This window comes from Caballeronia sp. SL1002, from assembly GCF_057814995.1.
The window spans coordinates 1,266,776-1,324,446 of record NZ_JBYMUW010000002.1 but is presented as its reverse complement, the minus strand read 5'-3'; the positions used below and the strand labels follow the sequence as shown (position 1 = coordinate 1,324,446).

Genomic DNA, 57,671 nt, shown 5'->3' with positions numbered 1-57,671 from the left:
GGATTTCATTCAGGTCGACACCACCAACATTCTGTTTATCTGCGGCGGCGCGTTCGACGGCCTCGAAAAGGTCATTGTCGACCGTACGGAGAAAACGGGTATTGGCTTTGGCGCGAGCGTGAAGAGCAAGGTTGACCGCGATGCAGGCGAAGTGCTGCGCGACGTCGAACCGGAAGATCTGATCAAGTTCGGTCTTATTCCTGAACTGATCGGCCGTCTGCCGGTGGTGGCAACGCTCGGCAAGCTCGACGAAGCGGCTCTGGTGAAGATCCTGATCGAGCCGAAGAATGCGCTCGTGAAGCAATATCACAAGCTCTTCAACATGGAACGCGTCGAGCTGGAAATCCGCCCGGCCGCGCTTCAGGCCATCGCGCAGAAGGCAATTCGTCGCAAGACCGGCGCGCGCGGTTTGCGCTCGATTCTGGAACAGGCATTGCTCGACGTCATGTACGAGTTGCCGACCATGAAGGGCGTGAGCAAGGTGATCGTCGACGACAACACTATCGATGGCGACGGCAAGCCGTTGTTGATCTACGAAGATGCACCAAAGGTAGCCGGGTCCAATTAAGCAGGGCTGTGTGTCGGCGAAGAAGCCGTTCATGGCAACGTGAACGGCTTTTTGTTTATTTTTCAGATATCTTGTGGACGTTACTGACGCGATCTTTTCGATTGACTGAACTTTTCCCTCACGCTTAAGGCTTGCAATACGTTTTGACGGCCTTATTTACGAACGAACTGATTCCACTACTGGGGAAATGAAATGTCAGGAACCCAACTCCTCCCGCAGGAACAAATTACGCTGCCGCTGCTTCCGCTGCGCGACGTAGTCGTATTCCCGCACATGGTGATCCCGCTTTTTGTCGGGCGACCCAAATCGATCAAGGCCCTCGAAGCCGCGATGGAAGGCGGCAAGCACATCATGCTCGTCGCGCAGAAAACCGCCGCGAAGGACGAGCCGACCGAAAAAGACATGTACGAAGTGGGATGTATCGCCAACATCCTGCAAATGCTCAAGCTGCCCGACGGCACCGTGAAGGTGCTCGTGGAAGGCTTGCAGCGCGCGAAGACGCTTTCCATCGAAGAGCAGGAAACGCAGTTCTCGTGCGAAGTCATGCCGCTCGAACCCGACCACGCCGACAGCGCCGAAACTGAAGCGCTGCGCCGCGCGATCGTGTCGCAGTTCGACCAGTATGTGAAGCTCAACAAGAAGATTCCGCCGGAAATCCTGACGTCGCTGTCGGGTATCGACGAAGCGGGTCGTCTGGCCGACACCATCGCCGCGCACTTGCCGCTGAAGCTCGACCAGAAGCAGCACATTCTCGAAATGTTCCCGGTGATCGAGCGCCTCGAGCATTTGCTCGCGCAACTCGAAGCCGAAATCGACATTCTTCAGGTCGAGAAGCGCATCCGTGGGCGCGTGAAGCGTCAGATGGAAAAGAGCCAGCGCGAGTACTACCTGAACGAACAGGTCAAGGCCATCCAGAAGGAACTGGGCGAAGGCGAAGAAGGCGCGGATCTCGAGGAACTCGAGAAGCGCATCACCGCCGCGCGCATGCCGAAGGAAGCTAAGAAGAAGGCCGACGCGGAGCTCAAGAAACTCAAGCTGATGTCGCCGATGTCCGCTGAAGCGACGGTCGTGCGCAATTACATCGACACGCTGATCGGTCTGCCGTGGCGCAAGAAGAGCAAGGTCAACAACGACCTCTCGAATGCGGAACGCGTGCTCGACGAAGATCACTTCGGGCTTGAAAAGGTCAAGGAACGGATTCTGGAATATCTCGCGGTCCAGCAACGCGTCGAGAAGGTGAAAGCGCCGATCCTGTGTCTCGTCGGGCCTCCGGGCGTCGGCAAGACTTCGCTCGGGCAATCCATCGCCCGTGCCACGAACCGCAAGTTCGTGCGCATGGCGCTGGGTGGCGTGCATGACGAGTCCGAGATTCGCGGTCACCGTCGCACGTATATCGGTTCGATGCCGGGCAAGATCCTGCAAAGCCTGACGAAAGTCGGCGTGCGCAATCCGCTTTTCCTGCTCGACGAAGTCGACAAGATGGGCATGGATTTCCGCGGCGATCCGGCGTCTGCACTGCTGGAAGTGCTCGATCCCGAACAGAACCATACGTTCGCCGATCACTACATCGAAGTGGATTTCGACTTGTCGGACGTGATGTTCGTCGCGACATCGAACTCGCTGAACATTCCGCCGCCGCTGCTCGACCGGATGGAAGTGATTCGTCTCTCGGGTTACACCGAAGACGAAAAGGTCAGCATCGCGCAACGTTATTTGCTGCCGAAGCAAAAGCGTAACAACGGCCTGAAGGAAGACGAGATCGACGTGGCTGAAAGCGCGATCCGCGACATCATTCGCTATTACACGCGGGAAGCGGGCGTGCGTTCGCTTGAGCGTGAAATGTCGAAGATCTGCCGCAAGGTCGTCAAGATGCTTCTGCTGAAGAAGGCGGAAGGCGCGGTGAAGGTGGACGGCTCGAATCTCGATACGTTCCTCGGCGTGCGTAAGTACGACTTCGGTCTGGCCGCGAAGGACAACCAGATCGGCCAGGTGACGGGTCTCGCGTGGACGGAAGTCGGCGGCGATTTGCTAACGATCGAAGCCGCCGTGATGCCGGGTAAGGGCAACGTCATTCGCACGGGTTCGCTCGGCGATGTGATGAAGGAATCGGTCGAGGCTGCGCGCTCGGTGGTTCGCTCGCGCTCGCGTCGTCTGGGTGTCGCGGACGAAGCGTTCGAGAAGAAGGACATCCACATCCACGTGCCCGAAGGCGCGACGCCGAAGGACGGTCCGTCCGCCGGTATCGCGATGACGACGGCGCTGGTGTCCGTGCTGACCGGCATTCCGGTGCGCGCGAACGTGGCGATGACCGGCGAAATCACGTTGCGCGGCGAAGTGCTGCCGATCGGCGGATTGAAGGAAAAGTTGTTGGCGGCGCATCGCGGCGGCATCAAGCTCGTGCTGATCCCGGAAGAAAACACCAAGGATCTGACCGACATTCCCGATAACGTGAAGAACGCGATCGAGATCATTCCGGTGCGCTGGATCGACAAGGTGCTGGAACTCGCGCTCGAACGCATGCCGACGCCGATTCCGGAAGAAGAAGCCAAGCCGGCGACGCCGGTCGAGGCTTCGAAGGACGCTCCGGCGACCGGCGATGTCGTGAAGCACTAAAACCAACTGCCAAGGTTGAAATCCAGAAACCCGCGGGTCACCCCCGCGGGTTTTTGTTTTCCCGCGCCGCATAAGAATATTCAGATGAATACTCCCAGTCCGGTTCAAACCCGGTTGACACGTTGGTTTCGGCTGCTTCTAATGAGCGCCGCACCTCGGCGAAAGAGGCGCAGTTCGCTTTTGATCCAAGACCAACATTTAGCGCGTCGCTGTCAACGCGGCGCGCGAAGCTCGGGGAAACATGAATAAAACGGAACTGATCGACCATATCGCCGCAGAGGCGGAACTTTCGAAAGCTGCGGCCGGGCGCGCGCTCGACGCGATGATCGACGGCGTGAGCACGACGCTGAAAAAGGGCGGCACGGTGACGCTCGTCGGATTCGGCACGTTCGCAGTCGGCAAGCGCGCGGCGCGCACCGGACGCAACCCGCGCACCGGCACGGCAATCAAGATCAAGGCCGCCAAGGTCCCGAAGTTTCGCCCTGGCAAAGCGCTAAAAGATGCGCTAAACTAGCGGACTCGCTGGATACGGACATCGCCGAAACGACGTCTGGTTTAAAAAGTCCAGCCAGGTCAGGTAGCGCGGAACGGGTGCTTAGCTCAGTTGGTAGAGCGGCGCCCTTACAAGGCGTAGGTCGGGAGTTCGAGCCTCTCAGCACCCACCAAATTCCGTTTAGCGCTGCATCTGAAGCATCGAAGTCACGCGCATCGAAGTCACGCCAAAACCCGCACAGCATCTGCTCTGCGGGTTTTTTGTTTGCGCGGTCGTAAAAGCAGCGCGCCGTGTTCTCAAGCCGTTGTAAAAGGTTTCGCTTCGACCGGCTTCGGCGTGCCAAAACGCTCGCATTCGGCGATAAGCTGCGCACCGAACAGCAGCAGCGTCGCGAGCGCTTCGAGACTGAACAGGACGACAATCGACGTCGTCAGCGAACCGTACACCACGCTCACCTGCGAAAGCGTTGCGAAGTACCAGACGAGCACATGACGCGTCGCCTCCCACAACAGCGCCGCCATGATGCCGCCGCTCAGGGCGTGGCGGATCGATGGCCGGCCGACTGGCATGACGAGATAGATCGACGTGAGCACGAATATCTCGCCGGCAAGACCGAGCAGATAAAGCAGCACGCGCGACACGCGATGCAGCGAAACCTGCGCGCCGAGCAGATCGACGCTGTTCGTGCCCATCGCCTGCAAGCCGTTCGATACGAACGTGACGATCAGCATGCCCACGCCCAGAAAAAGAATGTAGCAATAGGGCAGCAACGCCGACCACAAAAAATGCCGCCGCCGAATGGCAACGCGATGCACGAAGATCACCGACATTGCGTTTTCCAGCACGGTGAACGCGAGCGAGCTGAAGAAGATCATCGTGCCGAGGAGCACCCAGCCGATCACCGCGCGATGCGTGAGGAAGTTCGCGAGTTCGTGCACGAGCGCGCGCGCCTGGCCGGGCACGAGCCATTCGAGCAGATGCGTGAGCGTCTCCAGCAGGGTTTTTTGATCTACGAAATGTGACAGCGCGATCACGATCAGAATCAGGAGCGGCACGATCGAGAGCAACGCGTAGTACGCCACCGCGCCCGCGAGCAGCATGCCCTGATTTGCGCGAAACGCCTTGAGCGCATCCTTGATGAACGCAACGGGATGCCGCCCAATATGGCGCAGCGCTGGACTAAGCAAGCTGTGCATGAACGCTCCACGGCTGTTTTTCGAAGGCTGCGCGCAAGATCGGCGGAAGTCCAGTTGCGTGCTCGGCCTGGGTTGGTTTTGAGGCGAACCGGTTGCACGCAAAGGAGATGCCCACGCCGTTCCGCTGGCTCAAAGCTCGCGTTAATGAGTCCGTGTAGCGCGATACCGGCTTCGGCAAAAACGTGCACGCGCTATGGCGACGCTGACCGCGCCCGATGACGGAGTTCACGCGAGGAATGCGGTCCTTGATGAACAAATCGAACCTCGATCTCGCCGCGCCGAAAGCGGCTTAGACGGCGCGCGAGGCTATCGCCGGGAAGAACTTTCGTTGTATACTAGACGACGCCTTGAGTAACAGGCGCGCGCTGGGTCGGGGTACACCGGGCCAACAAACGGCGCCGCGCTCGCTACACAAATGCAAAGCAGCAAAAAGGAGTGGTAGTTCAGTTGGTTAGAATACCGGCCTGTCACGCCGGGGGTCGCGGGTTCGAGTCCCGTCCACTCCGCCAGCATCCACGAGAAAGGCGAACCGCGGTTCGCCTTTTTTATTGCCCGCCGTTGTATATCGGGCGTTTTGTCTTAAGGCATCGTCACGCATGCTCGATTTTTTCCGTAATCACCAACGCCTCATGATGGCCCTGTTGATCCTGATCGTCGTGCCGGGGTTGGGCATTGTCGGCATTCAGGGTTTCAGCAGTTTCTTCGATGACAGCGCCAACGTGGCGAGCGTGAACGGCCGCAATATCACGCGCGCCGACTACGACAGCGCGATGCGCCAGCAAGTGGATCGCGCGCGCCAGATGCTCGGCGCGCAGTTCGATCCCAAAATGTTCGAGACGCCGGAAATGCGCAAGTCGCTGATCGACAGTCTCGTGCAGCAGCGCGTCCTCGCGGACGAAACGCGCCGCCTGCATCTCACGGCGTCGGATGAAGCCGTGCGCCGCGCGCTGCTCGCCGATCCGGTCATTTCGTCGCTGCGCAAGCCCGACGGTTCGATCGACGTGGATCGCTACAAGGAACTGCTCGCCATGCAGGGCATGACGCCCGAGCAATATGACGAGCGCGTGCGCTATGGCCTCGCGTCAGACCAGATTCCGGGCAGCATCCAGTCGAGCGCGTTCACGTCGAAAGCGCTGGCCGAAGGGCTGACCGAGCTTGCCGAACAGCGTCGCGATGTGCAGGGTCTCGCGTTCCGCTCGCTCGATTACACAGCGAAAGTGCAGCCGACCGATGCGCAACTTTCGGCCTACTACGACGCGCATCGCGCCGCGTTCGCGACACCCGAAACCGCGTCGATCCAGTACGTGGTGCTGTCGCCGGCGGCGCTGGCTGCATCGATCAAGCCGACCGACGCCGACCTCAAGAAGTATTACGACGACAACATCCAGCGCTATCGCACGGAAGGCGAAGTGCGCGCGAGCCACATCCTGATCGTCGCGCCGAAAGACGCGAGCGCCGCCGACAAGGCGAAGGCGAAGCAACACGCCGACGACGTGCTCGCGCAGGTCAAGGCCCATCCCGACCAGTTCGCGCAGATCGCCGCGAAAGAATCGCAAGATCCGGGTTCGTCGTCGAAGGGCGGCGATCTCGGCTACTTCGGACGCGGCATGATCGCGGGCGGCAAGGCCTTCGACGACGCCGCGTTCGCGCTGAAAAAGGGCGAAGTCAGTGGCGTCGTGCAGTCGGACTTCGGCTATCACATCATTCAGGCGACCGACGTGAAACCGGCGGCCACGAAGTCGTTCGACGAAGTGAAGGACGCGCTCACGAAGGACTACGCGAGCCAGCAAGCCGCCAAGAGCTTCGCGGACGACGTGGAATCGTTCACGTCCACTGTGTACGAAAAGTCGAAGACGCTGCAACCCGCCGCCGACAAGTTCAAGCTGACTATTCAGGCGGCGACCGTCGGCCCGAAGGCCAATCCGCAATTGCCGCCTGACAGCCCGCTGAACAATGCGAAGCTGCTCGCCGCCGTATTCGCGTCCGATTCGGTGAAGGATCGTAACAACACGCAGGCTATCGACGTCGGCAACAACACGCTCGTGGCCGCGCGCGTGACCGATTACAAGCCCGCCGCCGTGCAGGCGCTCGACGTGGTGAAGGACGCGGTCCGTCAGAAGGTCGTCGCCGAGCAAGCGGCCGCGATGGCGCAAAAGGACGGCGCGGCGAAGCTCGCCGAGTTGCAAAAGTCGAATGCGACCACGGGTTTTTCGTCGGTTGCAATCGTGTCGCGCAACGACGCGCAAGGCGTGCCGCCGGCGGCGGTGAGCGCGATTTTCAAGGCGGATTCGTCGAAGCTGCCGGCTTATGTCGGCGTCGATCTCGGTCAGGACGGGTACGCGATTTATCGTGTGAACGGTATCGAAAAGGCCGCGCCGGTTGCCGCCGATCGTCTCGCGGGCGCGCAGCAGCAAGTCGCGCAGGTGTATGCACAGGCCGAGATGGAGGCGTTCATCGACGCGTTGAAAGCGCGTTCCAAGGTGAAGATCACGGCGCCCACGGGCGCGGCGCAGCCGCAATAAGCGACGCAAACGCAAAGCAAACGCAGACGCAAACGCAAACGCATTAAAAAACCCCGCTGGTGCAAACCAGCGGGGTTTTTTTTAGCGATGCAGAATCGCTACAACCGCGAGCTACGACGTCCTTACAGGCACGCCTGGATATCGCCGGTTGCGTCGCTGCCCGCCGCGCCCGATGCACGGAAGCCCACCCACGTGCCCGGACCGCTCCAGGCCGGACGCACCACGGCGGCGGCGCCGTTCGGCGGCTGCTGGCCCGGCACGTAGACGTCGAGCGCCTGATCGTTAGCGAGCGTGTCTTGCGAGACCACTTGCTGTTGCGACTTGTCGGCCCATTTCTGCGCGATACATTGAGCGACGACCTTCGGCGACTGCTGGCTCTTGCCCACTTGCTGGACGCCCGCGGGCGGCTGGGCGGCACAGGCCGAGACTGCGACGGTCAAAGCGAGAATTGAGAAATATTTCACGTTACCTCCTTGGTATTGCGCTCGACGAGGAGCGGGGGTTTCTACGGGTTACGCGAGGTGTCAAAGCGCTGATCCGTGTCAAAGCACTCGATCGTGGCCGTTTTCCGCGTGTCTGTCTGAAACCGCGCTGGACGTCGCGTGCTTAAGTTCCGCTTGAAGCCGGCGCGCCCAGCATGGGTTTCAAAATCGGCCAGACGTTCTCCAATAGCAAGGTCTGGGCCTGCTGGGTCGGATGAATCTGATCGGCCTGGAACATCGACGGCGTGTTCTCGATGCCAGCCAGCAGGAATGGCACGAGCGGCAGTTTTTTCTCTTTCGACAGCATCGTGTAGACCGCATTGAATTTTTGGCTGTAGTCGGGTCCGTAGTTGGGCGGAACGTACATGCCGATGAGTAAGACTTGCGCATGCACGGCTTGCGATTGCGCAACGATCGATCGCAGGTTCGCCTCCGTGGTCGCGAGCGGCACCCCGCGCAGCGCGTCGTTCGCGCCCAGTTCGACGATCACCAGCGCCGGTTTCACGCGCTTGAGCGTCGCCGGAAGGCGCGCCGCACCGCCGCTCGTCGTGTCGCCGCTGATGCTTGCATTCACGACGCTATAATCGAAACGCTCTTTCGCGAGCCGGCCGCGCATCAGGTTGACCCAGCCGGTGTCGCGCGGCAGGCCGTACTCGGCGGAGATGCTGTCGCCGAGCACGACGATCGCCCGCGCGGGCGTCTCGGCGCGGGCGCCTGACGACCATCCGAACGCGAGCACCGGCACGCAGAGCGCCGCGAGTCTTGCCGCCCGGCTCAAAGCGCGCCGGCCGCAGTTATGTTTAACTCTCTCCATGCAAAACAATATCGAACCGGTCATTGAAGTACGGGGTTTAAGCAAGCGGGTTAAGGACGCGACGGGTGAACTGACCATTCTGGACAGCATCGACCTGTCGATCGAAAAGGGCAGCAGCGTGGCGATCGTCGGCGCGTCGGGTTCCGGCAAGTCGACGTTGCTCGGATTGCTTGCCGGATTGGACAGCGCGACCGAAGGCTCGGTTCGTCTGCTGGGCAAGGAACTCGGCACACTCGACGAAGACGGCCGCGCCGCGCTTCGAAGCGGCTCGGTCGGTTTCGTGTTCCAGTCGTTCCAGTTGATGCCGCATCTGACCGCGCTGGAAAACGTCATGTTGCCGCTGGAACTGCGCGGCGACACGCCGCATCGCGAGATTATCGCGCGGGCGCGGGCGCTGCTTGCGCAGGTTGGGTTGTCGGCGCGCACGGCGCATTATCCCAAGTTGCTCTCGGGCGGCGAGCAGCAGCGCGTGGCGCTCGCTCGGGCTTTTGTCACGCATCCGGCGGTGCTGTTCGCCGACGAGCCCACGGGAAGTCTCGATGCCTCGACTGGGTATGCGATTATCGACCTGATGTTTGAGATGAATCGTCAGAATGGCGCGACGCTTGTGCTCGTGACGCACGATACCGAACTCGCCGAGCGGTGCGATGCGACGGTGACCATTGAGGCGGGGCGGGTCGTGGGGTAGCGGGCGGTGTTGGTTTGGTCGTTTGGCGCTTCCTGTGAACTTGCTCGGCGTTTGGTTTGCTGGCGCCCCTTGCTTTTGTATGCCTGTGGTGTCTGGGAACTTGCTTTCGTGTAGGTTTATTAGCACGCCGCTATGCGCGGCAGCAGTCACTTTCTTTGCTGCTGTGTACAGACCGGAGACATAGTTGACACATGTACGAGGACATCGTTGACACCTGATGTTCAGGGTTTTGCTGCTTTCAGGTCAAGTTTTGCAATGCGTTGATGGGCAAACCAGAACTCAATTACGCCGTCTTCGTCGTGCTTTGGACGTGCGGCCACGTACAGCCCTTTGAGCGCAGTCGACAGACGCAGCGCCTCGCCTCTGAAACGCACCAGGCCATTTGAATTGACCCGCAGCACTTCATCGGCAGGCCCGTATTGCGGTTCTGGCAGATGCTCGGGCATCGCTCGCGGGCTGGGTTGGTAGCGGCTCACCGGCGTCGCCAGGTCCAGCGCCTCATGCGGGCGTTGCGTGTTGTACACCTGTCGCCAGCGTTCCAACTCCTGCTGCACGTGGGCGTGGGTCGTGAACACGTGCCGCGCCAGCACTTCAGCTTTCAGCGACCGATGGAATCGCTCATCCTTGCCATTCGTCTGAGGATGATACGGTCGGCTGTAGCTCACGTGAATACCCAGTCTGATCAGCCACACCGCGAGCTCGGTCAACTGGCCCGGCGCGCTCGGGGAGCCCCACGGCGCACCGTTATCGGTATTGATGCGTGACGGTAGCCCGTAGCAGCGAAACGCCCGCTGGAGCTCGGTCTGCACGACTTCCGTGGTTGTCCGGCCGCAGGCGGCGAGCACGATGTTAAAGCGCGAGTGATCGTCGAGCACGGTCAGCGGCGCACAGCGGCCACCCTCCAGGGTCGGGAAATCGCCCTTGAAATCCATCTGCCACAGCGCATTCGGATGCTCGTGCTCGAAGCGCTGCCAGGGCCGCTGCGGTCTGTCCTCAGGCGCGTGGAGCAGGTCGTGACGGCGCAGGATCTCGGTGATCGTGGAGGGTGCGGGCACATTGGCGTGGCCGAGATCTTGCAGACGACGCTCGATCTTGCGTCCGCCCCAGCCGTACTCGCGGCGCAGGTCGAGCACGACGGCGACGATCTCATCGGATGAGCGCGCGGGACTGTCGTGCGGACGACGCGAGCGATCGACGAGACCTTCAAGGCCTTGTGTCGAGTGGCGTGCAAGCCACTTGTAGCCGGTCTGGCGGCTGACGTTGAAACGTCGGCACAACTCGCTGAACGGCAAGCGCCGTTGAGTGGCGAGTTGAACGAATTCCTGTCGGAGACTCATGGTGTCTTTTACGTTCCAGGGCATGGGAGGATTTCGGGCGTTCGATTACCCGAAAGTGTCAACCATGTCTCCGTACACCTGTCAGCTATGTCTCCGGTCTGTACACTGCTGCAAAGAAAGTAACCAAAGAAAGCAGCTTATCCGGCTAAGTGTCCACCTTCAATAACCACGCGGATAGGCGCGCAAGCTGACTCGGCTATCTCGCAGTCGTTCGGATTGGCACAGCACCTGTCAGTTCCATCCTCACTGCGCTCGGACGACGGGCATGTCTCGCAACCGTCGGTTGGTTTGGTTTTTCCGGTTATGCCTTACCGGCAGGCACTTTGTGCCTGCGGGGATGAATGAGCGGCTCCACTCTGTTGGGTGGTGCGATGGCCGAATCAGCTTGCGCACCACTCCCGGTTGCGGTTCGTGGTGGACACTTAGACGGATAAGCTGCTTTCTTTGGTTACTTTCTTTGCAGCAGCAAAGAAAGTGACTGCTGCCGCGCATAGCGGCGTGCTAATGGACCGACACGAAAGCAGGTTCCCAAGAAGCACAGAACAACAAAAGCGAAGGACGCCAGCAAACCAAGACCAGTGCAAGTCTCCAGAAAGCGCAGGCAGACAGAAGCAAAGAGCGCCAGCAAACCAAGAGAACGCGCCCGAGAGACCAAACCAAACCAAACCCCGTCCCCCAGGCGCCAGCAAAAACCAACCTACCGCTTAAGCGCGGCCCGAGCCCGCGCAATCAACGTCGATGTCGACGAATCGTGCTTGGCAGGATCGGCCTGCGCCGCCGTGATATCGGCCTCGACGACCTTGCCGAGAATCTTGCCCAACTCAACGCCCCACTGATCGAACGGATTGATGTTCCACACCGACGCCTGCACCAGCACCTTGTGCTCATAAAGCGCGATCAGCGCGCCCAAAGTCTGCGGCGTGAGTGCATCGAGCAGGATCGTGGTCGTCGGCCGATTGCCCGGAAAGCTCAAGTGCGGCGCGAGCTCTTCCTTGCCCGGACCGGCAACCTTCTTCGCCTCGTCGAGCGTACGTCCGAGCATCAGCGCCTCGCTCTGCGCGAAGCAATTCGCGAGCAACTTGGCGTGGTGATCGACGAGCGGATGTTCCGGCGTCAGCACCGCGATAAAGTCGATCGGGATAATCGTCGGCCCCTGGTGCAACATCTGGAAGAACGCGTGCTGGCCGTTCGTGCCCGGCTCGCCCCAGATCACCGCGGCAGTCGGATAGTCCACCATCTTCCCGTCGAGCCGCGCCGACTTGCCGTTGCTCTCCATCTCAAGCTGCTGCAAATACGCCGGCAGGAAATGCAGCGCCTCGGAATACGGCGCGATCAGGTCGCTCTGCGAGCCAAAGAAGTTCCGATACCACACGCCCATCATGCCAAGCAGCACCGGCAGATTCTTCGCGAGCGGCGCCTCGCGGAAATGCTGGTCCATCGCGTGCGCACCTTCGAGCAGGCCGTCGAAGTTCTTCGGACCCACGGAAATCATGATCGACAACCCCACCGCCGACCACAACGAATAACGTCCGCCGACCCAGTCCCACATCTCGAAAACATTGTCCTTCGCGATGCCGAACTTGACCACTTCCTCCGGATTCGCCGATACGCCGACGAAATGCTTGGCGAGCGCGTCTTCCGGGCAGCCCGCTTTCGTGAACCACTCGCGCATCGAGCGCGCGTTGGTCATCGTTTCGAGCGTCGTGAAGGTTTTCGAGACGATGATCGCAAGCGTTTCTTCGGCGTCGATGGTCTGCAAAACGTTGTACAAATCGGCGCCATCGACGTTCGAGACGAAGTGCGTGTCGAGTTCCGGCGAGGCGAGATGATGCAGCGCATGGACGACCATCTTCGGCCCGAGGTCCGAGCCGCCGATGCCGATGTTCACCACGTGACGAATGCGCTTGCCCGTGTAGCCGGTCCACGAACCGTCGCGAACTTTATCGGCGAACGCCGCCATCTTGGCTTTCTCGGCGCGGATTTCCTTTTGGAACGGAGCGTCGTCGGCGGTGGATCGCAAGGCCGTGTGCAAGGCCGCGCGATGCTCGGTCGGATTGACGATCTCGCCCACGAACATGGCGTCGCGGCGCGCTTCGACGCCCGCTTCGCGCGCCAGTTGAACCAGCAGTTCGAGCGTCGCGTCGGTCACGCGGTTCTTCGAAAAGTCGATCGCGATGCCGCCGCCGTCGTACGTCAGACGCTCGGCGCGGGTCGGCGCGGTGTCGTTTTGCGGCGCGAACCAGTCGCGCAGGCGCTCGCCGGAAATGGCATCGTAGTGCGACTGGAGCGCCGGCCAGGAAGGAAGCGAATTGAGCGTCATAACGGTCCGAATAGCTGAAGGTGGCCCGGATTTGTTCGTGCGAATGCGGTGCAACCGGCAGATGCGCGAAGGAACTAGGAGCAATCCGAGAAATGCCAAGTATAGCGACGATGCGTGACGATCCGCTTGCATCGTCGCGCGGCTTGGGCGGCTTATGACGAATAGAACAGACGGTTGAGCAGCGCGCGAACCTTTGGCGCGAGTTCGCCGGCGGTGAGTCCGGCGGGGCCTGCGCCATCGGCGGTCAGCTTTTCGGCGGCGAGGCCATGCAGATAAACGCCCGCGAGGGCCGCCTCGTAAGGCGGCACGTTCCCGCCGAGGAATGCGCCGATCAATCCGCCGAGCACGTCGCCCGTGCCGCCCGTGGCGAGCGCGGCGTTGCCGGTCGGGTTGATCGCGACGCGGCCGTCGGGCGCGGCCACCACCGTACCCGAACCCTTCAGCACCGCGACCGCCGCAAAGCGCGCGGCCAACTGGCGCGCGGCGGCGACGCGGTCGCGCTGCACGGCTTTGGCATCGGTGTCGAGCAGGCGCGCGGCTTCCAGCGGATGCGGCGTCAGCACGCACGGGTCGCCGTGCGCGCCGCGCGCGGCCACCGCCGAGGCGAGCGCGTTGTCTTTCGCGATCAGATTGAGCGCGTCGGCGTCGATGAGCTTCGGCACGTCGAGTTTGAGCACATCGGCGAGCACGCGTTTCGCCCGATCGCCCGAACCCATGCCGCAGCCGATCGCGAGCGCATCCATCTTGTCGAGCGCGAGTTGATCGACGTGATGGAGCATGAGCTCGGGATGCGGCGGATCGTAAGGCGGCGCGCCTTCGCCCAGAAACGCCACGTTGACCTTGCCCGCGCCGCCGTAGAGCGCCATGCGCGCGGCGAGGATCGGCGCGCCGCACATGCCCGTGTCGCCGCCGATCACCGCGAGCGTGCCGAACGTCCCCTTGTTGGTCGCGTGGTCGCGCGGCGGCAGATGCGCGGCGAACAGCGGCGGCGCGTTCAGCACGATGGCGGGCGCAGCGGGCGGACTCACGTCGAGCGTCGCGACGTACAGCTTGCCGGTCAGATCGCGGCCATGCGCGGTGAAATGCCCCGGTTTCGCGCCGATGAAAGTGAGCGTGTGGGTCGCGCGGACCGCGTGGCCGCCGCCGACCGGCTCGCCGGTGTCGCTATTCAGGCCGCTCGCGATATCCAGCGCGAGCACGCCGCCTTCTTCACGCGATCGTTTGGAAAGACGCGCGGCGAGATCGGCGAAAACGCCTTCCAGCGGGCGCGACAGGCCGATGCCGAACAGCCCGTCGACCACCCAGCTAAACGCCCGCAGCGATTCGGGCAACGCCGCCGTAACCGGCACGCCCGCCGCGAGCGCTTCGGCCAGCGCCCAGCGCGCGTCGTCCGGTTTCACTTCAAGCGGCATGCACACGGTCACATCGACACCCGCGCGATGCAGTTGCGTCGCCATCACAAGCGCGTCGCCGCCGTTGTTGCCCGGACCCGCCGCGATCCACACCGGCAACGCGGCGCGGCCGGGCGAATGGCGGTCGGTATCGAGGAGAAATTGCGCGGCGGCCGCGCCCGCGCGCGCCATCAGCGTGTGCGGCGCGAGCGGCGCGGCAGCGCGGGCTTCGAGCGCGCGCAGTTCATCGAGTGTGAGCAGCGCGAGCGGCGCAGAGCGCGCCGTGTCGGCGGGAAAGTAGGGCGAATGCGGAGCGGTCATGGCGCGGGTTCCGGAAATGACGAGCGGACCTAGGTGGACCTGAGCGGACCGAGGCGGACCAAGGCGGACCAAGGCGGACCAAGGCGGACCAAGGCGGACCAAGGTAGACCTAAGCGGACCTAAGCGGACCTAAGCGTGCACGCCAATGCCTCAGCAAGCCGCTCGCCCGATCCCGCGCCGCTTAGAACCGCTCGATGCCGAGCGCCGCGAGCGTCTCGACGGGAAGGTCGGGCGTCACGCCGGACACGAGATCCGCGACCACTTTAGCAGACCCGCACGCGAGGCCCCAGCCCGCCGGGCCGTGCGCGGCGTTGACGAAAAGCCGGGGATTCGACGTCGCGCCGACCACCGGCAGGCCGTCGGCGGAGACAAGCCGCGTGCCTTCCCAACTGCGCGCCGCCGACACGCGCGCCGCGCCCGGAATCCAGTCGTGCGTGCCTTGCCCGAGCAGCGCGAGCGCGCGCTGCGTGACGCGTTCGGACAGCGGTTTCAGACTCTTCGACGCGCTTTGCAGCACCGCGCCGCCCGTCACGCGCACGCGCTGGTTGATCCGCGTCATCGCGATGCGCTTCACCGAATCGACCACGGTCAGATGCGGCGCGCGTTCCTCATAGGCGATCGGCGCGGTCAGCGTGTGCAACCGCAACGGATGCAGCGCCGACGCGTCGTTCAACCTGCCGGCGAGCGTCGCGAGGAGTGCCGGCGTGCCCGCGCCCGCGGCCACGACGATCGCGTCCGCGCCGATCGACTCGACGTCGGCCGGACGGCGGCCGTCGTTCTCAAGCGGCGCGAGCACGACGGCGGCGCGCTCGCCGTCGAGACGGATCGATGCGACTTCGCGGCCGAGGCGGAACTGCACGCCCTGATCGTCGAGCACTTGTTTCAGGAGTTTGGTGAATAGCGGGCAGTTCGCCGTGCGTTCGCCGGCGAGCAGCACGCCGCCCGCGAAATCGGGATCGTCGGGCACCGAAGGCTCGGCCGCGACGCATTCGGCGGGCGTCAGGACCCGGTGAGGTACCTCGAAACGCTTGAGGAGTTCGATCGCGGATGCCGCCTGTTCCATGTCCCGCGCGCTCCTGAACACGTGCAGGACGCCCGCGCGCTGTTCGTAGTCGAAGCCAAAGAGCGCTTCGATATCGGCGAGCATGGCGCGCGACAGATCGACGAGCGGACGTAAGCGCGCGTACTGCGCGGCGAACGCGTCCGGCTCCCGCAGCGCGGCGAGTTTTTTCGCGAACGCACGCGTGGCCGTGTCGAAGCCGGGCTGGAACACGACGCCGGACTTTTGCGCGCGGTTCGACTGCATGAAGGTCGGGCCGAACCAGACATCGAGCGGCGAGGGCAGCACGGCGCCGCCGTGACCGAAACTTGCGCCTTGCGCGACGGTCGCGTGGCGCTCGACCACGCAAACGCGATGGCCGGCCAGACGCAGCTGATAAGCAGTGGCGATCCCGACGATTCCGCCGCCGATGACGATGACATCCATGATTCGTGTGTGTTGCCCGAAGGCGCGAGAGTGGCGAGCCGGGCGCTCAACGCATAAGCGGTCACGGGCGTGGCTTGGAGCGGGGCCGGCGCTACAGACGTCGAAACGAGACGCGGGCGAGCGGCCACGAAAGCGCGACATGATAGCGCTTTCGTGGCCGCCTCGTGACTTCGCTTGCGGCATCCGGCGCGGCTTCGACCGCCGCGCGCCCTGTCGCCGCAAGGCTTCGCGCAGGTTGGCCGATGCCTCGCGCCGATTGCCAAAATTCCACGCAAACACCGGTCCGCCGCTTAATTTCAGGATACGGGACGCGTCTGCCCAGGCGTCGCCAACCGGCGCGTACGGCGCGGCGCCGCGCGTGGTGCAGGGCAATATCGAGACACTTCCGGGTTATAATCCGGGTCTTCCCTTCGCCTCACGCCGCTTCGCTGCAAGCGGCTCATCGACGTCATCGACGCACCGTCACAATGGCCCACTTCTCGTGTTTCCCCGGCGCTTCGGCCCTCTCCGATTTCCGTCAAACCCGTTTGCTGGACACGCTCGCGCGCATCGACTCGAACATCGTCGGCGTGCGGGGGCAGTTTCTGCACTTCGTGAATTCGCAGGATCCGCTTACCGCCGAAGACACCGACCGCATCCACGCGCTGATGCACTACGGCGCGCCGTTCGAGGCGCCATCCGAGCGCGGCGCGACCGAAACGTTCCTCGTCGTGCCGCGCTTCGGCACGGTGTCGCCGTGGGCGAGTAAGGCCACCGACATCGCGCATCATTGCGGGCTCACGCAAGTGCGCCGGATCGAGCGGGGCGTCGAGTACACGGTCGTCATGAAAAGCGGGCTGCTCGGCGGTAAAAAGACGTTGAGCGGGCAAGCGCGCGAGGCCGTCGCCGCCGCGCTGCACGACCGCATGACCGAAAGCGTCGCGCCGTCGCGCGATCACGCGCTGCATCTGTTCGACGAACTGCCGGCGAAGCCGCTGCAAACAGTCGATATCCTCGCGCTCGGCCGCTCGGCGCTGGAAGCCGCCAATCTGGAACTGGGCCTCGCGCTCGCGGACGACGAAATCGACTATCTGGTGGACGCGTTCAAAACACTCGAACGCAATCCGACCGACGTCGAACTGATGATGTTCGCGCAGGCGAACAGCGAGCACTGCCGCCACAAGATTTTCAACGGCGAATGGACCATCGACGGCGAGCCGCAAGACATCTCGCTCTTCAACATGATCCGCAACACGGAAAAGCTGAATCACGAAGGCACGATCGTCGCGTATTCGGACAATTCCGCGATCATGGCGGGCGGCGTGGCCGAGCGCTGGTTCCCGCGTGGTGCGAGCGAACAATACGGGCGGAACGTCGAGCTGACGCACACGCTGATGAAGGTCGAAACGCACAATCACCCGACCGCCATCTCGCCGTTCGCGGGTGCCGCGACCGGTTCGGGCGGCGAAATCCGCGACGAAGGCGCGACCGGCCGCGGCGCGCGTCCGAAGGCAGGCTTGTCGGGCTTCACCGTGTCGAATCTCGATTTGCCCGATGCGCGCCGAACCTGGGAAAACGCCCGCGACGCCGCCGTGCCCGTGCCGCAGCGCAATCCGTCGGACGCGCAGGACGCGTACGGCCGTCCGGACCGTATCGCTTCGCCGCTGCAGATCATGATCGACGGGCCGATTGGCGGCGCGGCGTTCAATAACGAATTCGGCCGGCCGAATCTCGGCGGCTATTTCCGTACGTATGAACAGAACGTGGCCGGGCGCGTGCGCGGCTATCACAAGCCGATCATGATCGCGGGCGGGATCGGCAATATTTCGGACCAGCACACGCATAAGCTGGATTTGCCGGCAGGGTCGCTTTTGATCCAGATCGGCGGTCCGGGCATGCGGATCGGCATGGGCGGCGGCGCGGCCAGTTCGATGGCGACCGGCGCGAACACCGCCGAACTCGATTTCGACTCGGTGCAGCGCGGCAATCCGGAAATCCAGCGACGCGCGCAGGAAGTGATCAACGCGTGCTGGCAACTCGGCGCGAAGAACCCGATTCTCTCGATCCACGACGTCGGCGCGGGCGGTATTTCGAACGCGTTCCCGGAGTTGGTCGATGGCGCGAGCAAGGGTGCGCGCTTTGAGTTGCGCAAGGTTCAGCTTGAAGAAACCGGCCTGTCGCCGCGCGAAATCTGGTCGAACGAGGCGCAGGAACGTTACGTTCTGGCCATCGCGCCGGGCGATTTGCCCGCGTTCGAGGCGCTCTGCGAGCGCGAACGCTGTCCGGTCGCGGTGGTCGGTGTGGCGACCGATGCGCGTCAGCTCGAACTCGTCGACGATGAAAACGACGGCCAGGAACCGGTCGACATGCCGATGGACGTGCTGCTCGGCAAGCCGCCGAAAATGCATCGCGATGTGAAGCGCGAGCATCTCGCGTTCGAACCGGTCGATGTAACGGGGCTCGTGCTCTCGGACATCGCCGTGGACGTGCTCAAGCACCCGACGGTCGCGAGCAAGTCGTTCCTCATCACCATCGGCGACCGTTCGGTCGGCGGCACGACGGCGCGCGACCAGATGGTCGGCCCGTGGCAGGTGCCCGTCGCCGATTGCGCGATCACCACGATGGACTACGCCGGTTTCCGCGGCGAAGCCATGACGATGGCCGAGCGCACGCCGCTCGCCGTGATCGACGCGCCCGCGTCCGGCCGCATGGCGGTCGGCGAAGCGGTGACGAACATCGCCGCCGCGCCGATCGAATCGCTCAGCAAGCTCAAGCTCTCGGCAAACTGGATGGCCGCGTGCGGCAGCGCGGGCGAAGACGCCGCGCTCTACGACACGGTCAAGGCGATCGGCATGGAACTGTGCCCGGCGCTCGGCATCAGCATTCCGGTCGGCAAGGATTCGCTGTCGATGCGCACGAAATGGCAGGACGCGACGGGCGCGGCGAAGGAAGTCGTGTCGCCGGTGTCGCTCATCATTTCGGCGTTCGCCCCGGTCGAGGACGTGCGCCGCCAGTTGACGCCGCAGTTGAACGCATCGGTGGACACGGTGTTGATCGCGATCGACCTCGGGCGCGGCCGCAACCGCCTGGGCGGCAGCATTCTCGCGCAGGTCACGCAGCAAGTGGGCGACAGCGTGCCCGACGTGGACGACGCGCAGGACCTCAAGCGCTTCTTCACGGCCATTCAGGCGCTCAACGCCGACGGCAAGCTGCTCGCCTACCACGACCGCTCGGACGGCGGCCTGTGGGCGACGGTCTGCGAAATGGCGTTTGCGGGTCACGTCGGCGTGTCGCTGAACGTGGACATGCTCACGCTCGATCCGAACCACGAATCGGACTACGGCGACGCGAAAGACTGGGCCAAACAGACGAGCGGCCGCCGCGACGACATGACCGTGCGCGCGCTGTTCTCGGAAGAACTCGGCGCGGTCGTGCAGGTGCGCGCGTCCGAGCGCGACGCCGTGCTGGGCGCCTTGCGGGAGCATGGGTTGTCGGCGTGCTCGCATGTGATCGGCAAGCCGAACACGCGCGATACGATCGAAATTTATCGCGACGCAAAGAAGATTTTTGACGCGCCTCGGGTCGACCTTCACCGTGCGTGGAGCGAGGTGAGCTGGCGGATCGCGCGTCTGCGCGACAACCCGGCGTGCGCGGACGCGGAATACGACGCGCTGCTCGACGCGAACGATCCGGGCATGTCGCCGGTTCTGACCTTCGATCCCGCGCAGGACATCGCCGCGCCGTTTATCGGTAAGGGCGCGCGTCCGCGAGTCGCCATTTTGCGTGAGCAGGGCGTCAACTCGCATCTGGAAACGGCGTACGCGTTCGACCGCTCGGGTTTCGATACGCACGACGTACACATGAGCGATCTGCTCGACGGCCGCGTGACGCTCGCCGACTTCGCGGGCGCGGTGGCGTGCGGCGGATTCTCCTACGGCGACGTGCTGGGCGCGGGCGAAGGCTGGGCGAAGACGATCCGCTTCAATCCGCGCCTCGCCGATATGTTCGCCGCGTTCTTTGGCCGCGCCGACACCTTCGCGCTCGGCATCTGCAACGGCTGCCAGATGATGAGCAGCCTCGCGTCGATCATTCCGGGCGCCGAAGCGTGGCCCAAGTTCACGCGCAACAAATCGGAACAGTTCGAGGCGCGCTTCTCGCTGGTGGAAGTCCAAAGCTCGCCGTCGATTTTCTTCGCCGGCATGGAAGGCTCGCGCATTCCGGTCGCGGTCGCGCACGGCGAAGGTTTTGCCGATTTCTCGCAACAAGGCGACGCCGCGAAGGCGCAAGTGGCGATGCGTTTCGTCGATCACAGCGGTCAGGCGACCGAGCGCTATCCGTTCAATCCGAACGGCTCGCCGGACGGCATTACGTCGGTCACGACCACCGACGGCCGTTTCACCGTGCTGATGCCGCACACGGAGCGCGTGCATCGCAACGTGCAGATGAGCTGGACGCCGGAGGACTGGACTACCGACGCAAGCCCGTGGCTGCGCGTGTTCCAGAACGCGCGGCGCTGGGTGGGTTGATGGCGTGAGCCGCGCGCCGGCTCATCGCTAGTAAAAAAAATGCCGCCCCGAAAGGGGCGGCATTTTTACATCTGCGAAGCGAGCGACGAGGCGCAGCGCTTACTGAATCTTCGCCTGCTTGCGCAGATTCTCTTCATACGCCTGCAGCTTTTCCTGCTGGATCTGCTGGGCGATCTGCGGCTTCACCTGTTCGAGCGGCGGCGGTGCGACTTCGCGCGTATCGTCGAGACGGATGATGTGCCAGCCGAATTGCGTCTTGACCGGCTCAGACGTCATTTCGCCCTTATGCAGTTTCTCGGCGGCCGCGCCGAATTCCGGCACGTAGGCTTGCGGGCTCGACCAGTCGAGATCGCCGCCGTTCTTGCCCGATCCCGGGTCCTTCGAATACTGCTTCGCCAGATCTTCAAAGCTCGCGCCGGCCTTGATCTTCGCGATCAAATCCTTCGCCTGCGCTTCATCGGCGACCAGAATGTGGTGCAGGTGATATTCCTTGCCGCCGCCTGCCTGCTTCACGAGATCGTCGTATCGCGCCTTGATTTCGGCGTCGGTCGGCGTGTGCGTCTTCACAAAATCCTCGATCAGCGCGCGCAGCACGACCGTCTGTTGCGCGACGGCGATCTGCGCCTTCACGTCCGGGCGCATGCCGATACCGCGGCGGTTGGCTTCCTGCATCAGAATTTCACGGTTGATCAGTTCTTCGCGCACGGCTGCCTGCATTTGCGGCGAATCCTTTTGGCCTTGCTGTTCGAGCTGGCTGATCATGGCATCGACGCGCGATTTCGGAATCGGCGTGCCGTTCACCACAGCGATGTTTTGCGCGAAAACCGGCGCTGCCGCAAACGCGGCCAGCAACACGCAGATGCGGGTCTTTTTCAAAGTCATCGATAGTTCCTAACGAGGCAACGAAGGCCTGATGAGGGGAATCAAGAGGCGAAATAAAAGAGTGCGCGGTCGACGCGCGTAAGCGTTCGGTGGCGGCTACTCACTCGAACTGTTCTGCGAATTCTTCGGGTGTGTAAGCCTTGATTGCGAGCGCGTGAACGCCGCGCCGCAGCTCCTCGGCCAGCGCATCATACACCATGCGGTGCCGCGCCACGCGGGGCTTCCCGGCGAATTGAGCCGCGACCACGGTGACCGTATAGTGACTGCCGCCGGCCGCGCCGGCGTGCCCCGCGTGGCTCGCGCTGTCGTCGTCGATATGCACGGATTGCGGTGCGAACGCCGCGGTCAGCCGTGCTTCCAGATGCGCGATGCGCGCCTCGGCGGATGCGCCCATGAAGTCCTTCGACGCGTCGGTCATTGCTCGTCCTCCTTCATGTATTTCGCGAGCCACAGGCTCTGCGCGACGATAAACACGACGAGGCAGCCGGTCGCGCCAAAGAGCTTGAAGTTCACCCACTGGTCGGTCGTGAAGTTATACGCGACGAAGAGGTTCACCACGCCGAGGATCGCGAAGAACACGGCCCACGCGACGTTCAACTGTCCCCACACGCGATGCGGCAGCACGATCTGCTTGCCCATCATCGCCTCGATCAGGTTCTTGTTGAAGCCGACCTGCGAAACGATCAGCGCGATGGCGAAAAGCCAGTAGAGCGCGGTCGGTTTCCACTTGATGAACGTGTCGTTGTGCAGCACGAGCGTCGCGCCGCCGAACACGACCACCACGCCGAGACTCACCCACAGCATCGGATCGACCTTGCGGTGCCGGAAGGCGACCCACGCGATTTGCAGCAGCGTAGCGACGATCGCGACAGCGGTCGCGGTGTAGATACCCCAGACCTTGAATGCGACGAAAAAAAGGATGATCGGAAACAGATCGAACAGAAATTTCATTGGCGTTCGGAGGAGGGCGTGGTTTGGCCCGGATCGAGCCGGGTAAGTCCTGATGCGCGCGCGCCGTTCACGAGCGGCGGCGAAACCGCGTGAACGGCGCGTGCGGGCCGCCGCGAAAACCGGCGGGCGTCAGATCGAGTCAGTTTGTCACTTCGGCTCGAATTGTAGCGCAGCCGAGTTGATGCAATAGCGCAGGCCGGTCGGCGCGGGGCCGTCCTCGAAAACGTGTCCCAGATGCGCGCCGCAGTTCTTGCACTGCACCTCGATGCGCAGCATGCCGTGCGTGCGGTCTGTTTTCTCCGCGACGACTTCGCCATTGATCGGCTTGAAGTAGCTGGGCCAGCCGCAACCGGCGTCGAATTTGGTGGCGGATTCGAAGAGCGGCGTGCCGCAGCAGACGCAGTCGTACACGCCGCGTTCGGTGTGATCCCAGTATTCGCCGGTGAACGGGCGCTCGGTCGCGGCGCGGCGCGTGACCTGATACTGAATGTCAGACAATTCGCGGCGATAGGTTTCGTCGTCTTTTTGCAGCGGCGCGGCGGGGGTGTTCGGGGTGTCGTCTCGGTTCATGTCCATCCTCGGGATCGGTGAGTTCCGGTTGGTCTAGATAGTTTGGGTCGATTTCACGAAGAACAACTGACTTCGAGATCGCTCGCCCAATCGGGCGGCAGGCCCGCGTAGGCTTCGAATCCGGGTTGTTCGTCGAACGGGCGGCGCAGCACGTCGGCAAGCCGCTCGACGGCCGAAAAATCCTTTTCCTTCGCGAGCCGGATTGCTTCTTCCGCCAGATGATTGCGCAGAACATATTTCGGATTGACCCGGTTCATCGCCTCGGCGCGCGCTTCGTCGCCCCGCGTTTCTTCTGACAGCCGCGCGCGATAGGCGTTCGCCCAGGTGTCGAACGCGGCGCGATCGAGGAATAGATCGCGCACGCTCGCATCGTTCGATGCATCCGCGCGCTTCATGTTGGCCAGATTGCGGAACGTCAGCGTGAAGTCGGCGCGGTTCGCGTGCATGATTTCGAAGAGCGCGTTGGCGTGCTTCTCGTCGCCTTTGCGCGCCTGTTCGAAGCCGAGTTTCGCGCGCATCGCCGCTTCGAGCGCGGGCGAAAAGTGCGTTTTGAAGCCTTCGAGCACCTGCTGGGCGTCGTCGATCACTTTGTCGCCGCGGACGCTTTCGTCGTATTGCGGGCCGAGAACCGGCACGAGCGCTTGCGCCAGGCAAAAGAGGTTCCAGTACGCCGCCTGCGGCTGCTTGTTGTACGCGTAGCGGCCCTGCGTATCGGAGTGGTTGCAGATATGCCCGGCGTTGAAACCGTCGATAAAACCGAACGGGCCGTAGTCGATCGTCAGACCGAGCACCGACATGTTGTCGGTATTCATCACGCCGTGGCAGAAGCCGACCGACTGCCATTGCGCCATCAGCACGGCCGTGCGCTGCGTGGTTTCGGCGAGCAGCGCGAGATACGGATCGTCGGCTTCGCGGCACGCCGGATAGAAGCGGTCGATCACGTGATCGGCGAGCTTTCTCAGATCGTCCACGCGATCGTTGCTATAGAAATGTTCGAAGTGCCCGAAGCGCACGAAACTCGGCGCGGCGCGCGTGACGACCGCCGCCGTTTCGATGGTTTCGCGCCGCACCGGCAAGTCCGAGCCGATCACGCACAGCGCGCGCGTCGTCGGAATGCCGAGATGATGCATCGCCTCGGAACAGAGGAATTCGCGGATCGACGAACGCAGCACCGCGCGGCCATCGCCCATGCGCGAATAGGGCGTGCGGCCCGCGCCTTTGAGCTGCAGTTCGAGGCGTTCGCCCGATGCGCCACGCGCAATCTCGCCGATGCTGATCGCGCGGCCATCGCCCAGTTGTCCGGCCCATACGCCGAACTGATGGCCCGAATAAACGGCGGCATAGGGCATGCGCTCGGCGGGCCATTCGCGGGTCGGATTGCCCGCGAAGTAGCTGGCAAACGCGGGGTCTTGCGCGACTTCGTCCGTCACGCCGAGTTCGCTCGCGAGATCGGGCGTGACGCCCAGGACATAAGGCTCGGGAAGCGGCGCTGCGGGCAGCCGCGTGAGGAAATCCGAGCCGAGCGCGGCGAATCCGTCAGCGTGCTCGAAGCCGATGGCGGCGGCGAGTTCGTCCATCGGCGATGCGGTCGGCAGGCCGTTGCTGCTTGGGGAAAACGACATATTGAGCGCCTCTTGATTAACCGATATTGTAAATCCGCGCCCGCGGACCTGCAGGAGCGTGAACCCGCAGGGCCGCCGCGCGAACGGACACACGCCAAGTTGCCACGAGAAGCAATCCACCCGCGCGAGGATTCTTGCCCATGACGTCGCCGCTTTTCGGCCAGATGATGGATGTACCGCTACTCGCTTCCTCGCTCCTCGCGCACGCGGCCCGCCACTTCGGCGATGCTGAAATCGTGTCGCGCCGGATCGAAGGGGACATTCACCGTTATACGTATCGCGCGTGCGAACAGCGCGCGAAGCAACTCGCGCAGGCGCTCTCCGCGCTCGGTGTCGAACGTGGCGAGCGCATCGGTACGCTCGCCTGGAACGGTTACCGGCATCTGGAGTGCTATTACGGCACGAGCGGCATGGGCGCGGTCTGCCACACGATCAACCCGCGTCTTTTCCCCGACCAGATCGCGTTCATCGTCAATCACGCCGACGACCGCTACGTCTTTTTCGACATGACGTTCGGCGCGCTCGTCGATATCCTCGCGCCGCAGTGTCCGAACGTGAAAGGCTGGATCGCGCTCGGCGACGCTGCGTGCATCGGCACGCATCTCGGCGACATGGCGACGCCCGTCGCGAGCTACGAGAGCCTGATCGGCGACTACGACGGCGACTTCGCGTGGCCCGAATTCGACGAACGGTCGGCCTCGTTTCTCTGCTACACGTCGGGCACGACCGGCAATCCTAAAGGCGCGCTCTACACGCACCGCTCGACCGTCCTGCACGCGTTCGGCGCGGCGCTGCCCGACGCCATGGCGCTTTCCGCCAGCGACGCCGTGCTGCCCGTCGTGCCAATGTTCCATGTGAACGCGTGGGGTATTCCGCACGCCGCGCCGCTCGTCGGCGCGAAGCTGGTATTTCCCGGCAAGGATCTCGACGGCAAATCGATCTACGAACTGATGGAAGCCGAAGGCGTCACGTATTCGGCGGGCGTGCCGACGGTGTGGCTCGCGCTGCTTTGCTACATGAAGGAAAGCGGCCTGCGCTTTTCGAGCCTGCAGCGCACGGTGATCGGCGGATCGGCGTGTCCGCCCGCGATGCTGCGTACCTTCGAGGACGACTACGGCGTCGAGGTCATACACGCGTGGGGCATGACGGAGATGTCGCCGCTCGGCACGCTGGCGAAACTTACCTGGAAGCAAAAGCAGCGCTCACCCGACGAACAACGCCATTTGCGCGAAAAGCAGGGCCATGTGATGTTCGGCGTGGACATGAAGGTGGTGGGCGAAGACGGCGCCGAATTGCCGTGGGACGGCCGCGCGTTCGGCGACCTGCACGTGCGCGGGCCGTGGGTGATCGACCGGTATTTCCGTAAGGATGAGTCGCCGCTCGTGAACGGCTGGTTTCCGACCGGCGACGTCGCGACCATCGACCCCGACGGCTTCATGCACATCACCGACCGCAGCAAGGACGTGATCAAGTCGGGCGGCGAATGGATCAGTTCCATCGACCTTGAAAACGTGGCGGTGTCGCATCCGCAAGTGGCGGAGGCGGCGTGCATCGCGTGTTCGCATCCGAAGTGGACCGAGCGGCCGCTGCTGGTGGCCGTGTTGCGGCCGGGCGCGACCGTCACGCGCGACGAACTGCGCGCGTTCTACGAAGGCAAGGTCGCGAAATGGTGGATTCCCGACGACATCGTGTTCGCCGACGAACTGCCGCATACCGCCACCGGCAAGCTGCAAAAACTCAAGCTGCGCGAGATGTATCGCGATTACGTGCTGCCGGGCGCGGTCGAAAAGACGGTTTGAGATTCCGCTTGTTGCCCGGGTAATCCCTCCCTCCAAAATGCCATCACTAAATTGAACGATCGTTCGTTTATGTGTATTCTGGCGCGGTAACTCAAAATACGCCGAGGCACCCCGCGAGACCTTCGCACGCTTCGCGCGAAGCACGCGGCATCGAATGGAGGCAGACGAAATGGCAGTGGATTACACAGTCCGCGACGGCATCGCCGTCATCACGCTGAACAACCCGCCGGTCAATGGGCTCGGGCATTCCACCCGGCTCGGGATCGTCGAAGGGCTGGATCGCGCGCAGGCCGATGCGAACGTCGCGGGCATCGTCATCACCGGCGCGGGAAAAGCGTTCTCGGGCGGCGCGGATATCACCGAATTCAACACGCCGAAAGCCACTCAGGAGCCGACGCTGCACAGCGTGATCGCGGCGGTCGAAGGGAGCGCGAAGCCCGTCGTCGCGGCGATTCATAGCGTCGCGATGGGCGGCGGGCTTGAGTTGGCGCTCGGCGCGCATTACCGGCTGGCATCGGCGGGCGCGCAGATCGCGCTGCCCGAAGTGAAACTCGGCCTGCTGCCCGGCGCGGGCGGCACGCAGCGTCTGCCGCGCGCGGTCGGGCTCGAGACGGCGCTCAACATGATCGTGTCGGGCACGCCGGTTTTGTCGGAAAAGCTCGCGCAAAGCGGTTTGTTCGACAAGCTGGCCGAAGGCGATTTGCTCGATGAAGCCATCACGTTCGCGAAAGAAGCGGCGGCGAAAGGCGCGCCGTATCCGAAGGTGCGCGAGCGCAAGATCGAGCATCCGAATGCGGAAGGATTCATCCAGTTCGCGCGCAACAGCGTCGCGGCCATTGCCAAGAATTTCCCCGCGCCGCATAAGTGCATCGACGCCGTGGAAGCGGGCGTCGCGCAAGGTTTCGAGCGCGGACTTGCGTTCGAGCGCGAATGTTTTCTGTCGCTCGTACAGACGCCGGAAAGCCGCGCGCTGCGTCACGCGTTCTTCGGCGAGCGCGCGGCGAGCAAGATTCCCGATGTGCCGGCGGATACGCCGGTGCGCAAGATCGAACGCATCGGCGTGATCGGCGCGGGCACGATGGGCGGCGGCATCGCGATGAATTTTCTTAACGCGGGCTTGCCGGTCACGCTGCTGGAAACGAAGCAGGACGCGCTCGATCGCGGCATCGCGACGATCCGAAAAAACTACGAAGCGCAAGTGAAGAAGGGCAAGCTCACGGCGGAAAAACTCGAAGCGCGCATGGCGCTCGTCACGCCGACGCTCGATTATGAAGACCTGCGCGATGCCGATCTGATCGTCGAAGCCGTGTTCGAGGAACTCGGCGTGAAGGAGCAGGTATTCGGCAAGCTCGATGCCGTGGCGAAGCCCGGCGCGATCCTCGCGTCGAACACGTCCACGCTCGATGTGAACAGAATCGCGTCGTTCACGAAGCGTCCGGAAGACGTGGTCGGCATGCACTTCTTCAGCCCGGCCAACGTGATGAAACTGCTTGAAGTCGTGCGCGGCGAAAAGACCGCGAAGGACGTGCTGGCTACCGTCATGCAGCTTGCGAAAAAAATTCGCAAGACGGCGGTGGTGTCGGGCGTCTGCGATGGTTTTATCGGCAACCGGATGATCGAGCAGTACATCCGGCAAGCGCTTTTCATGCTGGAAGAGGGCGCGCTGCCCGCGCAGGTCGATCGAGCGGTGGAGAAGTTCGGTTTCGCGATGGGCCCGTTCCGCATGAGCGATCTGGCGGGTAACGATATTGGCTGGGCGATCCGCAAGCGGCGTTATCGGGAACAGCCGGACCTGCACTATTCGAAGATCGCGGATCGGTTGTGCGAGACCGGGCGGTTCGGCCAGAAGACTGGCGCGGGCTGGTACGACTACAAGCCGGGCGAGCGCGTGGCGCAGCCTTCGAAAGAGGTGGACGCGATGATCGTTGCTTATTCGGTTGAAGCTGGTGTGACGCGGCGCAAGATTGCCGATGAGGAGATCGTCGAGCGGCTCGTGTTTGCGCTCGTGAACGAGGGGGCGAAGATTCTCGACGAAGGCATTGCGTCGAAGGCTTCGGATATCGACATGGTTTATCTGACGGGCTATGGGTTTCCGCTGTATCGCGGTGGACCGATGCTTTATGCCGATAGCGTCGGACTGTTTAATGTCGAGCGGGCGATGCGGCGGTATGCAGCGCAGCCCAACGGGGAGGCCTGGCGGCCGGCGGCGCGGTTGGTGCGGCTTGCAGCCGAGGGGCGCGGTTTTACGGGGTAGCGGGGCTTGGGTTGGGTACGCCGTTTGATTTTGATGTACGAGATTTGGCGCCGTGGGGTGGGTGGGTGGGTTACACCGTCTGATGTTCGGCCGCTTCTTTTGAACTTGCTTTCGTGTAGGTCTATTAGCACGCCGCTGTGCGCGGCAGCAGTCACTTTCTTTGCTGCTGCAAAGAAAGTAACCAAAGAAAGCAGCGTGACCGTCTAAGTGTCCATCACGAACCGTAACCGGGAGTGGTGCGCAAGCTGATTCGGTCAGCGCTCCACACAACAGAGTGGAGCCGCTCATTCATCCCCGCAGGCACGAAGTGCCTGCCGGAACGGCATAACCGAACAAACCAGACCAAACCAAACCAAACCAAACCAAACCGACGGTTTTTAGATGTGCCCGTCGTCCTCGCGCAGCGGGGATGGAAGTGGCAGGTGCTGTGCCAATCCGAAAAAATGCGCGAAGACCGAGTCAGCTTGCGAGCCTATCCGTGTCGTTATGAGTGGTGGACACTTAGACGGATAAGCTGCTTTCTTTGCTTACTTTCTTTGCAGCAGCAAAGAAAGTGAGTCCCGCCCCGGACAGGGGCAGAGCTAATAGACCTACACGAAAGCAAGTTCCCAGAAAGCACAGGCAAACAAAACCAATTGGGCGCCAGCAAACCAAGCGAGCACAGGCAAACAAAACCAATTGGGCGCCAGCAAACCAAGCGAGCACAGACAAACAAAACCATCGGGCGCCAGCAACCAAACATTCAAAGCAGGAGAAGAAAACCCATGACCGATGCAGTAATCGTATCAACGGCCCGCACGGCGCTCGCCAAATCCTGGCGCGGCGCGCTGAACATGACCCACGGCGCGACCCTCGGCGGCCACGTGACGCAAGCCGCCGTAGCCCGCGCGGGAATCGATCCAGCGCGCATCGAGGACGTCATCATGGGCTGCGCGAACCCCGAAGGCGCAACGGGCGCCAACATCGCGCGCCAAATCGCGTTGCGCGGCGGACTGCCCGTGAGCGTGCCCGGCATGACCGTGAACCGCTTTTGCTCGTCAGGCCTGCAAACCATCGCGCTCGCGGCGCAGCGGATCATCGCGGGCGAAGGCGATGTGTACGTGGCAGGCGGCGTCGAGTCGATTTCCTGCGTGCAGAACGAAATGAACCAGCACATGCTCGCGGATGGCTGGCTCAAGGAACACAAGCCGGCCATTTACTGGTCGATGCTGCAAACCGCCGAGAACGTGGCGAAACGCTACGAAATCTCGAAGGATCGGCAGGACGAATACGGCGTGCAGTCGCAACAGCGCGCGGCGGCAGCTCAAACGGCCGGGCGCTTCAACGATGAAATCGTGCCGATCACCGTGCTTGCGGGCATCGCCGATAAAACCTCGGGCCAGCTTTTCACGAAGGAAGTGACGCTCGCCGCCGACGAAGGCATCCGCGCCGATACGACGCTCGAAGGCGTATCGAAGATCCGCACGGCCATGCCCGGCGGCGTCATCACGGCGGGCAACGCGAGCCAGTTCTCCGACGGTGCGTCGGCGTGCGTCGTGATGAACGCGACGCTCGCGGAAAAGGAAGGTCTGCAGCCGCTCGGCATCTTCCGCGGCTTCGCTGTCGCCGGCTGCGAGCCGGACGAGATGGGTATCGGCCCGGTGTTCGCCGTGCCCAAGCTCTTGAAGAAAGCCGGGCTGTCGGTCGGCGATATCGACTTGTGGGAACTCAACGAGGCGTTCGCCGTGCAGGTGCTCTATTGCCGCGACACGCTGGGCATTCCGAACGAGCGGCTCAACGTGAACGGCGGCGCGATCGCGGTCGGTCATCCGTACGGCGTGTCGGGCGCGCGGCTGACGGGACACGCGCTGATCGAAGGCAAGCGGCGCGGCGCGAAGTTCGTCGTGGTGACGATGTGTATCGGCGGCGGGCAGGGCGCGGCGGGACTCTTCGAGGTGGTGTGACGCGGCGTGTGCCTCGTGAAACGCGACTAGAATATTGCGACACGCATTCATCATCGGTCAGAACGAGGACACACCGTGCTACGACACATCGTCATGTGGAAACTGAAGGATCACGCCGAGGGCGCCGACCGCGCCGAGAACGCCACGAAGCTCAAGGCCGCGCTCGAAACCTGCCGCAGTATCGTGCGCGGTCAGGGGCATTTCGAGGTCGGCGTGGCGCAGCCGGGGCTGGAAGCGACTTACGATGTCGTGCTCGTCTCCGATTTCGACGATAAAGCCGCCCTCGACGCCTATCAGGTTCACCCGAAGCACGTCGCGCTCAAGGACTTCGTGGCCTCGGTGCGCGAGTCGCGCCAGTGCATCGACTACGAAGTGTGACGCGATGGATTCGACCGACTCCAAGAACCCCAAGACCGTCGAGCCGCCCGCGCTCGAAAGTCCGTTCGTCGAGATGCTCGGCGCGCAATTGATCCTCGCCGAAGACGGCGCGAGCGAAGTGCTGCTGCCGCTTTCCGGCATGCACATGAACACGTGGGGCATCGCGCACGGCGGCGTCACGATGACGCTCGCGGACGTCGCGCTCGCGATGGCCGCGCGCAGTGTCGCGGGCGACGGCATCGGCGTCGTCACGGTGGAGATGAAGGTGAACTTCATGCAGCCGGGCCGCGGCGAATTGCGCGCCTTCGCCCGCGTGTTGCACCGCTCGACCACCATGGCGTATTGCGAGGGCGAGATCCGCGACAGCGAAGGCCATTTCGTCGCGAAGGCGCTCGGCACGTTCAAATACATGCGCAGGCTGGCAGTCGGCCGCGATATCGCGCGCCAGCGCCTGCGCTCCGATCCCAAGGCGACGCCCGGTCCGAGCGACGCCTGACCCAAGGAGCATCCGAATGTCCAGTAGTCCGCAATTGAACCGCCAGATCCTGCTCGTTTCGCGTCCAGAAGCCGAGCCGTCGGCGGAGAATTTCAAGCTGATCGAAACGCCGCTCGCGCCGCTCGCCGAAGGTCAGGTCCGCGTGCGCAATCACTACCTTTCGCTCGATCCGTACATGCGCGGCCGCATGAGCGACGCGAAGTCCTACGCGAAACCGCAGCCGCTCGACGAAGTGATGATCGGCGGAACGGTGGGCGAAGTGGTCGAATCGAAAAACGCGAAATTCGCCGTGGGCGACAAGGTGGTCGGGATGTTCGGCTGGCAGGAATTCGGCACCTCCGACGGCACCGGCATGCAGAAAGTCGACGACACGCACATTCCGCTCTCGGCGTATCTCGGGCCGGTCGGCATGACGGGCGTGACGGGCTGGTACGGGCTGAAACGCATCATCGAGCCGAAAGCGGGCGAGACCGTGGTGGTGAGCGCGGCGAGCGGCGCGGTCGGCGGCGTGGTCGGGCAACTGGCGAAAGCGGCCGGCTGCCGGGTCGTGGGGATCGCGGGCGGTGCGGACAAATGCCGCTACGTGGTGGACACGCTCGGCTTCGACGCCTGCGTCGATTACAAAGCGGGCAAGCTCTACGACGACCTGAAAGCGGCGACGCCCGACGGCGTCGACGGCTACTTCGAAAACGTCGGCGGCGAAGTGCTCGACGCCGTGCTCTCGCGCATGAACGCGTTCGGGCGCATTGCGATCTGCGGGATGATCGCGGGCTATAACGGCGAGCCGATGCCGCTCAAGCGCCCGTCGCTCATCCTCACGCAGCGCCTGACAGTGCAGGGGTTTATCGTGAGCGAGCACATGGAAGTGTGGCCGGAAGCGCTGAAGGAACTCGGCGGGCTGGTCGCGCAGAAAAAGCTGCAGTATCGCGAGAGCATCGCGGACGGGCTGGAACGCGCGCCGGAAGCGTTCTTCGGTTTGCTGAAGGGCAAAAACTTCGGCAAGCAACTCGTCAGGCTGATCTGAGAGAGGTCGATCACGTGGACCAGTTCGACGGCAAGGTAGCGGTGATCACCGGCGGCGGCAGCGGTTTCGGCCGTGCGTTTGCGCTGAAAGCGGCGTCGCTTCGTATGAAACTCGCGCTCGCCGACGTCGATGCCGACGCGCTCGCTGAAACTGTCGAACTCGCGCGCGCGCTCGGCGTCGAGGCGATCGGCGTGCCGACCGACGTGTCCGATGCGGCGCAAGTCGACGCGCTCGCGACGGCGACGCTCGACGCGTTCGGCGGCGTGCATCTGCTCTTCAACAACGCGGGCGTCGGCACGGGCGGTTTCGTCTGGGAGAACAGCGCGAACGACTGGCAATGGGTGTTCGGCGTGAACGTGATGGGCGTCGCGAACGGACTGCGCGCCTTCACGCCGATCATGCTTCGCCAGAACGAGCCGGCGCACATCGTGAACACGGCTTCGGTCGCCGGGCTCTTGTCCGCGCCCGCGATGGGCGTCTACAACGCGTCGAAACACGCCGTGGTCGGCATGACCGAGACGCTCTATCACGACTTGCGGATCGCGGGCGGGGCGGTCGATTGCTCGCTGCTGTGTCCGGCGTTCGTGCCGACCGGCATCGCGCGGGCCGAGCGCTCGCGGCCCGGCGCGCTGCGCAACGACGTGCCGCCGACCGCATCGCAAACCGTAGCCATGCGGCAACTGACCAAGGCGGTGGACGGCGGCAAGCTGAACGCGGAGGACGTCGCCGACATCACGTTCGACGCCATCCGCGCGCGGCGTTTTTACGTGCTCTCGCATCCGAACATCATGGCTTCGGTGCAGCTTCGTCTCGACGATATCGCCGCGTTGCGCAATCCGACCGATCCGCTTTCGTTGAAGCCCGAGGTCAAGCCCGAAGTGAAGCCGCCGGGCTAAACCCGTTAGCCGATGCCGCTCAATCCCAAGATCGCGCAGATCCTAGACATGATCGCGCGCGCCAATCGCCCGCCGTATCACACGCTCGACGCATCGGCCGCTCGCGCCGCCTACGCTCAGAGCGCCCCGATTCTCGACCTCGCGCCCGCGCCGATATTCGACGTGCAGGACATCGAGATTCCCGCGCGCGACGGCGCGGCGATCCCCGTTCGTGTGTATTACCCCATCGAGCCAAACTGGGCGCAACCCGCCGCCGCGTTGCTGTATCTGCATGGCGGCGGCTTTACGGTCGGCAGCGTCGAGACGCACGACGCGCTGTGTCGCGTGTTGGCGCGCGATGCGGGTTGCGTGGTGGTATCGGTCGATTACCGGCTCGCGCCCGAACACAAATTTCCCACCGCCCTCGACGACGCCTTCGACGCGCTTGACTGGCTGCATCGCGAGGCGGCGTCGCTCGGCGTCGATCCGGCGCGGCTCGCGATCGGCGGCGACAGCGCGGGCGGCACGCTCGCCACCGTCTGCGCCGTGCTTGCGCGCGATGCGGGCATCGCGTTGAAGCTGCAATTGTTGATTTATCCGGGGACGAGCGCGCGCCAGCAAAGCGCGTCGCACGCGCGTTTCGCGGAAGGTCATTTGCTCACGGCAAAAACTATCCAGTGGTTTTTCGCGCAGTATCTGAGAGGCGACGACGATCGCGACGACTGGCGTTTCGCGCCGCTCGACGGCCGCAACGCGCCGGATTTCTCGGGCGTGGCGCCCGCGTGGATCGCCGCCGCCGATCACGATCCGCTCTTCGACGAAGACGTCGCCTACGCCGCGAAGCTGGAAAAAGCGGGCGTGCCGGTCACGCTCGTGCGCTACGAAGGCATGATCCACGAGTTTTTCAAAATGGGCGGCTTCGTGCCGGAAACACTGGATGCGCACGCGGACGCGGTCGCTGCTTTGAGGAAAGCGTTCGAAGCGTGATTTATGTCCGGAATTCAAACGCCCGGAGGTAAGAGCCGGGCCGCGCGATGCGATGCGAACCGTCGTCGTCGCTGCGTTCCTCGATCTCGATGTCCAGTCCGCCATTCGCCCGCCGCACGCGCAACGCGGTCGTGCTGCGCGTGCCGTAATCGGCGGTTTCGATGAACGCCGCCGACAGCACGCGCTCGCGCTCGATCGAAATGCCCGTGGACGGCAGCGCGTGGTCGTCGGCGGTGCGCGGATCGCGCAAAGTGTCGATCAACTGGTCGAGCGACGGCGATTCGTCCGCGTGAAGCAGATCGCGCAACGCGTCACGTTGCGCGACGAGCTTGGGCCAGGGCGTATTCAGCAAGCTATTCGATAGTCCGTGAATGCCCGCTTCGAGCAGCGCGGGCGGCGCATCGGCGCGATTGCCGTACCAGCCGAGTTCGCCGCGCGAAAGGTCGCCGGCAAGCAGATTGAAACCGTTATACCGATGCCCGCGCACGGCGACGTCGCGCAGGTAATCGAGCGGCGCGACGCGCGGGCCGGTCAGAAAATCGCTGACGAGCGTGCCGCGCGTGGGCGCGTCCGGCTTTACTTCGGCGGGCGCGCGGTAGTTGGTCAGCGCGGCGAAACGGCCGTCGCGCGTGAGGCCGAGCCAGGTGCCGCCGCCCGTCAGGTCGCGTCCGGCGAGCACGTCCGGCGCATCGGTCCACCAGGCGAGCGGCTCGGTATCGCGACGAAAAAACTCATCGCGATTCGCGGCCAGCGTCAGGATCGCGGGCGCGCCGGGCTGCCAGTCGCCGGGCTGCCAGTCGAATACGATCAGGCACATGGACGGTCAGGCGTCCGCTGGAAACGCGTACGGCAGCGGTCGGAACGTGAGCGCCGGGCCGTCGGCCGATCCGACATGCACCGAGCCGTTATCGAGCGCGGCCAGCTTGATCTCGACCAGACAATCGACGCCGCCGCCCGGCGCCGGCGCCGCGTTGATGACGAGACCGCAAGGCTGGCCGGGGTCGTCGGCGTGGAACAGCTCGTTGCCGGGCGCTGCCGCGTCCACGTGCGCGAGCGTGGTGCGCCGTTTGATCGTGCCGCGATACTGGCTGCGCGCGACGATTTCCTGGCCCGGATAGCAGCCTTTCTTGAAATTGACGCCGCCGAGCACGTCGAAATTGACCATTTGCGGCACGAATTGCTCCGATACCGCGTGCGTAATGCGCGGCTCGCCCGCCTGAATGTCGAGCCAGTCCCAGAGCGCGGGCGTCGCGCGCGTGAGCGTGGCGTCGAGTTCGGCAAGCCGCGCGTCGATCGCCGCTTTCGGGCCGACCCACAAGAAGCGCGGGCGATGCGCCGCGTCCGGCACGCGGATCAGCGAGCCATTCGGGCCATCGACGTTCACGTGAACGGCATCCGGCAGCGCGTCGAAAATGCCCGACAACGCCGCGCGCACGTCGCCCGCGAAGCCGACGGCCGCGAGTTCCGGCGTCGCATCGACGAGTTTCGCCTTCGCGCGCAGCACGAACATCGAAAGGCGCTTTTGCACGGCGGCCTGCACGTCCTGCGCGATCAAAAGGCGCACAGCCGATGCAGTCCGCCACATCAAAAACGACGCGAGCAAACGGCCTTTCGGCGAGCAGTAACCGGCGAGACGCGCGCTGGACGCATCGAGATGCTGCACGTCGTTGGTCAACTGGCTGTGGAGGAAGCTCGCGGCGGCGTCGCCGGTCACGTCGATCACGCCGAATTGCGTAAGCGGCATGAACACGCCGCCGGATTCGACGGCGGCGAAGGTTGAATCGGGGGAAACAGTTGAGGCGGAAGGTGCGTTCATGGAGTCGGCTTGAAGTCAATCCTGACTTTGGCGGGGACGAACAAGTATTATATGGGGTCTATCTCTCGCGTGTTTCGCATGTCCCTTTTGAAGAAATGTCTGGTCGCGATGGCGGTGGCCGTTGTGATCGCGATAGCGTCGTCCGTCGGCGTCTATTATTGGGCCACGAGCCCGCTGCAACTCGCCACGCCTCAACTCGACGTCACCATCAAGCCTCACAGCAGCCTGCGCAGTGTCAGCAGCCAGCTTGCGCGCGGCGGCGTGCCGGTCCAGCCCGAGCTTTTCGTGCTGATGACGCGCGCGCTCGGGCTCTCGTCGCAATTGAAATCGGGCAACTACGAGTTCAAGACCGGCATCACGCCTTATGACGTGCTGCAGAAAATCGCGCGCGGCGACGTGAACGAGTATGTCGTCACCGTGATCGAAGGCTGGACGTTCCAGAAAATGCGCGGCGAACTCGACGCCAGCCCGGCGCTCTCCCACGACACCGCGGGCATGAGCGATACGGACTTGCTGAAGGCGATCGGCGCGCCGGAAGTGGACAAAGCGTCGGCGGAAGGGCTCTTTTTCCCCGACACCTATCTGTTCGACAAGGGCACGAGCGATCTCGCCGTCTACAAGCGCGCATACCGGCTGATGCAGGCGCGGCTCGCCGAGGCGTGGAACGGCCGCGCGCAGAACTTGCCGTACAAGACGCCTTACGAGGCGCTCGTGATGGCGTCGATCGTCGAGAAGGAGACCGGCCGCCCGTCCGACCGGCCGCTGGTCGCCGCCGTGTTCGCGAACCGGCTGCGGATCGGCATGCCGCTGCAGACCGATCCGACCGTGATCTACGGGCTGGGGTCCGCATACGGCGGCCGTCTGAAGAAAAAGGATCTGCAAACGGACACTCCGTACAATACCTATACGCGCATGGGCTTGCCGCCGACGCCCATCGCCTTGCCCGGCGTCGCCGCGCTCGCCGCCGCGCTGAATCCGGCGCCGAGCACGGCGCTTTACTTCGTTTCACGCGGCGACGGCACGAGCATCTTTTCAGACAATCTCGGCGACCATAACAAGGCCGTCGACAAGTACATCCGGGGACAATGATGGCGCGCGGCAAATTTCTCACCTTCGAGGGCATCGACGGCGCGGGCAAGACGACGCATCTCGCGTGGTTTCGCGAGCGGCTCGAAGCGCGTCTCGCCGCGAGCGGCCACGCGGTCGTGATGACGCGCGAACCCGGCGGCACGGCGCTCGGCGAAAGCTTGCGCGACATGTTGCTGAACCAGCCGATGGACCTCGAAACCGAGGCGCTGCTGATGTTCGCGGCGCGCCGCGAGCATCTCGCGCAGGTGATCGAGCCGGCGCTCGCGCGTGGTGACTGGGTGCTGTCCGACCGTTTCTCCGATGCCACGTTCGCCTATCAGGGCGGCGGCCGCGGCCTGCCGCGCGACAAGCTCGAAGCGCTGGAGCGCTGGGTACAGGGCGGATTCCAGCCGGATTTGACGGTGCTGTTCGACGTTCCGACCGCGACCGCCAGCGAACGGCGCGGCGCGGTGCGCGCGCCGGACAAGTTCGAGAGCGAATCGGACGCGTTTTTCACCCGAACGCGCGACGAATATCTGCGACGCGCGGAGGAATCGCCCGAGCGATTCGTGATCGTGGATGCGACGCGATCCATTGAAGATATCCGGAAAGTACTCGAAGAAGTGATCGCAACACTTTGAATTTCAAGAATTTTTCGTAATTTAGAAGAATTCACATGAGCATGTCGTCTCAACCTATTGATTAATCGAATGATCTACCCCTGGCAAACCGACGATTGGACGCGTCTTCAGCAGCTGCGCGCCAACTGGCCGCATGCGCTGCTGCTGCACGGCGAGGCCGGGATCGGCAAGCTCAAGTTCGCCCAGCATCTGGCGCAAGGTCTGTTGTGTGAAGCGGCGCTGCCGAATGGCGAGCCGTGCGGCAAATGCCCGGCGTGTCTCTGGTTTAGCCAGGGCAACCATCCCGATTTCCGCTCCGTCCTGCCCGAGGCGCTCGCGGGCGAAGCGGCGGGTGCATCGGACGAAAAAGAGAAAGCCGACGCCGACGAAGGCAAGAAAACACGCGCGCCCAGCAAGGAAATCAAGATCGAGCAGGTGCGCGCGCTGCTCGATTTCTGCGGCGTCGGTTCGCATCGCGGCGGTTTGCGGGTCGTGGTGCTGTATCCGGCCGAAGCGCTCAATATCGCCGCCGCGAACGCACTGCTCAAGACGCTCGAAGAACCGCCCTCGGGCGTCGTGTTCCTGATGGTGTCGGCGCGCATCGACCGGTTGCTGCCGACCATCATCAGCCGCTGCCGCCAATGGCCGATGACCCTCCCGCCCGCGCCGGCCGCGACCGCGTGGCTTACGGCGCAAGGCATCGACGATGCCGCCGCGTTGCTCGCCGAAGCCGGCGGCGCGCCGCTCACGGCGCTCGCGCTCGCCACCAGCGAACATCGCGCGCTGCGCGACTTCACGCTCGGGCAACTGTCGGCGGGGCCAGGTTGCGATGCGTTCGCGCTCGGCGAGAATCTGCAGAAGCTGCCGGTGCCGCTCGTGCTCGGCTGGCTTCAGCGCTGGCTGTACGACGTGCTCGCGGAGCGCGAGGCGTCGCGTCCGCGCTATTTTCCCGGCGCGAAGAAGGCGCTCGCGCGCTGCGCGTCGGAAGTCGATCCTGCCGCTTTCGCCCGTTACATGAAGACCGTCACGCGCCAGCGCGCCGTGGAAAACCATCCGCTGAACGCGCGGCTTGTCTTCGAAGAACTTTTCCTCGGGTATCGGGACGTGTTCCAGCGGGACACGTTCCGAACCCACAACGCCCACTGATTTTGCACGCCATGAGCCTGACGTACCGCGATGCCACTCCCGACGATCTTCCGCAAATCGTCGCCATTTATAACTCCACGGTGCCGTCGCGCCGTGTGACGGCCGATCTGGAACCGGTTACGGTCGAGAGCCGTCAAGCGTGGTTTCAGGCGCACGGTCCGGCCGCGCGGCCGCTGTGGGTGGTCGAGGGTGAGGGCGACTCGGCGGGTGAAGTGATCGCGTGGCTGAGTTTTTCCGATTTCTACGGCCGTCCGGCCTATTTGCGCACGGCCGAAGTCAGCATTTATCTCGATGAACGCGCGCGCGGCAAAGGGCTCGGCAAACAATTGCTGCGCGCGGCGCTGGATTGCGCGCCGTCGCTGCGGATCGACACCGTGCTCGGTTTTATCTTCGGCCACAATGAACCGAGCCTGCGGCTTTTTCAGGGCTTCGGGTTTTCGGCGTGGGGTACGTTGCCGCGCGTCGCCGTGCTCGATGGCGTCGAGCGCGATCTCGTGATCTTGGGTTTACGGATCGACGCGCCGCTCAAAGATTGATCAGGAACCGCCCATGTTTGTCGATTCGCATTGCCACATCAATTTCGAAGGTCTCGGCGACCGGCTGCCGGACGTGCTCGAACGCATGCGCGAGCACCGCGTGACGCACGCGCTGTGCGTCTCGGTGGATCTGGAAACCCTGCCGTCGGTGCTCGATATCGCGGAGAAGTGCGAGAACGTCTACGCGTCGGTCGGCGTGCATCCGGACCACGAGCACATGCGCGAGCCGAGCGTGGCCGAATTGGTCGAGTTGGCGGCGCATCCGAAGGTGGTGGCGATCGGCGAAACCGGGCTGGATTATTACCGTCTGGAAGGCCGCAGCATCGCCGATATGGAATGGCAGCGCGAGCGATTCCGCACGCATATCCGTGCGGCGCACGCGACGGGCAAGCCGCTCATCATCCATACGCGGGCGTCGTCGGAGGACACGCTGAAGGTCATGGCCGAGGAGCGCGCCGGCGAAACCGGCGGCGTGATGCATTGTTTCACCGAGCCGTGGAACATCGCGGAATCGGCGATAGCGCAGAACTTTTACATTTCGCTGTCGGGCATCGTGACGTTCAAGAGCGCGAAAGACGTGCAGGACGTCGCGCGGCGCGTGCCGATCGAGCGGCTTTTGATCGAAACGGACTCGCCTTACCTCGCGCCGGTGCCGTATCGCGGCAAGCCGAATGAACCTGCGTACGTGAGCCATGTCGGACGCTTTATCGCGCAATTGCGCGACATGACGGACGAAGCGCTCGCGGCGGCGACGACGGCCAACTTTTTCCGGCTCTTCAAGATCCCGCCGCCGCTGGCGTGACGCGCCGCAAACGGTTAGTCGCGCCTCGAAAAATACGTTAATAATCAGAAAGTTAGCCCCACAAAAGGTCACATGAACACATTTTTCGTTTCCCCGATGCTCCGCTCGGCCAACGCGCGCGGCCTTTTTGCCGGCTTCGTGTTCGCGCTCGCCGCGATCCATCCGGCATTTGCCGCGCCCGCCGACACCATGATCAAGGCCGTCAAATTCGACGACGTTTCCGAAGTCAAGAAGCAGTTGGCAAACGGCATGGACCCGAATCTTGCCGATAACACGGGCACGCCGCTCTTGATCATCGCCGCGAAGGAAAAGTCGGAGAAAGTCGGCAAGCTGCTCGCCGACGACCCGAAAATCGACCTCGAAAAGACCGATCCCGCGGGCGAAAACGCCATGATGATGGCCGCGCTCAACGGCGACGTCGAGTTCGTGAACATGCTGATCGCGAAGGACGCGGAGGTGAACAAGAAGGGCTGGTCGCCGCTGCACTACGCGGCAACCAACGGTCACGACGACATCGTGAAAGTGTTGATCGACCATTCGGCTTACGTCGATGCGGGTTCGCCCAATGGCACGACGCCGCTGATGATGGCGGCGCGCGGCGGGCATCTTTCGACCGTGAAACTGCTCCTCGACGAAGGCGCGGATTTGCGCGTGAAGAACCAGATCGGTATGACGGCGGTGGACTTCGCGCAGAAATACAATGAAAAGGACGTCGCGGAAGGGCTCGCGGCACGCCTGCAGTCGATGAACCAGGGCGCCAGCGCTCCGCAAAACGGCGCAAACGGTGCAAAATAGCGTATTCGTCAGGCGCGCCGGAATGGCGGCGTGACTGACGGATTGTCGAAGGGACACAGGATTATTCGCAAGCGCAAAACCGCGTGACGAGATCCGGGGAGCGCGAATCTGCAAGTTGGAAAACGCTCATCCCCGATACTCGCGCGCCGGAATTCCGCCGCTCAACATATAAAAACAGGGAGCACCATGCTGCGGGTTTTCGTTCTCGCCAGTGTCCTCGCCGTGCCGCTCAGCGCGGCGGCGTTCACCGGAAACGATCTGAACAAGCTCTGTACCAAGACGGACACGGTTTCGCGCAACGCGTGTTCGGCGTATATCGAAGGCGCGGCCGACGGCATTTACAACACCATCGAAGCAATCGGGGGAACCTCCGGTCCGCAAGTCGGACAATACTTTTGTCTGCCGACCGATGTGAAGCCGCAGCAACTGACCGACGCCGTGCGCAAATACGTCGCCGATAACCCGGACAAAGCCAATTTCAATGCGAGCACGATGGTGTCGCTGGGATTGGGCAAGGCGTTTCCCTGCAAGGCCAGCAACTAGTCGGCCCGCCGCTGCGCAGCAGTGCGCACGCGTGCACGTGAAGAAGGCCGGTCCGCGTGACCGGCCGCTTGTTTTGAGGTGGCCGCTTATGTAGCCGCTCATGCGTCCGCTTATAGTCCGCTCATGCGTTCGCTCATGCGCCTCGCGCTCATGCTTCTCGCTCCACCCACGTAGTCCTTCGTCGTATCCACCCTCTCACCAGGCAGGCTCCGACGCCCATGACTTCCATTACCCTCGACGACATCCTGCGCATCGCCGAAGCGCCGTTGCACAGTTGGCCCGGAACGCTGGTCGTCGCCGTGCTCGGCGTGCTGTTCGCGATCGGCGTGCATCGGGTCGGCTCGCGCATTTTGCAACGCATCGCGCGGCCGTATCCGCTGATGAGCGTGGTCCTGCGCTATATCGATAAACCCGCGCTCGTCTTGCTCGTGATCCTCGCGCTCGGTTTCGTGCTCGCCGAGGCGCCCGATACGCTGCCGTTCGCCACCGCCTTGCGCGATCTGCTGACAGTGGCGCTGATCGTCGCGTTGACGTTTCTCGCGGTGCGCTCGGCGGGCGCGGTGGGCGAGGCGATCGTGCAGGCGCATCCGCTCGACACCGAGAACAATCTCCACGCGCGCCGCGTTCACACGCAGGCGCGCGTGCTGGCGCGCTCGGTGATGGTGGTGATCGTCATCATCGGATTCGGCGGCGCGCTGATGACCTTTCCGGCCGTGCGCCAGATCGGCGCGAGTTTGCTGGCGTCGGCGGGCGTGGCGGGCTTGGTCGCCGGTATCGCGGCGCGCCCGGTGCTCGGCAATCTGATCGCGGGCTTGCAGATTGCGTTGTCCCAGCCGATCCGTCTCGACGATGTCGTCGTAATTCAGGGCGAATGGGGCCGCGTGGAAGAAATCACGGGCACATATGTGTCGATCCGGATCTGGGATCAACGCCGGCTGATCGTGCCGCTGCAATGGTTTATAGAAAATCCGTTCACCAACTGGACGCGCAATAGTTCGCAAATCATCGGCACGGTGTTTTTCTTCGTCGATTACCGGATGCCGCTCGCGCCGCTGCGCGAGGAATTGCAGCGCATTCTGGAACACGCGCCGGAGTGGGACGGCCGTGTGCAGGTCCTTCAGGTGACCGACGCCACCGAACAGTCGATGCAACTGCGCGTGCTCGTCAGTTCGTTCGATTCGGGCCTGAACTGGGACTTGCGATGCCGCGTGCGCGAAGGTTTGCTGGGCTTCGTGCAGACCGCGTATCCGCATTTTCTGCCGCGCACGCGGGCGGATTTCGTCACCGAAAAGCATCACGTCGATTTCGCGCCGCCGCTCGATCGAACGGGCGCCGCGCCCGGCACTGCATCGAGCACGGCGGCACGAACGGAAGCCGATCCGGTCGCGAGCCGCGGCGAGCGCAGCGGGCCAGCGCCGGACCCGGCGGCGAATGCAGCAGCGAAACGCTAAGCGTTATTCCGCTGAAACCCCGCGCGCGTTTGCCAGTCGAAAATAGCAGCCGCGGTATTTCAATAAAGCCGCATCGACCGCGCCGCGCGAAACACCCGATAAACCGCGCGCGCGGCATCAACGAATTCAAGAGGACATGCCATGAGTCGCCTGATCGTCGTATCGAACCGCGTCGCTACGCCAACCGAAACCAAAGGCTCGGCCGGCGGCCTCGCGGTCGGCGTGTTCGGCGCGCTCAAGGATAGCGGCGGCGTCTGGTTCGGCTGGAGCGGCGATGTCGTGAGCGAAAGCGTCGCCAATTCCGGACCGACGCTGGAACAGGACGGCGCGGTGACGTTCGCGACCGTCGGCCTGCCGAAGAAAGATTACGACCAGTACTACCGCGGTTTTTCGAACGCGACGCTATGGCCGGTTTTCCACTATCGCAACGATCTGGCCGTGTACGACCGCGAGGAATATGCGGGGTATCGGCGGGTGAATTCGTGGCTCGCGCACAAGGCGATCAAGCTGCTCGAACCGGACGACGTGATCTGGGTACACGACTATCATCTGATTCCGTTCGCGGAAGCGCTGCGCTCGGAAGGCGTCACGAATCGCATGGGATTTTTCCTGCACATCCCGTTTCCGTCGCCGCAAATTCTGCTCAACATCCCGCCGCACGCGGAGCTCGTGAAGTCGCTGTGCTGTTACGACGTGGTGGGGTTCCAGACCGAGGGCGACCAGATCGCGTTCCACGACTACATCGTGCGCCATGCAGGCGGAACCGCGACGCCGGACGGTCAAGTCGAGGCGTTCGGGCGCAAGTTGAAGACGGGCGTGTACCGCATCGGCGTGTTTCCGGACGAGATCGCGGAACAGGCGCGGCGCGGCGAGGCGCGGCAGGACGTGATGGATTTGAAGCAGAGTCTGGAAGGACGCAAGCTGATCATGAGCGTCGATCGGCTCGATTATTCGAAAGGACTGGTCGAGCGTTTCCGGGCCTTCGAGCATTTCCTGGAAAAATCGCCGGAGTGGCGCGGCAACGTGACGCTCGTGCAGATCGCGCCGCCGACGCGTTCGGATGTCGATACATATCAACAGATTCGCCAGAATCTCGAATACGAAGCGGGGCGTATCAACGGGCGTTATTCGGGTCTCGATTACACGCCGATCCGCTATCTCAACCAGCGCTATGACCGCTGGAAACTGATGTCGCTATTCCGCGAATCGCAGATCGGCCTCGTCACGCCGTTGCGCGACGGCATGAATCTGGTCGCGAAGGAATATGTGGCCGCGCAGAATCCCGACGATCCGGGCGTGCTCGTGCTCTCGCAGTTCGCGGGCGCGGCCGCTGAGTTGACCGGGGCGCTGATGGTGAATCCGCACGATATCGTCGGTATGAGCGAGGCGCTCGGGCGCGCGTTGTCGATGCCGCTCGCCGAGCGGCGCGAGCGCTATCAGACCAACATGGCCGCGCTGCGCAAGAACGATCTGGGCGTCTGGCGGGACAATTTCCTGGCCGACTTGCGCGGCGTCGCGCGCCGCAAATAAGCACGCGCTTCAAACGTGTATCCACGCGCGCACGGAGTGTTTCGGGGATGTAACAGCGTGCCAAAAATGCAAGACTTACCGACATTTTGCGCGCGTGCTCCAATAATGAGGGTATCGGAATCCGCAATTTAGCGGATACCAGCGGCGCGCCGCGCGCGGACAGGGATTAATCCTCGTTGTTCGCCTTACATCGCGCTGTCATACTCCGGTGCCCCGGCTTCGCGCTCGCACTCGTACGAAAGCGTACAAAGCGCGCGCGCGGGCGGCGGAGAACCAGCCAAGTGGAGACGGAAGAATGAGAATTGCGCAGATTGCCCCCCTGACCGAATCGGTGCCGCCGAAGCTTTATGGCGGAACCGAGCGCGTCGTGTCGTACATCACGGAAGCCCTCGTCGATCTCGGTCACGATGTGACGCTGTTCGCCACCGGCGACTCGCAGACCCGCGCCACGCTCGAAGCGGTCTGGCCGCGCGCGTTGCGGCTCGACCCGGCTATCCGTGACCGGATTGCACCGCATATGTTGCTGATGGAAATGGTCCGCCGACGCGCCGACGAGTTCGACGTGCTGCATTTCCACATGGATTACTACTCGTTCTCGCTGTTCAACCGCCAGGACACGCCGTTCGTCACGACGCTGCACGGCCGGCTAGATTTGCCGGAGCAACAGCCGGTGTTCGACACGTTCGACACGGCGCCCGTTATCTCGATTTCGGATTCGCAGCGTCATCCGTTGCCGCAGGCGAAATGGCTGACGACCGTCTATCACGGCCTGCCGGAAAAGCTCTACACGCCGCAGCCGGTCGAGCCGCAGTATCTGGCGTTTTTGGGCCGTATTTCGCCCGAAAAACGCGTCGATACCGCGATCCGTATTGCGGGCCGTTGCGGGATGAAGATCCGCATCGCCGCGAAGGTGGATTCTGCCGATCGCGAGTACTTCGAGCGTGAGATCGCGCCGTTGCTGGAATTGCCGTACGTGGAGTTCATCGGCGAAATCGCCGACGACCAGAAGGCCGGTTTTCTCTCCGGCGCGCACGCGCTGCTCTTTCCGATCGACTGGCCGGAGCCGTTCGGTCTCGTGATGATCGAGGCGATGGCGTGCGGAACGCCGGTGATCGCGTTCAATCGCGGCTCGGTGCCGGAAGTGCTGGATGAGGGCGTGTCCGGGTTTATCGTCGAGGACGAGATTGGCGCGGTCGCGGCCGTGAACCGTCTGCATACGCTGTCGCGCGCAAAAGTTCGCCAGCGCTTCGAGGAGCGTTTCACGTCGCACCGGATGGCGCAGCAGTACGTGGATGCGTATCAGGCCGTATGCCGGGCACAACGGCGCTCGCGTCTCAAGCTGATCGATCGCGCGACGACCTGAGCCGCTGCACCGTCCAGCGGCGCTAAAAATGCGCCGCACAAGATAAAACCGCCGTGCGGCACGAATTCGATTCGTGCCGCACGGCGGTTTTTTTATCTTCGGCCGGCGAGTGAAAGCCGGCGTCGGATGTTTAGATCTTCAGGCGCGAAACCTTCGTGCCTGCCAGCGAGACATCGGCCATCAGGCCGGCGTTCGTCAGCACGAACACTTCGACCGGCGCCGTTGCCGTATTGCTGTCGATCGCGCCGTTCGCGCCCATCTTGATCAGCGCGACCGATGCGTCGCCGCCGACCGACCAGCCGTCCGCATTGCGGAACTTGTCGAGCGCGTCCTGCGTCATGAACAGGAAGACGATGGCTTTGGACTGCGCGCCAGCCTGCAGGCCGACGGAACCCGACGTCGTGCTGTAGTAGCCGACCGAGCCGCCGCCAACGCGCAACGCGCCCTTGCCGTACTGCGCACCGACGATAAAGCCCGCCTGCAGCACTTCCGGGAACACGAGCACGCCGCGCGCCTTGCCGACCAGTTCGCGCGAGCCGCGCACGGTCGTGTAGAGGCGCTGCATCGTCGCGTCGACGGAAGAATCGATGGCGTGGCGGTCGTCGGCCGCGCCTGCGGTCTTCTGCTCACCACTGTTCGAGGTCGTCGTGCAGCCGGCAAGCGCGAGGCCTCCCAGTGCGAGTGCGGCGGTCGACTTGAGCATGAAGTTTCGTCTTTGCATCATTTTTCTCCATCGTGGTTTTTTGGGAAACCCCATATAACGGGAGGTGCGGCATGCGAATGTATAACATACACGCAACCTTAACAGCGTCTGCGAACTCCGCCTGAAGCCTTGCCCCGCTTGGCTTTCAACCGGTTTTTGCAACTTCCTGCCGAGCGCCCGCGAAAACGACCGGGTAAAACTGACCTGTTAGCTTACAACGGATGGCGGCCGTTGAAAGCTCCCTTCGCCTGATTTCGGCATTTCGTGGCGACGGACCGTCGATTACCGGTCTTTCCCCCATCGTGCCGGGTCGGAAAAGCGAAAGGCGGGTCAGGATCGCCGGTCGAAAAGTCGCGCGGACTAGCCCTTCCTCAACAGAAATTCGACGTTTTCGTCCTGCACACGCTGCATCGACGGTTAGCAATCAGCGTTCCCGGTCCGGGCGCGCTCAGCCGAGGACGCCTGCGGTGGCGCGGACGAAGGCGTTTCCGTAGCGGCGGGCCGGCCGGTTCCGCCAGGCCGGCGCAGCGCGCGGCGGATTCCGCCTAGGACCGCGCCGACGCAAAAGACGAATACGGCAGGCACGACCCAATAGCCGACGAACGCATGCCAGAGGTAAGCGAAGAGGGTGCTGCGGCGCACCGCGAACTCGTCGATGGCGTTTTGATGCAGTGCGGCGTTCGCGGTCATAACGTCGGCGGGACAACCCGCGCTGCGGGCTTCGTCGGCGTCGCCGTGACAACGCGCGGCGGCTCCCGCGGCGCGCTGGGCGTCGGTGAATTGCCAGGTGGCGAGCATCCGGTCGCGATCGACGGTGTTGTAGGCCATCTCCTCGCGAATCTCGTTCACCGCGACGATCATCACGGGCACGAACCAGAATACGATCAACACCAGCCACCGCCTGAACCAGCGGTTTTTATGTCTCCATGCCATCCTGCTGCCTCCGTCCGATGCAATGCTGCAAACCGGTAAAGGGGCAGCCCGATGGCGAATTGTGTTTTTGAGCGCAAGGTGAGGAGTGGGCCGCCTCCGCGCCATCTTAGGAGAAAACGGGCGCGGCGCGTATCACGAGCTTGGGTGCAGTGCAATAAGACGCGCCCCTCGATGCGGCGATCCGCCGCGCCGCCGCGTTTATGTACGCGGCGGTGTATGGCGGGAACGCGGATGTTTAGCCCTTGTTGCTGAGACAGCTCTTCATGTAGGCCGAACGTTCATCGCCTTTCTTGCCGGTCGCGGACTTGTTGCACGCCGTCATTTTTTGCTGCTGCGTCATCGGTGCGGAGGCGGCTACGGGTGCGGACGACAAGCAGTTGCTCATGAACGCCTTGCGCTCGTCGCCTTTCTTGCCGCCGGCTTGCGTGTTGCAGGTGCTCATTTTCGACTGCTGGCTGTTCGCGGCGAAGGCGGGCGCGGCAAGCGCGCCGCACAGCGCGATGGCGAACGCGGTGACGACGGCGGTGGATTGCATACGAATCTGGATGAACATGGAACGCTCCCTTGGACTGAATGACGATTTTTATCGGACGACGAGGACATCGATCACCACGGACGCGGATTCGATGCGTCCCGCGCATTATGGCAAAGGCCAATATGACTGGCGTGGCGTGCGGGGAAATCGGGATAGGCGGCATGCGTCGTCGCCCGTTTAATTCATACCAATTATTACAACAGGTATGTGTCTTGCACCTGTTTGCACGTGTTAAGCGGGACAAAACCAGAGCAAGCGTTTCATCCAATTCCAGGAGCCGCTGATGTCCGCACCGCTGTCCGACCACTACAAAGGGTTTGAAATCAACGTGCAGGCGTTACGCCGGGCCAAGGATCGCGACGATCCCGACGACGGCCCGCGCCATTTCGACATCGTCGTGAACATCTCGCGCAGTGCGGCCGGTGAAAGCGGCAAGTCGGAAATGTTCGGCGTGCCAGATCAGGAACCGTTCGCCAGTCCGATCGACGCGGTTCGCGCAGGAATCGACTACGCGCGCCAAATAATCGATAAGAAGATTGAAGGGGAATCCGTAGATGGGTTATAAAGCGGACACTGTCCCCTATTTGTCTTAATAAAGTGCGAGAACTTTCTCCGACGGCCGATTGCGCTTCAACCGCTATCTCGAATTTACTGGCGTCGCCGTTGCGCGACGTGGGCGAGACGCTTCGGCAAAGCGGCCTAGTCGTGCGATTCGCGTTGAGCGCGTGATGCGTCGATTCGTGCATCTCACGCAGCGTTTCCGCATCCGGCCGAAAGACGCCGCCGGCGCGCGACGCCTGTTTGCGCGCGCGCTCGCCTGGTTTGCGGGAACGCTGGCGCTGGTGTGTTCGTGCTGCGCGTTCGCCCAGCCGCAAGCGGCGCGCGCGCCGTCGATCGCGCTGTTCTACGGCGCGAAGGTGCCGGCCGCCGAGTTTTCGAGTTTCGATACGGTCGTCGTCGAACCGGATAGCGGATTCGATCCGCGTGCGCAGGCCGAGCCGTCGAAATGGTTCGCCTATGTGAGCGTGGGCGAAGTCACGGCGCATCGCTCGTACTTCGCGGCGATGCCGAAGTCATGGATCAGCGGCGCGAACGCGGCGTGGGAATCGCATGTGATCGATCAGTCCGCCGATGGCTGGCCGCAGTTTTACGTTCAGAACGTGATTGCGCCGTTGTGGGCGAAGGGTTATCGCGGATTCTTTCTCGACACGCTCGATTCCTACCAGCTTGCCGCCAGGACCGACGAACAGCGCGCGCGCCAGCAAGCCGGTCTCGTCAGGGTGATCCGCGCGATCAAGGCGCGTTATCCGGAAGCGAAGCTGATCTTCAATCGCGGCTTCGAACTGTTGCCGCAGACGCACGACCTCGTCTACGCGGTGGCGTTCGAGTCGCTGTATCGCGGCTGGAATCAGGCGCAGAAAAAATACACCGAGGTGCCGCAGGCCGATCGCGACTGGCTGCTCGGTCAGGCGAAGACGGTGCGCGAGAAGTATCGCCTGCCGGTGCTTGCGATCGATTATTGCGATACCGCCGATCGCGCTTGCGCCGTTGAAACCGTCGCAAAAATCCGCTCGGACGGGCTGATTCCGTATGTGACGGACGGGGCGATATCGACGGTGGGCGTCGGCGCCGACGGATCGCCGCCGAGTGCCGCGACGCCAGCCAGCGCAAAGAGCGCGGCAACGGGCCTCGGCGCGCGCACGATTCTGGTGGTCCAGAACGTCGATCCAGGCACGAACCTCAACGTCACACCCGGCGTGCGCTTCGTCGCGATGCCGCTCAATTATCTCGGCTATCGCGTGGAATTCGCCGATACCGCCAAGCCGCTGCCGGACGGGCCGCTCGCCGACCGGTACGCGGGCATCGTCGTCTGGCTGAACGGGCCGCCGTCGAACGCGAGCGCGTATCGCGCATGGTTCGAGCGTCAGGTGGACAGCGGCATGCACGTTGCCGTGCTGACGAGCTTCGGCGTGCCGCTCGACGAAGCGCTCGCGGCCAAGCTGGACTTGAGCCTCGTTTCCGGTCCGCCGATCAAGCGTTTGCAGATCGAATCGATGGATTCGGCCTTGATGGGCTTCGAAATGAAGCCGCAGCCGGACCCGCTCGACACGACCAATATCCGCGTCGGCGCGTCGAGTCATTCGCTGCTGCGTCTGCGCTCGGCAGAGGCGGGCAGCGACACCACGATCGACGCCGCCGCGATCACGCCGTGGGGCGGCTACGCGTTGCGCCCGTTCGCGGTGTTCGACATGTCGATCGTGAATCAGGCGCGCTGGGTCGTGCAGCCGCTGCGCTTTTTCAAGGCCGCGCTGCGGCTGCCCGACGACCTGCCCGCGCCCGACACCACGACCGAGAACGGCCGGCGGCTGTTCATGACGCATATCGACGGCGACGGTCTCGCGTCGGCGGCGGAATATCCGGTGGGCGGCGAGCCGATGCGGACGTCCGGCACGGTGCAATATTCCGGCGACGCGCTTTACGGCGTGCTGCGCAAGTTCGGCTTGCCGACCACCGTTTCGGTGATCGAAGGCGAAATTTCCGACGCCGGCCCGTACCGCGCGTTCGCGCCGCGCCTGCGGCAAATCGCGCGTGAGTTGTTCGCGTTGCCGAACGTGGAAATGGCGAGCCACACCTACACGCATCCGCTGCAATGGATGCGCGTGACCGGCCTCGGCCGCGTCAACGACGACAGCGGTTCCACCGAAGGCGGCAGCCGCGCGAACTACAACGGGCTGTCGATCGATATTCCCGGTTATCGCTACGACACGGACCGCGAGATCGCGGGATCGATCCGCTATATCGATACACTCGCGCCGCCCGCCAAACGCGTGAAAGTGCTGCTCTGGAGCGGCGACTGTCAGGTGCCAGGCAGCGTGGTCGCGGCAGCCGATCAGGCGGGCGTCTACAACATGAACGGCGGCGACACGCTAATCACGAAAAGCTACCCGAGCTGGGCCGCCATCGCGCCGCTCGGCGTGATGAAGGACGGTCACTATCAGGTGTTCGCGCCGAACCAGAACGAGGAGCTTTATACACAGCTCTGGCAAGGGCCGTTCTACGGCTATACGCGCGTGCTCGAAACCTTCGCGATGACCGAAACGCCGATCCGTTTCAAACCGGTCGACGTGTACTACCACATGTTCACGGGCACCAAATACGCGTCGGTGCAGGCGCTGGAGAAGGTCTATGCGGCCTTGCTGACGCAGCCGCTCAATCCGGTTTTCGTCTCGGAATATGCGCAGAAAGTGCTCGATTTCGAAAGCATGACCGTGACGCGCGAAGACGGCGGATTCTGGCGCATTCGGGGCGGCGGGCATCTGCGCACGGTGCGTCTGCCCGAAGGCCGCGCGCCGGAGATGAAGAGCGCGGAAGGCGTCGCGGGTTATCTCGCGGGGCCGGGTGGTGTTTATGTGCATCTGACGGGCGGGGAAGCGCGCTTTCGTGTCGTCGATCAAGCGTCGGCGAGCCGTGCCGCGCTGCCGTATCTCGCGGACGCAAACGGGACGATCGACCGTTTCGCGCGCACGCCAGCTGGTTTCTCCTTCGATCTCACGTCGCACGTCGCGCCGGAGTTCTCATTGGCGCATGCGGGCGCGTGCCGCGTCGCCGTGAACGGGCGTCCGCTCAGCGCCGCGATGATGCAAGGCCGCGCTGCGTACCGGCCGGGCGGCCCGCGCGCCGGCCTCGCGGGCAATCCGCCCAATGCCGCAACCGTAACGGTCCATGTCGATGTCGCCTGCTCAGCCTGACCGCCAGCGGCTCTTTTCGCCCTTCGTGATCGCGGCTTTCGGGCTGCTGGTCGCGCTGATGCTCGTGCTGGCTTTTCCGCGCGAACGTCTGCAGGAGCGGCTGCTCGGCGGCGACCGGATCGACGCGCTGACGATCGCGTATCTGGAAGCCTGGCTGCGGATCGAGCCGGACAACCCGGAAGTGCTGACCGAACTCACGCGGCAATATCTGAAGGCGCAGCGGATCGGCGAGGCGGAAAAGACCCTGACCCGGCTCGCGGAGTCGCATGAGCCGCAGGCGCAGGCGCACGCGCTGATCGTGCGGATAGAACTGGCGGAGAGCCGCGCCTATGCGCTCGCCCCGGCCGATCCGGCGCGGCCCGCGCAGCTTGCGGCGCTCGACCGGCTGCTCAAGCAGGCGGTCGAGCGGCCATGGGAGCCGGGCGATCTCGAAAAGCTCGCGGCGAAGGCGCGGGCACTCGACGACACCGCGCTCGCCGGGCGTTATTACGAACGGCTCGCCGCCGCCGAGCCCGCGCGCGCGGGCGAATGGCTCGCGCAGGGCGCGAAGTTATGGCTCGGCAGCGGCGACTATGTGCGCGCGTCGAACGCGTTTTTTGCGGCACAGGCGAAGGCAAACACGCTCGACGATCAGCGCCGTCTCTTCCTGAGCGGACTGCAGGCGCTGCAAGCGGGGAACCGGTTGAACGAAGCATTGCAGGCGGCCGACGCGCATATCGGCCCGCTCGGACGCGACCGCGAAACGTTGCGCTATCTGGCGCGGCTGGCATTGGCTGCTGGACGGCCGGATCTGGCGGATCGTTATGCACGGCGGTTGCTCAACATGTCGCGGCGCGGCCCGCTGCCGGACGATTTGCGTTATGCCTACGCGGACGGCTATCGGGCGGCAGCATTTCGTGGCGGGAATAGCAACGCGCCGCGTGTCATGCGGATCGCGGCGCAGTACGGGTCCGCGCCTGTCATGGGAGCCACGGCCCAACCGCCGCGCAAGCCGCTCGCGACGTCGCCCGCCATGACGCCCGCCGATTTTCCGGCCGCGGCATCGACGCCGCACGCCACGGCGCAATCCCCCAAAGCGCCAGCGAGCACGCCATCGAGCACGCCATCGAGCACGCCATCAAACGCCCCGGCCACCTCCGAACCGCTCGCCACCTTCGACGCCGACGACTACGAACTCGCCTTCAAGGTGTTCCTCGCTAATGGCAACGTGGCAAATGCGCAGCGCGTCGCGCAAAGCGCCGTCGATCACGATCCGTCCTCGGCGCTCTGGCGCGAGCGCCTCGCGCAGGTCGCCGAGTGGAATCACGCGCCCGACGTCGCGTTGCGCAACTATCTGGCGCTCGCGCAGCAGCGCGGCGACGCACGAAGCTGGCAGCAGGTCGAGCGCCTCGCGCCCGCGCTCAACGACGCGACCGCGATGCTGGCCGCATCGATTTTCGAGAGCGACGCGCGCCCGGGCGACTTAAAACGTATCGATCAGGTCGTGACCGCCTACGAACTCCAGGGCGACCCCGACGGCGCGCTGCGCTTTCTCGATGCCCGCGCGCGCGGCCCGGTCGCGCGAGCCGTGCTGGAACGCTACGCGGCGCTCGCCGAACGCAAGGGCGACGACGACCTCGCGCTCGCAACCTATACGCGTCTGAACCGCGAGTTCGGCCCGAACCCGGCTTACGCGTTCAAGCTCGGGATCATGTATTACGTCCGCACGGATTTCAGCCGTGCGCTCGACGTGCTGGCTCGCGCACGCTCGGCGGCCAAGCCCGCTGACGCCGACTTCTGGCGTCTCTACGCGATGATCGGCGCGATAGGCCAGCACGAGGACGCCGCCAAGGAAGGTTACGGACAGTTGCTCGCGAGCGGGCAGGCGACACCCGACGACATGGCCGCGCTTGTCTCGCTCTACGACGACACACCGCTCGACGCCGGACGTCTCGCCGAATTCGGCTACCGGCAGACCGGCCGCGAGCGCCTGCTGGAACTCGCGCTCTACCACTACACGCGCGCGCATGCGGATGGCCGGATCGACGCGTTGCTCGGATCGCTCACGCCGGCGCAGCGCGCGCAGGCCGAGAAGCGGCCCGAATTCCTGCTCGCGCGCGGCCAGTACCGGCGCGACAAGGGCGATCCGGCAGGCGCGCTCGCCGATGTGCGCGCGGCGCTCGCGCTCGCGCCGGACAACGCCGAGGCGCGCGCCGCGCTGATGTGGGCGCTCGTCGAACGCGGCAGCGACGCCGAATTGCGCGCGGCGCTGAAACGTTACGCGCGCGCGGCGGAGGACGACGGCGCGCTCTGGGGACCGTTCGCGGCGGCCTATATGCGTCTGGGCGACGGACGCGGCGCGCTGCACATGATGCATCGCCAGGCGGCCGATCGTCTGCGTCGCGACGACCCGCTGTGGGCGCTCGGCTACGCGGACGCGCTCGAACTGAACAACCGCGCCGACGAAGCGTGGCAGGTGCGCAACGCCGTGTGGCGTCGGCAGGCGGCGTTGCGCGCGAGCGGCCGCGCGCCGGATCTCACCGACGAACAGCGCGCGGACCTGCGCGCGCGGATGGTCGGCTTGACCGATCTGTTCCAGGGCGGCGATGCATCGCGTGCGGTGCTCGTCCAGATGCTGCGCGAGGACGAGAAACCCGGCGCGCCCGAAGCCCGGCTCGCGCTGCCCGGCCCGAAAGAGACGGCCGCGCTGCTTCCGGCGACAAAATCGGCTGAACTGGCGCGGCGCGAGCGCGTGTATTCGGCGGTCGCGAAAGAGGCGGCGCTCGGCTGGGCGCAATCGCACGACGCCTACGATCTGGAGCGCGTGTGGCTGCTGCGCCAGTACATCGACCGGTCGACGCGGCCGGTCTATGCCGACATCACGCTTGCGCTCGCCGAACACGACACGGTGACGATCGAGCGTCTGCTCGATACCGAATCCGATTGGGTGCCGCGCCAGAACCGGCTCGACGCGGAAGCCGTCACCGGGCGTTACGGCCCGCTGCAAACGCATGCCTACGAGCAGCAACTCGCGCTCCCCGACGACGAAATCGTCAACACGATCCTGCGCGAGCAGTTGCTTCGCAATGCGCAATCGCTGACGCCGCGCTTTCGTGTCGTCGATCAGGGCGGCCTGCGTTTCACCGAAAGCGCGCTCGGCGGCGGATTGCGTCTCTCGCCGACGCAATCGCTCATCCTCGATTACGCCGAGCGCAACCAGCACGGCGACGATTCGCTCCCCGGCGTCCCGCAACACGACCGCCAGCTCGATCTAACCTACCGGCATCTCGGCCTGAACGAGACCGAAAAGATGACGCTCGGCCGTCGCGACGCGCTCGACGACTTCACGACGTTCCGGATCGACGGCACGGTGCTCGACACGCATCCGCTGAATTTCAGCTACGCGTTCGGCGTGCATCAGATGGCGACCGAGACGAGCCAGTTGATGGTCGGCGGGATGAAGAACCTGGCGAGCGCCGGATTCAACTACCGGCTCGATCCGCATGTGTTTGTCGGCGGACGGATCGAGTACGACCGTTTCTACGGACAGGACAAGTCGTTTCTCGGCACGGGCATGGTCTACGACTTCAACGCGGGCTACAAGATTCGCTCGGAGTATCCCGATTACACCGTGCGCGCCGTGTTCACGCACGGTCAATACAGCGCGTCGGGCACGCCGGGCGGACAGTTGCGGCAGCTCTTGCCGGCGGGGTCGGCGTTCACGGCGGCGCAGTTCATGCCGCAGAGCTTTACGCAGGCCGGCCTGCTTTTCTCGGTCGGCGATGAAATCGAGGACGGCGACCCCCGGCGCGGCTGGCGGCCGTTTTTCGCGGCGGGACCGCTGCACGATTCGAATCAGGGCTGGACCGCGCAGGTGCGCGTCGGGCTGGCGGGCAGCGTGTTCGGCAACGATCAGGCGGCGGTGTATTACGAGCACGCGGGCGTCTCGTCCGGGCGCTCGCAGCCGTTCACCGAATACGGCGTGCGCTACCGATGGCTTTACTAAAAAACCTCGCTGAAACCGTTTCGCCCGCAGTTCCGAAAATCGCCTTCGCGCCTGAAGTAACGGAAAGAAAGCGGATAACAAGTAACACGCATCAAGCGGAGAAATCTCATGGAAAACGCGTTGAAATCCAATCTCGGCCATCGCGCCGCCCTGATCGCGCTGGCGCTCTCGCTCGGCGCGTGCGCGGTGGTCGATCGCAGCAGCGCGCCCGCCGTGGCGTCGTCGACGGACGCTAGCTGGACCGTGCTGCCGATCGCCAATCTGACCGAAACGCCGCAGGCGGGCTTGCGGGCGACCTCGATTGCACAGAGTCTCTTGAGTTCGGGCGGCTTCACGCAGCTCACGCGCTATCCGGCGTCCGGCGACGAGGAAAACCTCTTCGATCCCGCACGCGCCGACGCGCAGCAAAAGGCGCTCGACTGGGCCCGCGCCCAGAAAATCCGTTACGCGTTGACGGGTTCGGTGACGGAGTGGCGCTACAAGGTCGGCGTGGACGGCGAACCGGCGGTCGGGCTGACCTTCGACGTGATCGACGTGGAAAGCGGCAAGGTGATCTGGAGCGGCGCGGGCAGCCGCACCGGCTGGAGCCGCGACGCGCTGTCCGGCGTCGCGCAGAAGCTGGAAAAGCAGTTGCTCGCGCCGCTCGCCGCCACGCGATGAACGCTTCATCGAATCTTCAAACCCTGCAGATTCCGGAGACGCGCGGTGGCTGACGATACGGATCAAGCACGCGATGGAAGCGACGGTAGCGCCGCAAGCCGCGAGATCAAGCGCGACCTGAAGCAGGACATGAAGCGCATGCAGGCGCGCCGCCGCGAGCAGAGCGGGCAGGGCGCGGGCCGCGAACTGCTGTGGGCGCGCGTGTTCGCGCCGTCGCGCATCACGCGGCGGCGGGGGATCTACGTGGCGGCGGAGGTGATCGGCGCGACGCTTGCGATGCTCGCGCTCTGCCGGTTCCTCGATCCCGCCGATCCGCTGCTCGTCCACACCGGTTTCGGCTGGATCTGGCTCGTGCCGATGGTGCTGGCGCTCCGTTACGGCACGATCGCGGGCATCGCGAGCGGGCTGTTGGCCGCGTTCGCCTGGCATCTTTCGGCGCGTCAGGGACTGCACGCGGGCGTCGGCGCGCCGGGCTACGTGCCGTTTCCGACGGGCTTTTTCTTCGGCGGTTTCATCACGACGCTGATCGCCGGGCAATTCGGCGATATCTGGATCGGCCGCCAGCGGCAGGCGCGGGTCGCCAACGATTACCTCGCCGAACGCCTCTCGATCCTCACCAAAAACCAGTTCCTGCTGCGGCTGTCGCATGAACGCCTAGAACAGGATCTGCTCGCAAAGCCCGCGACGCTGCGCGATTCGCTCGGCCGGCTGCGCGGTCTCGCCCTGTCCGACGACGATCCCGGCCGTCTCAAAGGCGCGGCGCGCTTTCTGGAAACGGCCGCGCAGGCGTGCCAGATCGAGGCGGCGGCGCTCTACGAATGGCGCGACGAGGGCGTTGTGCCGACGCCGACGGCGACCGTCGGCGCGCCGTTCGAATGGGACCCGCAGGACCCGCTCGTGCTCGATGCGCTCGACAAGC

Annotated in this window: 46 protein-coding genes and 2 tRNA genes (2 of these 48 running past the window's edge); 31 read left to right on the top strand and 17 right to left on the bottom strand. The window is 63.9% G+C overall.

The annotated features are described in order from the left end of the window. The 4 genes from clpX to AC3D25_RS08735 form a co-directional block, all read left to right on the top strand. Positions 1–568, top strand: the end of a protein-coding gene (clpX, locus tag AC3D25_RS08750) for an ATP-dependent Clp protease ATP-binding subunit ClpX (protein WP_488888021.1). Its footprint begins 704 nt before the window's first position; the window shows 568 of its 1,272 coding nt (coding positions 705–1,272); the start codon falls outside the window, past its left edge; the stop codon is at positions 566–568. A gap of 192 nt (positions 569–760) precedes the next feature. Beyond that, positions 761–3,181, top strand: coding sequence for an endopeptidase La (lon, locus tag AC3D25_RS08745; protein ID WP_488888020.1), 2,421 nt, complete (start codon positions 761–763; stop codon positions 3,179–3,181). A gap of 241 nt (positions 3,182–3,422) precedes the next feature. Then, complete coding sequence (locus AC3D25_RS08740; protein ID WP_488888019.1) at positions 3,423–3,695, top strand: HU family DNA-binding protein; 273 nt, start codon at positions 3,423–3,425, stop codon at positions 3,693–3,695. A 75-nt stretch (positions 3,696–3,770) separates the two neighbouring features. Next, positions 3,771–3,846: transfer RNA gene (locus AC3D25_RS08735), tRNA-Val, on the top strand. Between the two features lie 124 nt (positions 3,847–3,970). On the opposite strand, the gene AC3D25_RS08730 is transcribed toward AC3D25_RS08735, so the two are convergent. After that, entirely contained in the window at positions 3,971–4,870 is a 900-nt protein-coding gene (locus AC3D25_RS08730) for a YihY/virulence factor BrkB family protein (protein WP_488888018.1), read from the bottom strand. Positions 4,871–5,302: 432 nt separating this feature from the next. On the opposite strand from AC3D25_RS08730, the gene AC3D25_RS08725 reads away from it, so the two are divergent. Together AC3D25_RS08725 and AC3D25_RS08720 are read left to right on the top strand one after the other, a co-directional pair. Further along, positions 5,303–5,379 (top strand) — tRNA-Asp (locus AC3D25_RS08725). 87 nt (positions 5,380–5,466) lie between these two features. Continuing rightward, entirely contained in the window at positions 5,467–7,392 is a 1,926-nt protein-coding gene (locus tag AC3D25_RS08720; protein ID WP_488888017.1) for a SurA N-terminal domain-containing protein, read from the top strand. A gap of 122 nt (positions 7,393–7,514) precedes the next feature. On the opposite strand, the gene AC3D25_RS08715 is transcribed toward AC3D25_RS08720, so the two are convergent. Together AC3D25_RS08715 and AC3D25_RS08710 are read right to left on the bottom strand one after the other, a co-directional pair. Continuing rightward, the gene (locus tag AC3D25_RS08715; RefSeq protein WP_488888016.1) at positions 7,515–7,856 is read right to left on the bottom strand and encodes a hypothetical protein; all 342 of its coding nucleotides are present in this window, start codon (positions 7,854–7,856) and stop codon (positions 7,515–7,517) included. Positions 7,857–7,998: 142 nt separating this feature from the next. Beyond that, complete coding sequence (locus AC3D25_RS08710) at positions 7,999–8,688, bottom strand: arylesterase (RefSeq protein ID WP_488888015.1); 690 nt, start codon at positions 8,686–8,688, stop codon at positions 7,999–8,001. Here AC3D25_RS08710 and AC3D25_RS08705 point away from each other — a divergent pair. Then, complete coding sequence (locus AC3D25_RS08705) at positions 8,687–9,376, top strand: ABC transporter ATP-binding protein (RefSeq protein ID WP_488888014.1); 690 nt, start codon at positions 8,687–8,689, stop codon at positions 9,374–9,376. The genes AC3D25_RS08710 and AC3D25_RS08705 overlap by 2 nt on opposite strands. Positions 9,377–9,597: 221 nt before the next feature. On the opposite strand, the gene AC3D25_RS08700 is transcribed toward AC3D25_RS08705, so the two are convergent. The 4 genes from AC3D25_RS08700 to AC3D25_RS08685 form a co-directional block, all read right to left on the bottom strand. Continuing rightward, entirely contained in the window at positions 9,598–10,737 is a 1,140-nt protein-coding gene (locus tag AC3D25_RS08700; RefSeq protein WP_488888013.1) for an IS481 family transposase, read from the bottom strand. 673 nt (positions 10,738–11,410) lie between these two features. Continuing rightward, on the bottom strand, positions 11,411–13,033 hold the full coding sequence (gene pgi / locus AC3D25_RS08695) for a glucose-6-phosphate isomerase (protein WP_488888012.1): 1,623 nt from the start codon (positions 13,031–13,033) through the stop codon (positions 11,411–11,413). A 152-nt stretch (positions 13,034–13,185) separates the two neighbouring features. Continuing rightward, complete coding sequence (locus tag AC3D25_RS08690; protein WP_488888011.1) at positions 13,186–14,745, bottom strand: NAD(P)H-hydrate dehydratase; 1,560 nt, start codon at positions 14,743–14,745, stop codon at positions 13,186–13,188. 181 nt (positions 14,746–14,926) lie between these two features. After that, positions 14,927–16,231 carry an FAD-dependent oxidoreductase gene (locus AC3D25_RS08685; protein WP_488888010.1) on the bottom strand — a complete coding sequence of 435 codons (1,305 nt, stop codon included), beginning with the start codon at positions 16,229–16,231 and terminating at the stop codon, positions 14,927–14,929. Positions 16,232–16,698: 467 nt separating this feature from the next. On the opposite strand from AC3D25_RS08685, the gene purL reads away from it, so the two are divergent. Then, positions 16,699–20,736, top strand: a complete 4,038-nt coding sequence (gene purL / locus AC3D25_RS08680; protein ID WP_488888009.1) for a phosphoribosylformylglycinamidine synthase — start codon at positions 16,699–16,701, stop codon at positions 20,734–20,736. A gap of 99 nt (positions 20,737–20,835) precedes the next feature. On the opposite strand, the gene AC3D25_RS08675 is transcribed toward purL, so the two are convergent. From AC3D25_RS08675 to AC3D25_RS08655, 5 genes are all read right to left on the bottom strand, one after another. Further along, on the bottom strand, positions 20,836–21,618 hold the full coding sequence (locus AC3D25_RS08675) for a peptidylprolyl isomerase (protein ID WP_488888008.1): 783 nt from the start codon (positions 21,616–21,618) through the stop codon (positions 20,836–20,838). A 100-nt stretch (positions 21,619–21,718) separates the two neighbouring features. Further along, entirely contained in the window at positions 21,719–22,036 is a 318-nt protein-coding gene (locus AC3D25_RS08670) for a BolA family protein (RefSeq protein WP_488888007.1), read from the bottom strand. Further along, on the bottom strand, positions 22,033–22,569 hold the full coding sequence (locus tag AC3D25_RS08665) for a septation protein A (RefSeq protein ID WP_488888006.1): 537 nt from the start codon (positions 22,567–22,569) through the stop codon (positions 22,033–22,035). The genes AC3D25_RS08670 and AC3D25_RS08665 overlap by 4 nt, the downstream gene beginning before the upstream one ends. Before the next feature lie 147 nt (positions 22,570–22,716). Next, entirely contained in the window at positions 22,717–23,139 is a 423-nt protein-coding gene (gene msrB / locus AC3D25_RS08660; protein ID WP_488888005.1) for a peptide-methionine (R)-S-oxide reductase MsrB, read from the bottom strand. Positions 23,140–23,192: 53 nt separating this feature from the next. Further along, the gene (locus tag AC3D25_RS08655; RefSeq protein ID WP_488888004.1) at positions 23,193–24,761 is read right to left on the bottom strand and encodes a protein adenylyltransferase SelO; all 1,569 of its coding nucleotides are present in this window, start codon (positions 24,759–24,761) and stop codon (positions 23,193–23,195) included. Positions 24,762–24,901: 140 nt separating this feature from the next. Here AC3D25_RS08655 and AC3D25_RS08650 point away from each other — a divergent pair, with 140 nt between their 5' ends. From AC3D25_RS08650 to AC3D25_RS08615, 8 genes are all read left to right on the top strand, one after another. Next, positions 24,902–26,560 carry a 3-(methylthio)propionyl-CoA ligase gene (locus tag AC3D25_RS08650; RefSeq protein WP_488888003.1) on the top strand — a complete coding sequence of 553 codons (1,659 nt, stop codon included), beginning with the start codon at positions 24,902–24,904 and terminating at the stop codon, positions 26,558–26,560. 169 nt (positions 26,561–26,729) lie between these two features. Next, complete coding sequence (locus tag AC3D25_RS08645; RefSeq protein WP_488888002.1) at positions 26,730–28,814, top strand: 3-hydroxyacyl-CoA dehydrogenase NAD-binding domain-containing protein; 2,085 nt, start codon at positions 26,730–26,732, stop codon at positions 28,812–28,814. A gap of 764 nt (positions 28,815–29,578) precedes the next feature. After that, positions 29,579–30,757: an acetyl-CoA C-acyltransferase gene (locus AC3D25_RS08640; RefSeq protein WP_488888001.1), complete on the top strand. Its 1,179-nt coding sequence runs from the start codon at positions 29,579–29,581 to the stop codon at positions 30,755–30,757. A 75-nt stretch (positions 30,758–30,832) separates the two neighbouring features. After that, positions 30,833–31,135 (top strand): Dabb family protein, encoded by a 303-nt coding sequence (locus AC3D25_RS08635; RefSeq protein ID WP_488888000.1) that lies wholly within the window; start codon positions 30,833–30,835, stop codon positions 31,133–31,135. 4 nt (positions 31,136–31,139) lie between these two features. Further along, positions 31,140–31,631, top strand: a complete 492-nt coding sequence (locus AC3D25_RS08630; protein WP_488887999.1) for a PaaI family thioesterase — start codon at positions 31,140–31,142, stop codon at positions 31,629–31,631. 16 nt (positions 31,632–31,647) lie between these two features. Next, on the top strand, positions 31,648–32,655 hold the full coding sequence (locus AC3D25_RS08625; protein WP_488887998.1) for an NADP-dependent oxidoreductase: 1,008 nt from the start codon (positions 31,648–31,650) through the stop codon (positions 32,653–32,655). 14 nt (positions 32,656–32,669) lie between these two features. After that, complete coding sequence (locus tag AC3D25_RS08620; protein ID WP_488887997.1) at positions 32,670–33,551, top strand: SDR family oxidoreductase; 882 nt, start codon at positions 32,670–32,672, stop codon at positions 33,549–33,551. Between the two features lie 12 nt (positions 33,552–33,563). Then, a complete protein-coding gene (locus AC3D25_RS08615) occupies positions 33,564–34,517 on the top strand; it encodes an alpha/beta hydrolase (protein ID WP_488887996.1) in 954 nt (317 codons plus the stop codon). A 1-nt stretch (position 34,518) separates the two neighbouring features. Here AC3D25_RS08615 and AC3D25_RS08610 read toward each other — a convergent pair whose 3' ends face one another. Beyond that, complete coding sequence (locus tag AC3D25_RS08610; protein ID WP_488887995.1) at positions 34,519–35,334, bottom strand: NRDE family protein; 816 nt, start codon at positions 35,332–35,334, stop codon at positions 34,519–34,521. A gap of 6 nt (positions 35,335–35,340) precedes the next feature. Further along, complete coding sequence (gene ygfZ / locus AC3D25_RS08605; protein ID WP_488887994.1) at positions 35,341–36,333, bottom strand: CAF17-like 4Fe-4S cluster assembly/insertion protein YgfZ; 993 nt, start codon at positions 36,331–36,333, stop codon at positions 35,341–35,343. Positions 36,334–36,411: 78 nt separating this feature from the next. Here ygfZ and mltG point away from each other — a divergent pair, with 78 nt between their 5' ends. From mltG to AC3D25_RS08555, 10 genes are all read left to right on the top strand, one after another. Beyond that, entirely contained in the window at positions 36,412–37,422 is a 1,011-nt protein-coding gene (mltG, locus tag AC3D25_RS08600; RefSeq protein ID WP_488887993.1) for an endolytic transglycosylase MltG, read from the top strand. Further along, positions 37,422–38,042: a dTMP kinase gene (gene tmk, locus AC3D25_RS08595; protein ID WP_488889645.1), complete on the top strand. Its 621-nt coding sequence runs from the start codon at positions 37,422–37,424 to the stop codon at positions 38,040–38,042. The genes mltG and tmk overlap by 1 nt, the downstream gene beginning before the upstream one ends. A gap of 69 nt (positions 38,043–38,111) precedes the next feature. Continuing rightward, positions 38,112–39,167: a DNA polymerase III subunit delta' gene (locus AC3D25_RS08590; protein WP_488887992.1), complete on the top strand. Its 1,056-nt coding sequence runs from the start codon at positions 38,112–38,114 to the stop codon at positions 39,165–39,167. 11 nt (positions 39,168–39,178) lie between these two features. Next, positions 39,179–39,703, top strand: coding sequence for a GNAT family N-acetyltransferase (locus AC3D25_RS08585; protein ID WP_488887991.1), 525 nt, complete (start codon positions 39,179–39,181; stop codon positions 39,701–39,703). Between the two features lie 13 nt (positions 39,704–39,716). Further along, complete coding sequence (locus AC3D25_RS08580; RefSeq protein ID WP_488887990.1) at positions 39,717–40,505, top strand: TatD family hydrolase; 789 nt, start codon at positions 39,717–39,719, stop codon at positions 40,503–40,505. A gap of 72 nt (positions 40,506–40,577) precedes the next feature. Further along, positions 40,578–41,300: an ankyrin repeat domain-containing protein gene (locus AC3D25_RS08575; RefSeq protein WP_488887989.1), complete on the top strand. Its 723-nt coding sequence runs from the start codon at positions 40,578–40,580 to the stop codon at positions 41,298–41,300. Between the two features lie 186 nt (positions 41,301–41,486). After that, positions 41,487–41,843: a Rap1a/Tai family immunity protein gene (locus tag AC3D25_RS08570; protein ID WP_488887988.1), complete on the top strand. Its 357-nt coding sequence runs from the start codon at positions 41,487–41,489 to the stop codon at positions 41,841–41,843. A gap of 218 nt (positions 41,844–42,061) precedes the next feature. Further along, a complete protein-coding gene (locus AC3D25_RS08565; RefSeq protein WP_488887987.1) occupies positions 42,062–43,294 on the top strand; it encodes a mechanosensitive ion channel family protein in 1,233 nt (410 codons plus the stop codon). A gap of 141 nt (positions 43,295–43,435) precedes the next feature. Continuing rightward, positions 43,436–44,824, top strand: coding sequence for an alpha,alpha-trehalose-phosphate synthase (UDP-forming) (gene otsA / locus AC3D25_RS08560; RefSeq protein WP_488887986.1), 1,389 nt, complete (start codon positions 43,436–43,438; stop codon positions 44,822–44,824). Between the two features lie 295 nt (positions 44,825–45,119). Next, positions 45,120–46,187 (top strand): glycosyltransferase family 4 protein, encoded by a 1,068-nt coding sequence (locus AC3D25_RS08555; protein ID WP_488887985.1) that lies wholly within the window; start codon positions 45,120–45,122, stop codon positions 46,185–46,187. A 130-nt stretch (positions 46,188–46,317) separates the two neighbouring features. On the opposite strand, the gene AC3D25_RS08550 is transcribed toward AC3D25_RS08555, so the two are convergent. The 3 genes from AC3D25_RS08550 to AC3D25_RS08540 all read right to left on the bottom strand — a co-directional run bounded on the left by AC3D25_RS08550 (position 46,318) and on the right by AC3D25_RS08540 (position 48,358). Further along, the gene (locus AC3D25_RS08550) at positions 46,318–46,908 is read right to left on the bottom strand and encodes a BPSL1445 family SYLF domain-containing lipoprotein (RefSeq protein ID WP_488889644.1); all 591 of its coding nucleotides are present in this window, start codon (positions 46,906–46,908) and stop codon (positions 46,318–46,320) included. 399 nt (positions 46,909–47,307) lie between these two features. Beyond that, positions 47,308–47,823, bottom strand: a complete 516-nt coding sequence (locus tag AC3D25_RS08545) for a hypothetical protein (protein ID WP_488887984.1) — start codon at positions 47,821–47,823, stop codon at positions 47,308–47,310. Positions 47,824–48,058: 235 nt separating this feature from the next. Then, complete coding sequence (locus tag AC3D25_RS08540; protein WP_488889643.1) at positions 48,059–48,358, bottom strand: PsiF family protein; 300 nt, start codon at positions 48,356–48,358, stop codon at positions 48,059–48,061. Positions 48,359–48,641: 283 nt separating this feature from the next. Here AC3D25_RS08540 and AC3D25_RS08535 point away from each other — a divergent pair, with 283 nt between their 5' ends. The 5 genes from AC3D25_RS08535 to AC3D25_RS08515 all read left to right on the top strand — a co-directional run. Next, a complete protein-coding gene (locus AC3D25_RS08535; protein ID WP_488887983.1) occupies positions 48,642–48,923 on the top strand; it encodes a hypothetical protein in 282 nt (93 codons plus the stop codon). Between the two features lie 163 nt (positions 48,924–49,086). Next, positions 49,087–52,107: a bifunctional glycoside hydrolase/polysaccharide deacetylase family protein gene (locus AC3D25_RS08530; protein WP_488887982.1), complete on the top strand. Its 3,021-nt coding sequence runs from the start codon at positions 49,087–49,089 to the stop codon at positions 52,105–52,107. Then, positions 52,082–56,092: a tetratricopeptide repeat protein gene (locus AC3D25_RS08525; RefSeq protein WP_488887981.1), complete on the top strand. Its 4,011-nt coding sequence runs from the start codon at positions 52,082–52,084 to the stop codon at positions 56,090–56,092. The genes AC3D25_RS08530 and AC3D25_RS08525 overlap by 26 nt, the downstream gene beginning before the upstream one ends. Positions 56,093–56,200: 108 nt before the next feature. Further along, positions 56,201–56,752, top strand: a complete 552-nt coding sequence (locus AC3D25_RS08520; RefSeq protein ID WP_488887980.1) for a penicillin-binding protein activator LpoB — start codon at positions 56,201–56,203, stop codon at positions 56,750–56,752. Between the two features lie 45 nt (positions 56,753–56,797). Then, on the top strand, positions 56,798–57,671 hold the 5' portion of the coding sequence (locus AC3D25_RS08515) for a PelD GGDEF domain-containing protein (protein ID WP_488887979.1). Its footprint extends 623 nt past the window's final position; 874 of the gene's 1,497 nt are visible here — the first part of the coding sequence; its start codon is at positions 56,798–56,800; its stop codon lies off the right edge, out of view.

What these genes read in the sequence shown, in the direction of transcription:
- AC3D25_RS08670 (WP_488888007.1), bottom strand. Translation starts at nt 22,036, where the DNA reads ATGACCGACGCGTCGAAGGACTTCATGGGCGCATCCGCCGAGGCGCGC.
- AC3D25_RS08570 (WP_488887988.1), top strand. Translation starts at nt 41,487, where the DNA reads ATGCTGCGGGTTTTCGTTCTCGCCAGTGTCCTCGCCGTGCCGCTCAGC.
- AC3D25_RS08675 (WP_488888008.1), bottom strand. Translation starts at nt 21,618, where the DNA reads ATGACTTTGAAAAAGACCCGCATCTGCGTGTTGCTGGCCGCGTTTGCG.
- AC3D25_RS08710 (WP_488888015.1), bottom strand. Translation starts at nt 8,688, where the DNA reads ATGGAGAGAGTTAAACATAACTGCGGCCGGCGCGCTTTGAGCCGGGCG.
- AC3D25_RS08585 (WP_488887991.1), top strand. Translation starts at nt 39,179, where the DNA reads ATGAGCCTGACGTACCGCGATGCCACTCCCGACGATCTTCCGCAAATC.
- AC3D25_RS08565 (WP_488887987.1), top strand. Translation starts at nt 42,062, where the DNA reads ATGACTTCCATTACCCTCGACGACATCCTGCGCATCGCCGAAGCGCCG.
- AC3D25_RS08690 (WP_488888011.1), bottom strand. Translation starts at nt 14,745, where the DNA reads ATGACCGCTCCGCATTCGCCCTACTTTCCCGCCGACACGGCGCGCTCT.
- otsA (WP_488887986.1), top strand. Translation starts at nt 43,436, where the DNA reads ATGAGTCGCCTGATCGTCGTATCGAACCGCGTCGCTACGCCAACCGAA.
- purL (WP_488888009.1), top strand. Translation starts at nt 16,699, where the DNA reads ATGGCCCACTTCTCGTGTTTCCCCGGCGCTTCGGCCCTCTCCGATTTC.
- AC3D25_RS08525 (WP_488887981.1), top strand. Translation starts at nt 52,082, where the DNA reads ATGTCGATGTCGCCTGCTCAGCCTGACCGCCAGCGGCTCTTTTCGCCC.
- pgi (WP_488888012.1), bottom strand. Translation starts at nt 13,033, where the DNA reads ATGACGCTCAATTCGCTTCCTTCCTGGCCGGCGCTCCAGTCGCACTAC.
- AC3D25_RS08555 (WP_488887985.1), top strand. Translation starts at nt 45,120, where the DNA reads ATGAGAATTGCGCAGATTGCCCCCCTGACCGAATCGGTGCCGCCGAAG.
- AC3D25_RS08575 (WP_488887989.1), top strand. Translation starts at nt 40,578, where the DNA reads ATGAACACATTTTTCGTTTCCCCGATGCTCCGCTCGGCCAACGCGCGC.
- AC3D25_RS08740 (WP_488888019.1), top strand. Translation starts at nt 3,423, where the DNA reads ATGAATAAAACGGAACTGATCGACCATATCGCCGCAGAGGCGGAACTT.
- AC3D25_RS08625 (WP_488887998.1), top strand. Translation starts at nt 31,648, where the DNA reads ATGTCCAGTAGTCCGCAATTGAACCGCCAGATCCTGCTCGTTTCGCGT.
- AC3D25_RS08720 (WP_488888017.1), top strand. Translation starts at nt 5,467, where the DNA reads ATGCTCGATTTTTTCCGTAATCACCAACGCCTCATGATGGCCCTGTTG.
- AC3D25_RS08700 (WP_488888013.1), bottom strand. Translation starts at nt 10,737, where the DNA reads ATGCCCTGGAACGTAAAAGACACCATGAGTCTCCGACAGGAATTCGTT.
- AC3D25_RS08640 (WP_488888001.1), top strand. Translation starts at nt 29,579, where the DNA reads ATGACCGATGCAGTAATCGTATCAACGGCCCGCACGGCGCTCGCCAAA.
- AC3D25_RS08545 (WP_488887984.1), bottom strand. Translation starts at nt 47,823, where the DNA reads ATGGCATGGAGACATAAAAACCGCTGGTTCAGGCGGTGGCTGGTGTTG.
- ygfZ (WP_488887994.1), bottom strand. Translation starts at nt 36,333, where the DNA reads ATGAACGCACCTTCCGCCTCAACTGTTTCCCCCGATTCAACCTTCGCC.
- AC3D25_RS08630 (WP_488887999.1), top strand. Translation starts at nt 31,140, where the DNA reads ATGGATTCGACCGACTCCAAGAACCCCAAGACCGTCGAGCCGCCCGCG.
- AC3D25_RS08730 (WP_488888018.1), bottom strand. Translation starts at nt 4,870, where the DNA reads ATGCACAGCTTGCTTAGTCCAGCGCTGCGCCATATTGGGCGGCATCCC.
- AC3D25_RS08665 (WP_488888006.1), bottom strand. Translation starts at nt 22,569, where the DNA reads ATGAAATTTCTGTTCGATCTGTTTCCGATCATCCTTTTTTTCGTCGCA.
- AC3D25_RS08610 (WP_488887995.1), bottom strand. Translation starts at nt 35,334, where the DNA reads ATGTGCCTGATCGTATTCGACTGGCAGCCCGGCGACTGGCAGCCCGGC.
- AC3D25_RS08590 (WP_488887992.1), top strand. Translation starts at nt 38,112, where the DNA reads ATGATCTACCCCTGGCAAACCGACGATTGGACGCGTCTTCAGCAGCTG.
- AC3D25_RS08580 (WP_488887990.1), top strand. Translation starts at nt 39,717, where the DNA reads ATGTTTGTCGATTCGCATTGCCACATCAATTTCGAAGGTCTCGGCGAC.
- AC3D25_RS08535 (WP_488887983.1), top strand. Translation starts at nt 48,642, where the DNA reads ATGTCCGCACCGCTGTCCGACCACTACAAAGGGTTTGAAATCAACGTG.
- lon (WP_488888020.1), top strand. Translation starts at nt 761, where the DNA reads ATGTCAGGAACCCAACTCCTCCCGCAGGAACAAATTACGCTGCCGCTG.
- AC3D25_RS08705 (WP_488888014.1), top strand. Translation starts at nt 8,687, where the DNA reads ATGCAAAACAATATCGAACCGGTCATTGAAGTACGGGGTTTAAGCAAG.
- AC3D25_RS08685 (WP_488888010.1), bottom strand. Translation starts at nt 16,231, where the DNA reads ATGGATGTCATCGTCATCGGCGGCGGAATCGTCGGGATCGCCACTGCT.
- AC3D25_RS08655 (WP_488888004.1), bottom strand. Translation starts at nt 24,761, where the DNA reads ATGTCGTTTTCCCCAAGCAGCAACGGCCTGCCGACCGCATCGCCGATG.
- AC3D25_RS08540 (WP_488889643.1), bottom strand. Translation starts at nt 48,358, where the DNA reads ATGCAATCCACCGCCGTCGTCACCGCGTTCGCCATCGCGCTGTGCGGC.
- AC3D25_RS08650 (WP_488888003.1), top strand. Translation starts at nt 24,902, where the DNA reads ATGACGTCGCCGCTTTTCGGCCAGATGATGGATGTACCGCTACTCGCT.
- AC3D25_RS08520 (WP_488887980.1), top strand. Translation starts at nt 56,201, where the DNA reads ATGGAAAACGCGTTGAAATCCAATCTCGGCCATCGCGCCGCCCTGATC.
- AC3D25_RS08550 (WP_488889644.1), bottom strand. Translation starts at nt 46,908, where the DNA reads ATGCAAAGACGAAACTTCATGCTCAAGTCGACCGCCGCACTCGCACTG.
- msrB (WP_488888005.1), bottom strand. Translation starts at nt 23,139, where the DNA reads ATGAACCGAGACGACACCCCGAACACCCCCGCCGCGCCGCTGCAAAAA.
- mltG (WP_488887993.1), top strand. Translation starts at nt 36,412, where the DNA reads ATGTCCCTTTTGAAGAAATGTCTGGTCGCGATGGCGGTGGCCGTTGTG.
- AC3D25_RS08615 (WP_488887996.1), top strand. Translation starts at nt 33,564, where the DNA reads ATGCCGCTCAATCCCAAGATCGCGCAGATCCTAGACATGATCGCGCGC.
- tmk (WP_488889645.1), top strand. Translation starts at nt 37,422, where the DNA reads ATGGCGCGCGGCAAATTTCTCACCTTCGAGGGCATCGACGGCGCGGGC.
- AC3D25_RS08645 (WP_488888002.1), top strand. Translation starts at nt 26,730, where the DNA reads ATGGCAGTGGATTACACAGTCCGCGACGGCATCGCCGTCATCACGCTG.
- AC3D25_RS08530 (WP_488887982.1), top strand. Translation starts at nt 49,087, where the DNA reads ATGCGTCGATTCGTGCATCTCACGCAGCGTTTCCGCATCCGGCCGAAA.